The 55,691-nt window shown below is 72.8% G+C and carries 56 protein-coding genes and 1 tRNA gene (2 of these 57 only partly in view); 40 read left to right on the forward strand and 17 right to left on the reverse strand.

The features are described from left to right. From QSK21_RS02950 to QSK21_RS02980, 7 genes are all read left to right on the forward strand, one after another. Window positions 1-259 carry the 3' portion of a methylmalonyl-CoA mutase subunit beta gene (locus QSK21_RS02950; protein ID WP_285693893.1) on the forward strand. It extends 1,592 nt beyond the left edge of the window, so the window shows 259 of its 1,851 coding nt (coding positions 1,593-1,851); the start codon falls outside the window, past its left edge; the stop codon is at window positions 257-259. Beyond that, window positions 256-2,469, forward strand: a complete 2,214-nt coding sequence (gene scpA / locus QSK21_RS02955) for a methylmalonyl-CoA mutase (RefSeq protein WP_285693523.1) — start codon at window positions 256-258, stop codon at window positions 2,467-2,469. The genes QSK21_RS02950 and scpA overlap by 4 nt, the downstream gene beginning before the upstream one ends. After that, on the forward strand, window positions 2,466-3,443 hold the full coding sequence (meaB, locus tag QSK21_RS02960; RefSeq protein WP_285693525.1) for a methylmalonyl Co-A mutase-associated GTPase MeaB: 978 nt from the start codon (window positions 2,466-2,468) through the stop codon (window positions 3,441-3,443). Before scpA ends, meaB begins: the two co-directional genes overlap by 4 nt. Window positions 3,444-3,514: 71 nt before the next feature. Then, a complete protein-coding gene (locus tag QSK21_RS02965; RefSeq protein ID WP_285693528.1) occupies window positions 3,515-4,489 on the forward strand; it encodes a GNAT family N-acetyltransferase in 975 nt (324 codons plus the stop codon). 741 nt (window positions 4,490-5,230) lie between these two features. Then, window positions 5,231-5,671, forward strand: coding sequence for an HNH endonuclease (locus tag QSK21_RS02970; RefSeq protein ID WP_285693532.1), 441 nt, complete (start codon window positions 5,231-5,233; stop codon window positions 5,669-5,671). A gap of 215 nt (window positions 5,672-5,886) precedes the next feature. Beyond that, window positions 5,887-6,900 (forward strand): VldE C-terminal domain-containing protein, encoded by a 1,014-nt coding sequence (locus QSK21_RS02975; RefSeq protein ID WP_285693534.1) that lies wholly within the window; start codon window positions 5,887-5,889, stop codon window positions 6,898-6,900. After that, a complete protein-coding gene (locus QSK21_RS02980) occupies window positions 6,897-7,706 on the forward strand; it encodes an endonuclease/exonuclease/phosphatase family protein (protein WP_285693537.1) in 810 nt (269 codons plus the stop codon). The genes QSK21_RS02975 and QSK21_RS02980 overlap by 4 nt, the downstream gene beginning before the upstream one ends. Here the strand turns inward: QSK21_RS02980 and QSK21_RS02985 are convergent. Both QSK21_RS02985 and QSK21_RS02990 read right to left on the reverse strand, forming a co-directional pair. Then, window positions 7,700-8,731, reverse strand: a complete 1,032-nt coding sequence (locus QSK21_RS02985; protein WP_285693538.1) for a Gfo/Idh/MocA family protein — start codon at window positions 8,729-8,731, stop codon at window positions 7,700-7,702. The two genes, QSK21_RS02980 and QSK21_RS02985, sit on opposite strands and share 7 nt — an antisense overlap. Before the next feature lie 82 nt (window positions 8,732-8,813). Continuing rightward, window positions 8,814-9,626, reverse strand: a complete 813-nt coding sequence (locus QSK21_RS02990) for a class II aldolase/adducin family protein (protein ID WP_285693539.1) — start codon at window positions 9,624-9,626, stop codon at window positions 8,814-8,816. 142 nt (window positions 9,627-9,768) lie between these two features. On the opposite strand from QSK21_RS02990, the gene QSK21_RS02995 reads away from it, so the two are divergent. The 3 genes from QSK21_RS02995 to QSK21_RS03005 are packed head-to-tail and all read left to right on the forward strand — an operon-like array spanning window position 9,769 to window position 12,206. Further along, window positions 9,769-10,953, forward strand: a complete 1,185-nt coding sequence (locus QSK21_RS02995; protein WP_285693541.1) for an RsbRD N-terminal domain-containing protein — start codon at window positions 9,769-9,771, stop codon at window positions 10,951-10,953. Then, the gene (locus tag QSK21_RS03000) at window positions 10,950-11,822 is read left to right on the forward strand and encodes an LLM class flavin-dependent oxidoreductase (protein ID WP_285693543.1); all 873 of its coding nucleotides are present in this window, start codon (window positions 10,950-10,952) and stop codon (window positions 11,820-11,822) included. Before QSK21_RS02995 ends, QSK21_RS03000 begins: the two co-directional genes overlap by 4 nt. Before the next feature lie 54 nt (window positions 11,823-11,876). After that, window positions 11,877-12,206 carry a DMT family transporter gene (locus tag QSK21_RS03005; RefSeq protein ID WP_285693545.1) on the forward strand — a complete coding sequence of 110 codons (330 nt, stop codon included), beginning with the start codon at window positions 11,877-11,879 and terminating at the stop codon, window positions 12,204-12,206. A gap of 36 nt (window positions 12,207-12,242) precedes the next feature. On the opposite strand, the gene QSK21_RS03010 is transcribed toward QSK21_RS03005, so the two are convergent. The 3 genes from QSK21_RS03010 to QSK21_RS03020 form a co-directional block, all read right to left on the reverse strand. Further along, window positions 12,243-12,782 carry a hypothetical protein gene (locus QSK21_RS03010; protein ID WP_285693548.1) on the reverse strand — a complete coding sequence of 180 codons (540 nt, stop codon included), beginning with the start codon at window positions 12,780-12,782 and terminating at the stop codon, window positions 12,243-12,245. A gap of 68 nt (window positions 12,783-12,850) precedes the next feature. Next, window positions 12,851-13,375 (reverse strand): hypothetical protein, encoded by a 525-nt coding sequence (locus QSK21_RS03015; protein WP_285693551.1) that lies wholly within the window; start codon window positions 13,373-13,375, stop codon window positions 12,851-12,853. A 13-nt stretch (window positions 13,376-13,388) separates the two neighbouring features. Next, on the reverse strand, window positions 13,389-13,949 hold the full coding sequence (locus QSK21_RS03020) for a hypothetical protein (protein ID WP_285693554.1): 561 nt from the start codon (window positions 13,947-13,949) through the stop codon (window positions 13,389-13,391). Between the two features lie 265 nt (window positions 13,950-14,214). Between QSK21_RS03020 and QSK21_RS03025 the strand changes: the two genes are divergently transcribed. Further along, entirely contained in the window at window positions 14,215-14,685 is a 471-nt protein-coding gene (locus QSK21_RS03025; protein ID WP_285693556.1) for a hypothetical protein, read from the forward strand. On the opposite strand, the gene QSK21_RS03030 is transcribed toward QSK21_RS03025, so the two are convergent. The 3 genes from QSK21_RS03030 to aceA form a co-directional block, all read right to left on the reverse strand. Continuing rightward, entirely contained in the window at window positions 14,667-15,209 is a 543-nt protein-coding gene (locus QSK21_RS03030) for an ABC-2 family transporter protein (protein ID WP_285693559.1), read from the reverse strand. The two genes, QSK21_RS03025 and QSK21_RS03030, sit on opposite strands and share 19 nt — an antisense overlap. Window positions 15,210-15,310: 101 nt before the next feature. Continuing rightward, window positions 15,311-16,804 carry a M1 family metallopeptidase gene (locus QSK21_RS03035; RefSeq protein ID WP_285693561.1) on the reverse strand — a complete coding sequence of 498 codons (1,494 nt, stop codon included), beginning with the start codon at window positions 16,802-16,804 and terminating at the stop codon, window positions 15,311-15,313. Between the two features lie 363 nt (window positions 16,805-17,167). Further along, a complete protein-coding gene (gene aceA / locus QSK21_RS03040) occupies window positions 17,168-18,451 on the reverse strand; it encodes an isocitrate lyase (RefSeq protein WP_285693563.1) in 1,284 nt (427 codons plus the stop codon). A gap of 150 nt (window positions 18,452-18,601) precedes the next feature. Between aceA and QSK21_RS03045 the strand changes: the two genes are divergently transcribed. From QSK21_RS03045 to QSK21_RS03070, 6 genes are all read left to right on the forward strand, one after another. Continuing rightward, window positions 18,602-20,038, forward strand: coding sequence for a helix-turn-helix domain-containing protein (locus QSK21_RS03045; protein WP_285693565.1), 1,437 nt, complete (start codon window positions 18,602-18,604; stop codon window positions 20,036-20,038). Window positions 20,039-20,191: 153 nt separating this feature from the next. Continuing rightward, entirely contained in the window at window positions 20,192-21,166 is a 975-nt protein-coding gene (locus QSK21_RS03050) for a glucosyl-3-phosphoglycerate synthase (protein WP_285693568.1), read from the forward strand. A 148-nt stretch (window positions 21,167-21,314) separates the two neighbouring features. Then, window positions 21,315-22,544 carry an acyl-CoA dehydrogenase family protein gene (locus QSK21_RS03055; protein ID WP_285693570.1) on the forward strand — a complete coding sequence of 410 codons (1,230 nt, stop codon included), beginning with the start codon at window positions 21,315-21,317 and terminating at the stop codon, window positions 22,542-22,544. Between the two features lie 292 nt (window positions 22,545-22,836). Then, window positions 22,837-23,463: a TetR family transcriptional regulator gene (locus QSK21_RS03060; protein WP_285693572.1), complete on the forward strand. Its 627-nt coding sequence runs from the start codon at window positions 22,837-22,839 to the stop codon at window positions 23,461-23,463. A 12-nt stretch (window positions 23,464-23,475) separates the two neighbouring features. Continuing rightward, a complete protein-coding gene (locus QSK21_RS03065; protein WP_285693574.1) occupies window positions 23,476-23,877 on the forward strand; it encodes a phosphomannose isomerase type II C-terminal cupin domain in 402 nt (133 codons plus the stop codon). Further along, the gene (locus QSK21_RS03070) at window positions 23,877-24,845 is read left to right on the forward strand and encodes a phosphotransferase family protein (RefSeq protein WP_285693576.1); all 969 of its coding nucleotides are present in this window, start codon (window positions 23,877-23,879) and stop codon (window positions 24,843-24,845) included. The genes QSK21_RS03065 and QSK21_RS03070 overlap by 1 nt, the downstream gene beginning before the upstream one ends. Window positions 24,846-24,879: 34 nt before the next feature. On the opposite strand, the gene QSK21_RS03075 is transcribed toward QSK21_RS03070, so the two are convergent. After that, window positions 24,880-26,088: an acyl-CoA dehydrogenase family protein gene (locus QSK21_RS03075; protein WP_285693578.1), complete on the reverse strand. Its 1,209-nt coding sequence runs from the start codon at window positions 26,086-26,088 to the stop codon at window positions 24,880-24,882. Between the two features lie 92 nt (window positions 26,089-26,180). On the opposite strand from QSK21_RS03075, the gene QSK21_RS03080 reads away from it, so the two are divergent. Continuing rightward, window positions 26,181-26,525, forward strand: a complete 345-nt coding sequence (locus tag QSK21_RS03080; protein WP_285693580.1) for a DUF6285 domain-containing protein — start codon at window positions 26,181-26,183, stop codon at window positions 26,523-26,525. Between the two features lie 48 nt (window positions 26,526-26,573). Here the strand turns inward: QSK21_RS03080 and QSK21_RS03085 are convergent, their stop codons facing one another. Beyond that, window positions 26,574-27,131: a VOC family protein gene (locus QSK21_RS03085; RefSeq protein WP_285693582.1), complete on the reverse strand. Its 558-nt coding sequence runs from the start codon at window positions 27,129-27,131 to the stop codon at window positions 26,574-26,576. 417 nt (window positions 27,132-27,548) lie between these two features. On the opposite strand from QSK21_RS03085, the gene QSK21_RS03090 reads away from it, so the two are divergent. From QSK21_RS03090 to QSK21_RS03100, 3 genes are all read left to right on the forward strand, one after another. After that, window positions 27,549-29,705 (forward strand): anthranilate synthase component I, encoded by a 2,157-nt coding sequence (locus QSK21_RS03090; protein ID WP_285693584.1) that lies wholly within the window; start codon window positions 27,549-27,551, stop codon window positions 29,703-29,705. Between the two features lie 60 nt (window positions 29,706-29,765). After that, window positions 29,766-29,915: a GPGG-motif small membrane protein gene (locus QSK21_RS03095; RefSeq protein ID WP_285693586.1), complete on the forward strand. Its 150-nt coding sequence runs from the start codon at window positions 29,766-29,768 to the stop codon at window positions 29,913-29,915. 158 nt (window positions 29,916-30,073) lie between these two features. Continuing rightward, complete coding sequence (locus QSK21_RS03100) at window positions 30,074-31,009, forward strand: SDR family oxidoreductase (RefSeq protein WP_285693588.1); 936 nt, start codon at window positions 30,074-30,076, stop codon at window positions 31,007-31,009. 40 nt (window positions 31,010-31,049) lie between these two features. Here QSK21_RS03100 and QSK21_RS03105 read toward each other — a convergent pair whose 3' ends face one another. Then, entirely contained in the window at window positions 31,050-32,078 is a 1,029-nt protein-coding gene (locus QSK21_RS03105) for a helix-turn-helix transcriptional regulator (RefSeq protein ID WP_285693590.1), read from the reverse strand. A gap of 88 nt (window positions 32,079-32,166) precedes the next feature. Between QSK21_RS03105 and add the strand changes: the two genes are divergently transcribed. After that, window positions 32,167-33,186 carry an adenosine deaminase gene (add, locus tag QSK21_RS03110; RefSeq protein WP_285693894.1) on the forward strand — a complete coding sequence of 340 codons (1,020 nt, stop codon included), beginning with the start codon at window positions 32,167-32,169 and terminating at the stop codon, window positions 33,184-33,186. Window positions 33,187-33,199: 13 nt separating this feature from the next. On the opposite strand, the gene QSK21_RS03115 is transcribed toward add, so the two are convergent. Beyond that, window positions 33,200-35,257 (reverse strand): molybdopterin-containing oxidoreductase family protein, encoded by a 2,058-nt coding sequence (locus QSK21_RS03115; RefSeq protein ID WP_352231243.1) that lies wholly within the window; start codon window positions 35,255-35,257, stop codon window positions 33,200-33,202. A gap of 154 nt (window positions 35,258-35,411) precedes the next feature. On the opposite strand from QSK21_RS03115, the gene thyX reads away from it, so the two are divergent. Both thyX and QSK21_RS03125 read left to right on the forward strand, forming a co-directional pair. After that, entirely contained in the window at window positions 35,412-36,209 is a 798-nt protein-coding gene (gene thyX, locus QSK21_RS03120) for an FAD-dependent thymidylate synthase (protein ID WP_285693593.1), read from the forward strand. A 90-nt stretch (window positions 36,210-36,299) separates the two neighbouring features. Beyond that, window positions 36,300-37,025 carry a dienelactone hydrolase family protein gene (locus QSK21_RS03125; protein ID WP_285693594.1) on the forward strand — a complete coding sequence of 242 codons (726 nt, stop codon included), beginning with the start codon at window positions 36,300-36,302 and terminating at the stop codon, window positions 37,023-37,025. A 35-nt stretch (window positions 37,026-37,060) separates the two neighbouring features. Here QSK21_RS03125 and QSK21_RS03130 read toward each other — a convergent pair whose 3' ends face one another. After that, complete coding sequence (locus tag QSK21_RS03130; RefSeq protein WP_285693596.1) at window positions 37,061-37,456, reverse strand: PaaI family thioesterase; 396 nt, start codon at window positions 37,454-37,456, stop codon at window positions 37,061-37,063. Window positions 37,457-37,584: 128 nt separating this feature from the next. Here QSK21_RS03130 and QSK21_RS03135 point away from each other — a divergent pair, with 128 nt between their 5' ends. Further along, entirely contained in the window at window positions 37,585-38,385 is an 801-nt protein-coding gene (locus QSK21_RS03135; protein WP_285693895.1) for a helix-turn-helix domain-containing protein, read from the forward strand. 18 nt (window positions 38,386-38,403) lie between these two features. Here the strand turns inward: QSK21_RS03135 and QSK21_RS03140 are convergent, their stop codons facing one another. Then, on the reverse strand, window positions 38,404-39,519 hold the full coding sequence (locus QSK21_RS03140; protein ID WP_285693598.1) for a globin domain-containing protein: 1,116 nt from the start codon (window positions 39,517-39,519) through the stop codon (window positions 38,404-38,406). A 471-nt stretch (window positions 39,520-39,990) separates the two neighbouring features. On the opposite strand from QSK21_RS03140, the gene QSK21_RS03145 reads away from it, so the two are divergent. Together QSK21_RS03145 and QSK21_RS03150 are read left to right on the forward strand one after the other, a co-directional pair. After that, window positions 39,991-40,743, forward strand: coding sequence for a gamma-glutamyl-gamma-aminobutyrate hydrolase family protein (locus QSK21_RS03145; protein WP_285693600.1), 753 nt, complete (start codon window positions 39,991-39,993; stop codon window positions 40,741-40,743). 55 nt (window positions 40,744-40,798) lie between these two features. Then, complete coding sequence (locus tag QSK21_RS03150) at window positions 40,799-41,626, forward strand: enoyl-CoA hydratase/isomerase family protein (protein WP_285693602.1); 828 nt, start codon at window positions 40,799-40,801, stop codon at window positions 41,624-41,626. Window positions 41,627-41,688: 62 nt separating this feature from the next. On the opposite strand, the gene QSK21_RS03155 is transcribed toward QSK21_RS03150, so the two are convergent. After that, window positions 41,689-42,267: a TetR/AcrR family transcriptional regulator gene (locus tag QSK21_RS03155; RefSeq protein ID WP_285693603.1), complete on the reverse strand. Its 579-nt coding sequence runs from the start codon at window positions 42,265-42,267 to the stop codon at window positions 41,689-41,691. Window positions 42,268-42,417: 150 nt separating this feature from the next. On the opposite strand from QSK21_RS03155, the gene QSK21_RS03160 reads away from it, so the two are divergent. The 4 genes from QSK21_RS03160 to QSK21_RS03175 all read left to right on the forward strand — a co-directional run bounded on the left by QSK21_RS03160 (window position 42,418) and on the right by QSK21_RS03175 (window position 46,786). Further along, a tRNA-OTHER gene (locus tag QSK21_RS03160) sits at window positions 42,418-42,486 on the forward strand. A 56-nt stretch (window positions 42,487-42,542) separates the two neighbouring features. Next, on the forward strand, window positions 42,543-44,264 hold the full coding sequence (locus tag QSK21_RS03165) for an ankyrin repeat domain-containing protein (RefSeq protein WP_285693607.1): 1,722 nt from the start codon (window positions 42,543-42,545) through the stop codon (window positions 44,262-44,264). A gap of 243 nt (window positions 44,265-44,507) precedes the next feature. Next, entirely contained in the window at window positions 44,508-45,716 is a 1,209-nt protein-coding gene (locus QSK21_RS03170; RefSeq protein ID WP_285693609.1) for an acyl-CoA dehydrogenase family protein, read from the forward strand. Then, window positions 45,713-46,786: an acyl-CoA dehydrogenase family protein gene (locus tag QSK21_RS03175; RefSeq protein WP_285693611.1), complete on the forward strand. Its 1,074-nt coding sequence runs from the start codon at window positions 45,713-45,715 to the stop codon at window positions 46,784-46,786. The genes QSK21_RS03170 and QSK21_RS03175 overlap by 4 nt, the downstream gene beginning before the upstream one ends. A 10-nt stretch (window positions 46,787-46,796) precedes the next feature. On the opposite strand, the gene QSK21_RS03180 is transcribed toward QSK21_RS03175, so the two are convergent. Further along, window positions 46,797-47,648: a glutamate ABC transporter substrate-binding protein gene (locus QSK21_RS03180; RefSeq protein ID WP_285693613.1), complete on the reverse strand. Its 852-nt coding sequence runs from the start codon at window positions 47,646-47,648 to the stop codon at window positions 46,797-46,799. A 90-nt stretch (window positions 47,649-47,738) separates the two neighbouring features. Beyond that, entirely contained in the window at window positions 47,739-48,293 is a 555-nt protein-coding gene (locus QSK21_RS03185; protein ID WP_285693616.1) for a universal stress protein, read from the reverse strand. A 161-nt stretch (window positions 48,294-48,454) separates the two neighbouring features. Here QSK21_RS03185 and QSK21_RS03190 point away from each other — a divergent pair, with 161 nt between their 5' ends. From QSK21_RS03190 to QSK21_RS03230, 9 genes are all read left to right on the forward strand, one after another. Continuing rightward, on the forward strand, window positions 48,455-48,985 hold the full coding sequence (locus QSK21_RS03190) for an XdhC family protein (RefSeq protein ID WP_285693619.1): 531 nt from the start codon (window positions 48,455-48,457) through the stop codon (window positions 48,983-48,985). Window positions 48,986-49,060: 75 nt separating this feature from the next. Next, complete coding sequence (locus tag QSK21_RS03195; RefSeq protein ID WP_285693622.1) at window positions 49,061-50,110, forward strand: zinc-dependent alcohol dehydrogenase family protein; 1,050 nt, start codon at window positions 49,061-49,063, stop codon at window positions 50,108-50,110. Between the two features lie 149 nt (window positions 50,111-50,259). Continuing rightward, the gene (locus tag QSK21_RS03200; protein WP_285693624.1) at window positions 50,260-51,261 is read left to right on the forward strand and encodes a sigma-70 family RNA polymerase sigma factor; all 1,002 of its coding nucleotides are present in this window, start codon (window positions 50,260-50,262) and stop codon (window positions 51,259-51,261) included. A 162-nt stretch (window positions 51,262-51,423) separates the two neighbouring features. Next, window positions 51,424-52,194 carry a CoA transferase subunit A gene (locus QSK21_RS03205; protein WP_285693627.1) on the forward strand — a complete coding sequence of 257 codons (771 nt, stop codon included), beginning with the start codon at window positions 51,424-51,426 and terminating at the stop codon, window positions 52,192-52,194. Further along, window positions 52,194-52,835, forward strand: a complete 642-nt coding sequence (locus QSK21_RS03210; RefSeq protein ID WP_285693629.1) for a CoA transferase subunit B — start codon at window positions 52,194-52,196, stop codon at window positions 52,833-52,835. Before QSK21_RS03205 ends, QSK21_RS03210 begins: the two co-directional genes overlap by 1 nt. Next, window positions 52,832-53,509 carry a protocatechuate 3,4-dioxygenase subunit beta gene (pcaH, locus tag QSK21_RS03215; RefSeq protein WP_285693631.1) on the forward strand — a complete coding sequence of 226 codons (678 nt, stop codon included), beginning with the start codon at window positions 52,832-52,834 and terminating at the stop codon, window positions 53,507-53,509. The genes QSK21_RS03210 and pcaH overlap by 4 nt, the downstream gene beginning before the upstream one ends. Further along, window positions 53,510-54,058, forward strand: coding sequence for a protocatechuate 3,4-dioxygenase subunit alpha (gene pcaG / locus QSK21_RS03220; protein ID WP_285693633.1), 549 nt, complete (start codon window positions 53,510-53,512; stop codon window positions 54,056-54,058). It begins immediately after the preceding gene. Then, window positions 54,048-55,307, forward strand: a complete 1,260-nt coding sequence (gene pcaB / locus QSK21_RS03225) for a 3-carboxy-cis,cis-muconate cycloisomerase (protein WP_285693635.1) — start codon at window positions 54,048-54,050, stop codon at window positions 55,305-55,307. Before pcaG ends, pcaB begins: the two co-directional genes overlap by 11 nt. After that, window positions 55,304-55,691, forward strand: partial view of an alpha/beta fold hydrolase gene (locus QSK21_RS03230; protein ID WP_285693637.1) — the 5' portion only. 377 nt of this gene lie beyond the right edge of the window; 388 of the gene's 765 nt are visible here — the first part of the coding sequence; it begins with the start codon at window positions 55,304-55,306; the stop codon falls past the right edge of the window. Before pcaB ends, QSK21_RS03230 begins: the two co-directional genes overlap by 4 nt.

Consider the following 55,691-nt stretch of genomic DNA (forward strand, 5'->3'; position numbering starts at 1 on the left):
CGGGGGGATCGAGACCGTCGACGGCCCACCCGAGGGATTCGCGGGCTCCGGGACGACCGTCGCCTGCCTGTGCTCCAGCGACGCCCTGTACGAGGAGCAGGCGGCGGACGCCGCCCGCACGCTCAGGCAGGCGGGCGCGATGAAGGTGTGGCTCGCGGGTAAGGGGTCCTACGAGGGCGTGGACTCCCGCGTGCACGCGGGCTGTGACGCGGTCGCGGTGCTGGAGACCACCCTCGACGATCTAGGAGTGAAGCGATGATCCCCGACTTCTCCGGGATCGGGCTCGGCGCGGCGGAGCCCGCCGACGAGGCCGCCAAACGGTGGCGCGCCGCGGTCGCCGAGGCCACCGGACGCGACCCCGACACCCGGACCTGGGACACCCCCGAAGGCATCGCCGTCCGCCCCCTCTACACCGGCGACGACCTGACCGGCCTGGACTTCCTCGACACCCTCCCGGGCATCGCCCCGTACCTGCGCGGCCCCTACCCCGCGATGTACACGACCCAGCCCTGGACGATCCGGCAGTACGCGGGGTTCTCCACGGCCGAGGAGTCCAACGCCTTCTACCGGCGCAACCTCGCGGCCGGGCAGAAGGGCCTGTCGATCGCCTTCGACCTGGCCACCCACCGCGGCTACGACTCCGACCACCCCAGGGTCGCCGGGGACGTCGGCATGGCCGGGGTCGCGATCGACTCGATCTACGACATGCGGCAGCTCTTCGACGGGATCCCCCTCGACCGGATGACCGTGTCGATGACCATGAACGGCGCGGTGCTGCCCGTCCTGGCGCTCTACATCGCCGCCGCCGAGGAGCAGGGGGTGCCGCCCGAGAAGCTGGGCGGGACCATCCAGAACGACATCCTCAAGGAGTTCATGGTCCGCAACACCTACATCTACCCGCCCGGACCGTCGATGCGGATCATCTCCGACATCTTCGCCTACACCTCCCGGCGGATGCCGAAGTACAACTCCATCTCGATCTCCGGATACCACATCCAGGAGGCGGGGGCCACCGCCGACCTGGAACTGGCGTACACCCTCGCCGACGGCGTCGAGTACATCCGGGCCGGGCGCGAGGCGGGCCTGGACATCGACGCGTTCGCGCCCCGCCTGTCGTTCTTCTGGGCGATCGGCATGAACTTCTTCATGGAGGTCGCCAAGCTCCGCGCGGCCCGGCTGCTGTGGGCCAAGCTCGTCAAGGGCTTCGAGCCGCGCAACCCCAAGTCGCTGTCGCTGCGCACCCACTCCCAGACCTCCGGCTGGTCCCTCACCGCGCAGGACGTCTACAACAACGTGGTCCGCACCTGCATCGAGGCCATGGCCGCCACGCAGGGCCACACCCAGTCGCTCCACACCAACGCGCTCGACGAGGCCCTGGCCCTGCCCACCGACTTCTCCGCCCGCATCGCCCGCAACACCCAGCTCCTGCTCCAGCAGGAATCCGGGACGACCCGGCCGATCGACCCCTGGGGCGGCAGCGCGTACGTCGAACGCCTCACCTACGACCTGGCCCGCCGCGCCTGGGGCCACATCACCGAGGTCGAACAGGCCGGCGGCATGGCCAAGGCCATCGACGAGGGACTGCCCAAACTCCGCATCGAGGAGGCCGCCGCCCGCACCCAGGCGCGGATCGACTCCGGGCGGCAGCCCGTCATCGGCGTCAACAAGTACCGCCCCGACACCGACGAGAGCATCGACGTCCTCAAGGTCGACAACGCCGCCGTCCGCGCGCAGCAGATCGAGAAGCTGCGGCGGCTGCGCGAGGAACGCGACGAGACCGCGGTCCGCGCCGCCCTGGACGCCCTCACCCGCGCCGCCGAGGCCGCCGAGGCCGGCGCCCGGCCCGCCGGCCTGGAGCACAACCTGCTCACGCTGTCCGTGGACGCCGCCCGCGCCAAGGCCACCGTGGGCGAGATCTCCGGCGCGCTGGAACGCGCGTACGGGCGGCACGCCGCGCAGATCCGTACCATCACGGGCGTGTACCGGGAGGAAGCAGGCCAGGTGTCGCTCATCGAGAAGGCCCGCGCCGCCACCGCGGCGTTCGAGGCGGCCGAAGGACGGCGCCCCCGCATCCTCGTCGCCAAGATGGGCCAGGACGGGCACGACCGCGGCCAGAAGGTGATCGCGACCGGCTTCGCCGACCTCGGCTTCGACGTGGACGTCGGCCCGCTGTTCCAGACCCCCGCCGAGGTCGCCCGGCAGGCGGTCGAGGCCGACGTGCACATCGTCGGCGTCAACTCGCTGGCCGCCGGGCACCTCACCCTGGTGCCCGCCCTCCGCGAGGAACTCGCCGCCCTGGGACGCGACGACGTCATGATCGTGGTCGGCGGCGTCATCCCGCCGCAGGACTTCGCCGAACTGCGCGCCGCCGGAGCCTCCGCGATCTTCGGTCCCGGCACCGTCCTCGCCGAGGCCGCCCTCGCGCTCCTCGACGACCTCGCCGCCCGGCTCGGACACGACGGCCCGTGAAACCCGGCCTGGACGACTACGTCAAAGGGGTGCGGGAGGCGTCGCGGGCCTGGATCGCGCGGGCCATCACCCTGGTGGAGTCCACCCGCGCCGACCACCGCGAACTCGCGCAGGCCATGCTGGCCGAGCTGACCCCGCACACCGGCAACGCCCGGCGCGTCGGCATCACCGGCGTGCCCGGCGTGGGCAAATCGACGTTCATCGACGCCCTCGGCACCAACCTCACCGCCGAAGGGCACAAGGTCGCCGTGCTCGCCGTGGACCCCTCGTCCACCCGCACCGGCGGCAGCATCCTCGGCGACAAGACACGGATGCACCGCCTGGCCGCCGACCCCAACGCCTTCATCCGCCCGTCCCCCACGGCCGGCACCCTCGGCGGCGTCGCCAAGGCCACCCGGGAGGCGATGGTCGTCATGGAGGCCGCCGGATACGACGTGGTCCTGGTCGAGACCGTCGGCGTCGGCCAGTCGGAGACGGCGGTCTCCGAAATGGTCGACTCCTTCCTCGTCCTCACCCTCGCCCGCACCGGCGACCAGCTCCAGGGCATCAAGAAGGGCGTCCTGGAACTCGCCGACGTGATCGCCGTCAACAAGGCCGACGGACCCCACGCACAGGAAGCCGAGAAGGCCGCCCGGGAACTCTCCGGCGTCCTCCGCCTCCTGCGCGGCGACGAACGCGCCCACGTCATCCCCGTGCTCACCTGTAGCGCCCGCGACAACGTCCGCCTCGACGAAGTGTGGCGGCACATCGTCCAACACCAGGACCGGCTCGCCGCCACCGGGGAACTCGAAACGCGCAGGCGCAACCAGCGGATCGGGTGGACATGGGCGATGGTCCGCGACCGCCTCCTGACCGAACTGCGCGAGCACCCCGCCGTGCGCGAACTCGCCCCGTCCCTGGAGGCCCGGGTCGCCGACGGCACCCTCACACCCACCCAGGCGGCCGAGCGGATCCTCGCCGCCTTCGGCCGCTGACGTGCCGCGCCGCAGGTCGGCGCGGCACCGTTTGACGGTCGCGGGACGCCCGCGTCCTGTACAAAAGGCGAATGGACATCATCCCGCTCGATGATCCGACCGAGGAGCGGATCGCCCGGTGGCAGGCGGTGCTCACCGCCGTACACGCGGCCGACCCCGCCGGCGACCCGCCCCCGGACGCCGCCGACACCGCGGCGTTCCTGCGCTCCGGCGACCAGCGCCTCTGGACGGCCGACGAGAACGGGGAGACCATCGCCGTCGCCGTGCTGCGGCTGCCCGGCGGCCCGGGCGCCGACCGCCCCGCCGAGATCGACATCCGCGTCCACCCCGCCCACCGCAGGCGCGGCATCGGCACCCGCCTCATGGCCGTCGCCGCCGAAGGGCTCCGCGCCGACGGCCGCACCAGCGTCATCGCCCAAGTCCTGGCCGGCACCCCCGCCGTCCCCTTCCTGGAGTCGCTCGGCTTCTCCTGCGTCCTCACCCTCAACGGCATGCTGCTGCGCCTCGACGACCTCCCGCCCGGCCGCGTCGAAACCCTCGTCAACGCCGGCCCCTCCGCCCCGCCCCCCGGCCCCGGCGGCACCTACCGCCTCGTGCGCTGGCGCGGCGCCGTCCCCGACGAATACGCCGACGCCCTCGCCCACGCCAAACACGCCATGGCCGACCTCGCCGAATACGAGGGCCTCCCCTGGAACGCGCGCCGCGTCCGCGAAATGGCCGGGATGGTCGCCAAACGCGGCGACGACCTCTACACCGTCGCCGCCGTCCACGGCCCCGCCGTGGCCGGCTTCACCGAGGTCGTCGTCCCCGCCGACGCACCCCGCCGCGCCGCCCAGTACGACACCGCCGTCGTCCCCGAACACCGCGGCCGCCGCCTCGGCATCTGGGTGAAGGCCGCCATGCTCCAATGGCTGGCCGGCGAACGCCCCGAAGTCCGCGAGATCGAAACCGACATCGACGGCGACAACAGCCACATGATCGCCGTCAACGAGGAACTGGGCTACCGCCGCCTCCAAGAGTCCCGCGAGTACCTAGGGAGGTTCTAACTGCTCCAGCGAGCTGCGCTGCTCTTTGATTGCTTCAGCGAGCTGCGCTCCTCGCCTGGCGGCTCGTCGCTTGTCGCTTCCGCGGCGATCGCTGCATCGCTCCGACTCGCCCAGGGGCTCGCTGCGCGATCAGGGTCTCGCTGGCGCTCGCCCCTGCCTTCGGTCGCGATCGCAACGCCTGGCCGCCGTTCGGGGCTGGGGTTGCGGGCTGAGGTAGTTGCAGGTGTGTTCATTGCAGGCGCGAGCTGCGCTCGTCGCTGGCGCTCCTCGCTTGTCGCGCCTGCGGCGATCGCTGCATCGCTCCGACTCGCCCAGGGGCTCGCTTCGCGATCAGGTTCCTCGCAGGCTTGGAACCTGCCTTTGGTCGCGATCGCGGCGCTTGGGCGACCGTTCGGGGCTGGGGTGGGTGCGGGTGTGTTTATTGCGGGTGCGAGCTGCGCTCCTGGCCTTGGCGGCTTGTTGGTTGTCGTGGTTGCCTGTGATCGTTGGATCGGTTCGGCTCGCTCTGGGGCTCGCTGCGCGATCAGGTTGGTCGTAGGGCTTGGGGCCTGTGTCGGGGGGCGGGTTCGGGGAAAATGCGTTGCTGTTCGTTGTGGAGATCGGCACTCTGATGGGGCCCCTGGAAAAGGTCGGGGGGAAGGAATTGGCGGACCATTCCCGTGCCGTTCAATGGTGATGCGCGTGTTGTTAAGGCGGGTCGCCGGTGGTGGGGTGGAGCGCAGGCGGGTGAGGAGGTGACCGGTGAATGTGCTCGTGCTGAACGCGTCCTATGAGCCGCTTCAGAACGTGGACCTGCGGCACGCCATCCGCATGCTGGTGCGTGAGGTGGCCGTCGTGGAAGAGGCGGAGGAGGGCCGGACGATCGGGCCCTTTCCCGTACCGCGGGTGCTGAGGCTCATCCGGTACGTGGCCATGCGGTGGCGGCACGGGCGGCGGCCGCCTTGGAGCAAGCGCGGCGTCTACCTGCGTGATCGTGGCCTGTGCGGCTACTGCGGCAAGCGCGGCCACACCATCGACCACGTGCTGCCCCAGTCCCGCGGCGGCGGCGACACCTGGGAGAACACCGTGCTGGCGTGCGGCCGGTGCAACAACCGCAAGGGGAACCGGACGCCGAGCGAGGCCGGGATGGTGCTGCGCGCGCGCCTGCGCGTCCCCCGCTGGGACGAGCTCGTGCCGAGGTGACCGTCGGCGTGATCTGCGTGTGATCTGGCGCGGGCGGGGGTTGCGTGGATTCAGACGGGGCCGGATCGACGGGGGCGATCCGGCCCCTTCGCTGCGATAGGATCGCCGTCTGGTAGTTCCTCTGTAACTCTATGTGTTGGGGCGAGGAACTGAGACCTAATTGACCCCTGTGATAGCGTGCCGCCAATCTTCTAGATGATTCTGAGGAGAGAGCAGTGGCGGCCCTGGACCCTGATGGCACGAAACGAAGCCCGCTGCGTGCGCGGATGGTCCGGCGCGGTGTGGCGGTCGCCTTCCTGGCGGCCTGCTCGGTGCTGCTGTCGCCGACATCGGGCGGCGCGGCCGGCGTGCGGGCGGCGCCCGACCCCGCCAAGCAGCTGGCGCAGCTGGAGAAGCGCGCGGCGAAGCTGGCCAAGGAGTACCGCGGCGAGCTGATCACCTTCGAGGAGGCCAAGAACGCCGCCAAGCGCGCCGGCGCCGACGCCGAGCGGCTCAACCGCGAGTTCGAGGCGGTCCGCGCCGACGCCGGCCGGATCGCCGCCTCCACGTACATGACCGGCCGGATCGACACCACCATGATGATCTCGGCGGACGATCCGGGCGCGGCGGTACGGGACGCGGCGTACCTGGAACACCTGTCCCGCAACAACGGGCGCCGCATCCAGAACCTGGAGAAGCTGGCCGCGCAGGCCGCGAAGGCGCAGAAGGACGCCCGCGCCAAGGTCGACCAGGTGCGCAAGGAGGTCGAGGACCTGGAGAGCCAGCGGGACCGGGTGCGCAAGCAACTGGCCAAGCTGCGTCCCGAGGTCCCCTCGGCCGGGGGCGGCTCCGCCGGGCGCCCGGACGGGGTCAGCGGCACCAAGTCGACCATCATCGGGAACTCGATGACGGCCAGGATGCGCACCGTGCTGCAGGCCGTCGACGGCAGGTTCGGCCCGTTCCCCGCCATCGGATGCATGCGTCCGAACGACCCGCAGGACCACGGCTCCGGCCAGGCGTGCGACTTCATGGAGAGCACCGGCGGCAAGATGCCCAGCGCGTCCGCGCAGGCGCACGGCGACGCCGTCGCCCAGTACGTGATCGACAACGCGTCCCGGTTCGGGATCAAGTACGTCATCTGGAAGCAGCGCATCTGGGACACGCGCACCAGCGGCGGCTGGCGGGCCATGGAGGACCGTGGCTCCATCACCCAGAACCACTTCGACCACGTCCACGTGTCCGTGCTGTGACCTATGACATCGAGGAACCCTACGGGCCGCTGATCGAGACGACCCTGCGCTTCGCGTCCTGGAACGTGTGGGCGCGGCACGGGCCGTGGCGGGAGCGTGAACGCGGCATCGTCGAGGTGCTCACCGCGGCCGTCCCCGATCTCGCGGTGCTCGTGGAGGCGTGGGGGGACGCCTCGGAGTCGCTGGGCGGCGCGCTGGGCCTGCCGCACCACGCGTTCGCCGGGTCGCCCGAGTCCGGCATCGCGATCCTGTCGCGCTGGCCGCTGACCGGGATCGAGCACAGGGACCTCGGCACCCCGGGACGCCAGGCCGGAGACCAGGGACTGGCGCTGTTCGCCCGGGCGATGGGCCCGCGCGGGCCGGTGCAGGCGGTCGGCGCCGTGCTCGGGTGGAAGCTCGGTCACAGCCACCGGCGGCAGGAGCAGGTGCGCGACCTGGGCGCCTTTGTACGCGAGAAGGCGGACAGGGACGCGCCGGTCGTGGTGGGCGGCGACTTCAACGCCGACCCGGACAGCGATGAGATCCGCATGCTCACCGGGCGCGCGGCGGTCACCGCGCCGGGCGTGGTGTTCTACGACGCCTGGGAGGTGGCCGGGGACGGGACGCCCGGGGCCACCTGGTCGGGGGAGAACCCCTGGACCCGTCCGGTCCTGTGGCCCGACCGCAGGATCGACTACGTCTTCTCCGCCTGGCCGAGGCCGGGCGGCGCGGGCCATCCCGTGCGCTGCGAACTGCTCGGCACCGAACCGGTCGGCGGCGTCGTCCCCTCCGACCATTACGGGGTGCTCGCCGACCTCCGCTACTGAACGGCAGCGCCGCGGGTCGCGGCCTCGATGACCTCCAGCCCGGCGATGGCGTCGGCGAGGTCCACCGGGGGAGGCGTCTCGCCGCGCAGCATGCGGGCGACGCCCGCGTAGAACTCCTGGTACGCGCCGGGCTCGGTGGGTTCGAGACGGCCGGCGGAGGGCGTGCCCACGCGCCCGTACGCCTCGGACGGGAACCGCCCCCACCCGGCGTCCATGGGCGTCCGCCCCTCCCGCAGCGCCTGCTCCTGCACGTCCATCCCGGACACGGTGTACGCGGCGCTGGAACCGAGGACCCGGAAACGCGGCCCGAACTGCGCGGCGGTCGCGCTCATCCACAGATGGGAGCGGACGCCCCCGTCGTGGGTGAGGGCGAGGAACACATCGTCCGGCACGGCCGCCCCGGGACGCCGCGTGTCGATCTCCGCGTACACCCGGTGCGGGCGGCCGAACAGCGTGATGGCCTGGTCGATCAGGTGGGTGCCGAGGTCGAACAGGATGCCGCCCGCGTCGAGGGGGTCCGTGCTCTCCTTCCACCCGGGCCGCACCTCGGGCCGCCAGCGCTCGAACCGCGACTCGAACCGCAGCACCGTCCCGAGCCCGCCGCCCTCGACGAGACGCCGCACCGTGCGGAAGTCGCCGTCCCAGCGCCGGTTGTGGAACGGGATCACCGGCAGCCCGCGCACGGCGGCGAGCGCGGCCAGCGACCGGGCCTCGTCGGCGGACGCCGCGACCGGCTTGTCCAGGACGACCGGCAGCCCCGAGGTCAGCGCCGTGCGCGCCAGCGGAACGTGATGCCGGTTGGGCGCGGTGATCACCACCAGGTCGTAGTCCTCGGGGGTCTCCCAGAGCCTGTCGGCGCTGTCGAGCACCCGCGTCCCGGGGTACCGCCTCCGGGCCGCCTCCGCCCGCTCGGGGTTCCCGGTGACCACCGCCTCAAGGCGCAGGCCCGGAATGGAGGCGATCAGGGGCGCGTGAAAGACCGCGCCCCCGGTGCCGAACCCGACAAGCGCCACCCGTGCCGCCATGCCCTGATCATTCCCTACGCCGGAGCGTGAACCCGAACGGCGGCGCGTCGGATCGGACCGGCCGGTCGGCGGCCTCCCGCGGTCACTCGAAGAGGTCGGGCTGTTCGCGGGTGATCTGGTCGTAGAGGGGCTGGTAGTTGATCCAGCCGACCAGGTCGTTGCCGATCTGCTGGTGGGTGAGGACGGCGTTGTCGTGCTCGATCGGCACGACCTCGCCGGCCGCCTTGGCCAGCAGTTGCACCTGGCACGAGCGTTCCATGGTGATGAACCACCAGGCGGCGGCGTCCACCGTGTCGCCGACGGTGAGGAGGCCGTGGTTGCGGAGGATGACGGCCTTGTTGTCACCCAGCGCGGCGGCGATGCGCTTGCCCTCCTCCAGGTCGGTGACGACGCCGGTGTAGTCGTCGAACAGGCCGTGGTCCTGGTAGAACGCGCACACGTCCTGGGTGATGGGCTCCAGTTTCTGGCCGAGGGCGGAGATGGCGCGGCCGTAGGTGGAGTGGCTGTGCGCGGCCGCCACCACGTCGGGCCGCGCCTGGTGGACCTGGGAGTGGATGGCGAAGGCGGCCTCGTTCACCGGGTAGCGGCCCTGCACGACCTTGCCCTCGTGGTTGACGAGGATGAGGTCGCTGACCTTGATGTGCTTGAAGGACATCCCGAACGGGTTCACCCAGAAGTGGTCGGTGTGCTCGGGGTCGCGCGCGGTGATGTGCCCGGCCACGCCCTCCTCGAAGCCGAACTTGCCGAAGAGGCGCAGCGCCGCGGCGAGCCGCTCCTTGCGGTGCCTGCGCTCCTCCTCCACGGTCTCGAAGGTCGGCGGCAGCCTGAAGATCAGGTCCGTGGCGAGCGCGTCCAGGAACTTCTCCTCGCCGGCGGGGTCGGTGTCGTCGGACATGGGGCGGCTCCTTCGGCAGGGACGGGGCGAACAGTGTTCGGTACCACCGAACCCCAGGTTGCGGGGGTTCGTCTAGGCTGGCGGGGGTCAAGAGGCGCGGCGGGCGTTGTCCGGCGGGGACAACGGAGGCCCGGAGGGGCGCATGGCGGAGGTCGACGTCTTCCTGCGGCTGCTGTTCGAGCAGGCCGCGGACCCGGATCTGCTGGAGTCCACGGTGAGGGCGTCCCGCAGCAGGTCGGAGCTGGTCGCGGCGCTGCCGGAGGAGGAGACCCGGCGGCACACCCGCGCCCTGCTGCGCGGCGCGCTGGCGGCGCTGCGCGACGGCGGGGAACCGGGCGAGGAGGTGCTGGCCGCGGCCGAGCGGCTGGGGTCGGACCGGGCCCGGCAGGGGGTGCCGGTCGCCGCGTTCCTGGACGGCTTCCAGGCGGGCCGCGCGCATCTGGTGGGACGGCTGATCGAGGAGGGCCGCCGCCTGGGCGTGTCCGCGGACACGCTGCTGGACGGCGTCACCCGGATCGACGCGATCACCACGGCGCTGGTGCACCGGATGGTGCACGCGCACCGCGTCGCCGAGCTGGAGATGGCCCGCACCGCCCGCGAGAGCCATGTCGAGACGCTGCGGCAGCTGCTCCACGGCGAACCGGCGGCGGCGCCGCCCTCGCTGGACCCGGACGGGACGTACCACTGCGTGGTCTCCGACGTCAGCGACCCGGCCGTGGCGAGTCGGCTGGAGGGCGCGCTGGCCGCGGCGGGCCAGGCGCTGTGCGGCCTGGTGGACGGCAGGCTGGCCGGTTTGGTCGCGCGCCTGCCCGCGCTGGGGGACGTGCCGCTGCTGGTGGCCTCGCCCCCCGCCCGGCCCGCCGAGATCCCGCCGCTGTACCGGCTGTGCCGCAGGGCGCTGCGCGCGGGTGCCGCGTCCGGCCTGACGGGGCTTCGGCGGCTCACCGACCTGGCGCTGCCCGCCGTCACCGAGGACGAGCCGGAGCTGGGACGGCTGCTGTCCGCGCGGTTCCTGGACGGGCTGGACCCCGACGACCCGTTCCACCGTGAACTGGCCGAGACCGCCCTGGCGTTCCTCGACCATGGTGGACGCGTCGAGGCCACGGCCGCGGCGCTGCACGTCCACGGCAACACCGTGAAGTACCGGGTGCGCCGCTTCCAGGAACTCACCGGCACCGCACTCACCGGCACTGCGCTGACCGGCACTGCGCTGACCGGCACGGGGCCGACCGGAGGGGAGGGGTCGGCCGTGGTGCTCGCCGCGCACCGGTGGTGGGCGCTGCGCGACTGGATCCGGCGTCCCCGCGGTGATGGGATGAGGACATGAAGATCAGCGTCTTACTGTGGCCGACGCGGTCCTGGCCCGAGACCGGAGCGGTGTGGCGGCACGCCGAGGAGCTGGGTTTCCACTCCGCATGGCTGTACGACCACATCGCGTGGCGGGGCAACACGCCCTGGTACGACGCTTACGCCACGCTGGCGGCCGCGGCGGCGGTGACGTCGCGGATCGGCCTGGGGACGATGGTCACCTCCCCGAACTTCCGGCATCCGGTGCCGACGGCGCACGCGGCCAAGACCATCGACCACATCAGCGGGGGCAGGCTCTCGCTGGGCATCGGCGCGGGCGGCGCCCACCGCACCTCGGACGGCGGCGTTCTGGGCGGCCCGGACTGGACGCCCCGCGAGCGCGCCGACCGCTTCGCCGAGTGGGTGGGGCTGCTCGACCGGCTCCTGACCGAGCCCGAGGTCACCTACGAGGGGACGTACTACTCGGCACGAGAGGTGCGCGGCGGCGGCTGCGTGCAGCGCCCGCGCGTCCCGTTCGTGATCGCGGGGAACGGGCCGAGGGGCATGCGCCTGGCGGCCCGGCACGGCGCGGGCTGGGTCAGCACGGGCGAGCGCGCCGCGGCCGAGGACCCGTGGAGCGCGCTCCGCGCCCGGGTCGAGACGCTGGGCGCGGTGTGCGAGGAGGAGGGGCGCGACCCCGCCACGCTGCGCCGGATCCTGCTGACGGGGTTCACCGGCGAGCCGTGGCTGGAGTCGCCGCGGTCGTTCGCGGACCTGTCCGCCCGCTACGGCGAGCTCGGCTTCGACGAGATCGTGGTGCACTGGCCGCGCGAACGCACCGAATTCGACGGCGACCTGCACCTGGACGGCGATATGAAGGTGTTCGAGTCCATCGCCCCCGCGGGGTGAGCCACGCGCGATCCCGGTCCCGTGCCGGGCGCGACCGTCGAAGGAGACCGCCGCATGCCCTATGTCCTGCTGGCCCTGGCGATCGTGTCGGAGGTCGCGGCGACGCTGTCGCTGCGCGGCTCGGAGGGGCTGTCCAAGGCCGGTCCGACCGTGGTGGTGGTCATCGGCTACCTGGTGTCGTTCGCGCTGCTGGCCAAGGCGCTGACGGCGCTGAACGTGGGTCCCGTGTACGCGATCTGGTCGGCGCTGGGCACGGTCGGGGCGTTCGTGGGCGGGGTGATGCTGTTCGACGAGCCGGTCCGCCCGCTGACGATCGCGGGCGCGGGGATCGTCGTGGTCGGGGTGGTGGTGATGAACCTGGGCGGCGGCGTCAGCCACGGCTGAGCAGCGCCCGCACGGGACGGCGTGGGCGCGCCGGGTTCACATGCGATACCGCCCGCCTTCCTCGCCCCATTCGCCGAACGGCGGATCCCTGCCGGCGTCCAGCATCCCGGACACCGTCTCGTCCAGCAGCACGAACACCAACCGGCGCACCTTGAGCCGCCGCGCGGCGCCGGCCGTCTCGGCGATGCCGGCGCCGGGGCCGGAGAACACCAGGTCGGCCCCCTCCGCCCAGCGCGGGAACGCCGTGTGCTCCGGCGCCCAGATCGCCGTGTGGCGACCGGCGGCGATCCGGTAGCCGTAGAGTCCCCCGCCCACCGGGACGGGGTCGACGCGCAGCGGCCCGTGCCGGAACGGCGCCGCGGCGGGCTCGCACATGCCGGTCTCCCGGGCGATCCGCAGCAGGTCCGGGTGGGGCGCGTCGTCGCGGACGAGCCAGGCGTCCGCGGTCCCGGGCGGCTCGGAGCCCGCGCCGCCGTCGATCCCGACCCGCGTGCGGCCGTACTCGACGAGCAGGCCCGCCGGGGCGAACCGGGGCGACCGCGCCGCTCCGGCCCCGAGCAGGATCAGGCGCGCCATAGCAGGATCGTCACCCCGTGCGGCCGCCGCGTCCACCCCTCCGGGTGGCCGGAGCCCGGTGGCGGGCCTCAGATGGCGAGCAGGCGGTCCACCAGGTCGCGGTAGGCGCGCAGGGACTGCCGCAGCCGCTCGGTGTCGGGCGGCTCGCCTCCCGCGCCGTCCCGCGCCGACTCGTCGACGACGCGCTTGCGGTCGGCGATGGCCCGGCCGAGGGCGTTCACGACCTCGGCCGCCAGCTCTTCGGCGCGGCGTGCCGAGTCCGCCGGGTCGTCCACGAACGCGGCCTGCACGACGTGCCACCGGTCGCGGAATCCGCCGGCCTCCGCCTCGTCCAGCAGGCGCGGGCGCTTGCGCCCGTGCTCGCCCGGCGCCGCCGCCTGCGCGGGCATCGGCCGGGCGGCGGGCCGGGCGGGCGCGCCGCCGCGTTCGCGGCCTTGGTGGGTACGGGGCTCATCGCCCGGACGGGGCGGCTCCGCGGTGCGCGGCGGACCGGGCGTGTCCTGCTTCGGGGCGGGCGGGGTCTTCGGAGGGCCGGCGACCCGGATGTCCGGGGATCCGGCGGGGGTTCGGGGGTCGGGGGGTGTGCCGTGCATGGGACCGGGCTCCCTATGAGCTCTGGGCGGCCCGGTCGCCCGGCAGGGCTCCGAGCAGGTCGTCGAACAGCGCGTGGTAGTGCACCATCGCCTGGCGCAGCTCCTCGGTGGTGGCCTCCCGGCGTCCCGCGCGGACGCCGATGTCGTGACCGCGCCGGTAGTGGTCCAGGACGCCGGCGTGCTCGACCGACAGGTGCTCGATCCGGTCGTCGAAGTCGCGCGTGGGGTAGCCGCGCTCGCCCATCACCACCAGCACCAGCCGGTCCGCCTGCTCGACGGCCGCGCCGGGCTGGTCGACGAACCGCTCCTGGACGGTCAGCCACTGCTCCCGGTAGCGCTCGCGCTGTGCCGGGTCGAGCTCGCGCAGCTCCAGCTCACGGTGCCGCCTGTGGCGGGACATCAGCTCCCGTTCGGCGGCCGCGCGGCCGCCGTGGCGCTCCACGGCGCGGTCGTACTCGGGCCCGAACCGTCGTCTGAGCCGCCGAGTGCGGGCACGGTTCCAGGACGCGTACCCGAACGCGGCCACCAGGGCGAGGAACGCCACGGCGACCACGATCATGAGAATGGTGGACATCGGTCCTCCCTGTGTTCCAGCGATGACCCGCCGATGCCCGGACAATCGCCCTCAAAACAGCGGTAAGGCCGCGCTGCCCGGCCCGCGCGGGGGGAAACGGGCCTCCGTGCTGCGACAACGGAACCGGGCGGATCAGCGAAGATCGCGCCATGTCGGTAGACGGTCGGATGTGATGCGCTCTACGGTGATCGCGTGCTGTGATGGGGGGTCCACACGGTCGCTCGCGCGGCAGGGGCGCGGGCCCTCGGATGGGAAGTGATGCGCGGTGCGCCATGCGTTCGGATTCGTGCTCGGCGTCCTGCTGACCCCCGCGCTGGCGTACGGCGCGGCGTGGGGCTATGTCCAGGCGTTGCAGTCCTTCGACGGGGCCCGGCAGGAGATCACCGACAGCACCCGGATGTACGGGGCCTTCGCGCTGCTGGCCGCGGTCGGGCTGGTCACCGGCGTGATCATCGTGGCGCGCTGGGCCTCGCCGCTGGTCTCCCTGATCCCCTCGCTGGTGCTGCTGGGCCTGTCGGCCTACTTCCTGGTCGACCCCGGCGCGGTGCTCGACCTGCCGGGGAAGGTCCCTCCCGCCGGGGACCTGGACCTCGGGATCCGCACGCTGATGGGCTCGGGCATCTACGCGATGCTCGGGTTCGCCCTGCTCATGCCGACCTGGGCGCCGCGCCGCTGGAGCTCGGACCGCGAGGGCGACGACGAGGACGCCGAGGTGTTCTACTCCGCCGCGCGCTGACCTCCCGGCGCGACGGTCAGGGGGCGGCGGGCCGCCCGTCGAGGTCGTAGGCGTCCTCGCCCCGGTAGAGCCGGGCCACGACCTCCTCGATGTCGGTCTCCCGCAGGTCGATGTGGCGCACGCCGTACCGTCCCGCCAGCTCGGCCACCACCGCGGCGGCGTTGGACGCGCGGGGCAGGCGCAGCCGCGATGCCGCGGGCCAGGTCGTCGGCCAGCCACCACGCTTGCAGGTCCACCGGGCGGTGCAGGTCGATCGCCACGTCCCCACTGCGGATCCGCTCGGTCAGCTCCATCCCGCCGAAGATCTGCACGGGGCCGATCAGCGCCTGGGTGAGGAAGCAGAACGTGACCGCGTCCGCGACGTCGTACCCGCCCAGCCCGGGACGCTCGTTCCACAGCGCGATGAGCAGGTAGGCGCGCAGGAAGCCGAAGACGGTGTTGGTCAGGGCCTCGGCGAAGGCGCTGAGCGGATAGGCGGTATGCCGACGGAACGCGTACCACGCGACCCACGGAAGCACCCCCACTTGCGGAGAGCATACGGAGGTTCGCGCAGCGAATCCATGGGGTGACCGCCGCGGGCCTCCGGGCCCCGCGCGGCGGGCCCGGAGGCTCGGGGTTCAGGCGGTCAGGGCAGCGGGGGCTTGCCGGGGGAGTAGATCCAGGTCTGGAAGAAGGCGTCCAGGTCCTGCCCGGAGACCCGCTCGGCCAGTGCCGTGAACTGCTCGGTGGTGGCGTTGCCGTACCGGTGCTCGGCCACCCACGTGCGCAGCAGCGAGAAGAACTTCCGGTCGCCGATCCGCTCGCGCAGGAACTGCAGCACCATCGCGCCGCCGTCGTACACGCGGTTGTTGAACATCGTGTCCCGCTTCGGATCGGCGATCACCACCGACCACCACGGCCGGTTCGCCGGGTCGGGGAACGGCCGCGCGTTGTAGGTCGCGCGGACCGCGTCGCGCACCGCCGTCCCGCCGTGCAGCTCGTTCCAGTACAGGTGGTTCCAGGTGGCGAAGCTCTCGTTCAGCCAGATGTCCTTCCACCGTGCCGGGGAGACGCTGTCGCCGAACCACTGGTGGGCGAGCTCGTGCGCGATCGTGGTGGTGTCGCGCACGGCCGAGTACACCGGCTTGCCCTGGGTCTCCAGCGAGAAGCCGAGCGGCTGCCCGTTGAAGCGGGCGTCGTCGGCGATGGCCCCGACGGTGCTGAACGGGTACCGGCCCCAGAGCCTCGTCCACAGGTCGGTGGCCTCGTTGGTGGTCTCGAAGAAGAAGTCCACCGCGTCGGGCTGGCCGGCGAGCAGGACCGGGTCGACGGCGGTGTAGTTGGGGGTGCCGAGCGGGGTGCGGCCCGTCCTGACCTCCCACTTGCCGATGTCCAGCGTGGTCAGGTACGAGGCCATCGGCCTGTCCTCGCGCCACTTGTACGTGGTCGCCCCGGTGGCCGAGGCGCGCCTGCTGAACGCGGCCCGCTCCTTCCTCGTCGAGACCAGCACCCCGTTCGTGACCACGCCCAGGCCCTCGGGCACGGTGACGGCGTAGTCGTAGGTGGCCTTGTCGCTGGGGTGGTCGTTCACCGGGAACCAGGTGGAGGGCCCGTTGGGCTCGGCGCCGACGAACGCGCCGTCCGGCGTGTGCAGGAACCCGTACGGTGACCCGAACACGATCGGCGACCCGACGATCGTCTGCGGGACGCCGCCGTAGGTGACGGCCGCCTTGAACGTGCGTCCCTTGCGCAGGCCCTTGCGCGGGGTGATGGTGAGCTCCTGGCCGCGCCGGGTGAAGGACGCCTTGGCGCCGTCGACGGTGACGCGTTCCACGTCCATCCCGGACAGGTCGAGGTTGAAGCTCGACAGGTTCTGGGTGGCCCGTGCCGTCATCGTCACGACGCCGTCGAGCTGGTCGAACTCGGGGTCGTAGGCGAGTTTCAGCGAGTAGTGCCGGGCGTCGTACCCGCCGTTGCCCTCAAGAGGGAAGTAGGGGTCGCCGACGCCGGGCGCGCCGGGGGTGAACCGGTGCTTGCCCGCGGGAGCGGCGGCGGTGGCGGGACCGGCGAGCAGGAGCGTGGTGACCCCTGCGGCGGCCAGCGCGACCGGTAACGTGCGCGGGGGGTGACGCATCGCCATGAGGATCCTCTTCTCGCGTCGTGGGCGATCGGATGACCCCAAGATCGTGAACCCGTCGGGGGATCCTGTCGATGGCGCTGCCGTTAGTGGCCAATTGGTGGCCGATTCGGAATAAGTCGGCGGAATCAGGGTGTGCGGCACCGAACCGCCGGAAGGCCCCTCCTCCGGGTGTAGGGACGGAGGAGGGGCCTTCGCATGCCGGCCGGGGCTGGGCCGGCATCTTCCCTGTGAGCCCGAGAACGGGTTCTGCAAGCCCGGTGTGACGGGTCCCGTGAGCCCGGCGGGACGAGGGAACGCCCAGAGGGGAGACGCCTGGACGGCGGGGGCGGGGGACGGGGCGGCGGCGCGCCCCGCCTCATGGCGTCAGTGGAACTGGGCCTCCTCGGTGGAGCCCTTGAGCGCCGTGGTCGAGGAGTCCGGCGCGATGGCCGTGCTCACCTGGTCGAAGTAGCCGGTGCCGGCCTCGCGCTGGTGCTTGACCGCGGAGAAGCCGCGCTTCACCGCGGCGAACTCACGCTCCTGCAGGTCGACGTAGGCGGTCATGCCCTCGCGGGCGTAGCCGTGCGCCAGATCGAACATGCCGTAGTTGAGAGCGTGGAAGCCGGCCAGCGTGATGAACTGGAACTTGTAGCCCATGTGGCCCAGTTCGCGCTGGAACTTGGCGATGGTCGCGTCGTCCAGGTGCTTGCGCCAGTTGAACGACGGCGAGCAGTTGTAGGCGAGCATCTGGTCGGGGTACTCGGCCTTGACCGCCTCGGCGAACTTGCGCGCCACCTCCAGGTCGGGCGTGCCGGTCTCCATCCAGATGAGGTCGGAGTAGGGCGCGTACGCCTTGGCGCGCGCGATGCACGGCTCGATGCCGTTGCGGACCCGGTAGAAACCCTCGGCGGTGCGCTCGCCGGTGAGGAACGGGTGGTCGCGCTCGTCCACGTCCGTGGTGATGAGGGTGGCGGCCTCGGCGTCGGTCCGCGCGACCACCAGGGTCGGGACGCCCTCGATGTCGGCGGCCAGCCGCGCGGTGTTGAGGGTCTTGACATGCTGCGAGGTCGGGATGAGCACCTTGCCGCCCAGGTGGCCGCACTTCTTCTCGGAGGCCAGCTGGTCCTCCCAGTGCACGCCCGCGGCACCGGCGGCGATCATGCTCTTCATCAGCTCGAAGGCGTTGAGGACGCCGCCGAAGCCGGCCTCGGCGTCGGCCACGATCGGGGCGAGGAAGTGGGTGTCGCCCTCGCCCTCGGCCCACTGCACCTGGTCGGCGCGCAGCAGCGCGTTGTTGATCCGGCGGACGACGGACGGCACCGAGTTGGCCGGGTAGATGCTCTGGTCGGGGTAGGTCTGCCCGGCCAGGTTGGCGTCCGCGGCGACCTGCCAGCCGGACAGGTAGATGGCCTTGAGCCCGGCCTTGACCTGCTGGACGGCCTGCATGCCGGTCAGCGCGCCGAGGGCGTGGACGTAGTCCTCCTCGTGCAGCAGCCGCCACAGGCGCTCGGCGCCGAGGCGGGCGAGCGTGTGCTCCTCCTGGACGGTGCCGCGCAGGCGGACGACGTCCTCGGCGGTGTAGGTGCGCTCGATGCCCTTCCAGCGCGGGTCGGTCTCCCATTGGCGCCGCAGCTCGTCGGCCGCGCCCTTGAGGCGACTCTCAGTCATGATCTTGCCCTTCTCTGTCGTCCCCTGGGTGCTTGCCCAGAACTATGCCCTGGGGACACCGCGCCGCCGAACCGATGAGTAACAGAAGTTCTGCGTTTTTTCCGCTATTCTCAACCTGTGGCGACCTTGCGACCAGAAGAACCCCTCAACTTGACGAGCGATGTCGACCTGGTCACCTTCGGGCAGCGTCTCCGGCATCTGCGCAAGGCGCGCGGCATGACGCTGTCGGAGCTCGGGGAGCGCGTCGGCCGGGCGCCGTCCCAGCTGTCCCTGCTGGAGAACGGGCGGCGCGAGCCCAAGCTGACGCTGTTGCAGTCGCTGGCCGCCGCGCTGGAGGTCCCGGTCGAGGAGCTGCTGCGCCGCCAGCCCCCCAGCCGCCGCGCGCAACTGGAGATCGCCCTGGAGGAGGCGCAGCGCGATCCGCTGTACCGATCGCTGGGGCTGTCCCACCTCAAGGTCGGCAAGCGGCTGCCCAACGAGGTCATCGAGCACATCCTGGCCTTGTACGGGGAGCTGAAGCGCAGCCGTACCAAGCCCACCGCCAGCCCCGAGGAGGCCCGCAAGGCCAACGCCGAGCTGCGCCGCCAGATGCGCGAGCGCGGCAACTACTTCGGCGAGATCGAGCGGCTGGCCGCGCAGACCCTGGACGCCGTCGGCTACCGTGGCGGCGCGGTGTCGCAGGGCATGCTGATGACACTGGTCAACCACTTCGGCTTCGGGCTCCAGTACGTCCAGGACCTGCCACGCTCTGTGAGGTCCATCACCGACCTGCGCAACCGGCGCATCTACCTGGAGCGTGAGCAGCTCGGCATGCACACGCCCCGCACCATCCTCTTGCAGACCCTGGGGCACATCGCCCTCGACCACGACGTGCCCAAGGACTTCGCCGACTTCCTGCGGCAGCGCGTCGAGGCCAACTACTTCGGCGCCGCGATGATGATGCCGGAACGGGCCGTCGTCCCCTACCTCCAGGAGGCCAAGGAGGCGCGCGAGCTGTCCGTGGAGGATCTCGCCGACGTGTTCTCCGTTTCCTACGAGATGGCCGCGCACCGCTTCACCAACGTGGCGACCCACCACCTGGGCCTCCAGTTGCACTTCACCAAGAACGACGAGAACGGCACCATCTACAAGGCGTACGCCAACGACGGGCTGGTCTTCCCCCAGGACGAGGACGGCGCGATCGAGGGCCAGCGGATGTGCCGCGAGTGGGCGGGCCGGCACGTGTTCCAGACCGCCGACCGGTTCTCGGTCTACTACCAGTACACCGACACCCCGACCGGGACGTACTGGTGCCTGTCGCACATCGACCCCAGCCACGAGCGCGACTTCGCGATCACCCTGGGCGTCCGGTACGAGGACTCCCGCTGGTTCCGCGGGAGAGAGACCACCAACCGGGTCAAGTCGGGTTGTCCGGACGGCGACTGCTGCCAGCGCCCCCCGGCCGAGCTGGCCGAGCGCTGGGAGGGCATGGCCTGGCCGTCGGCGCGGGCCCATTCGCACGTCCTGTCGGTGCTGCCGCCGGGCGCGTTCCCCGGCGTGGACGAGGCCGACGTTTACGCGTTCTTGGATCGGCATGCCGCCGGATGACCGATGTGTTGTGGGGACGTTAAGTTCTCGGGTCGGCTGCCATAGGCGCGTTCCAAGAGTGAATCAATCGCGCTGACATGGCGTTTCCTAGCTAAGGGAACATCTCGCCCGAAAGGGCGTTCCCCCGGACGGTCCCGACGGAAGGGAGATCGCGTGCTGCCTGAGGTCGCGTCATGGTGGCGCCGCCGTACCAGTGACTCGGCGGACTGGCCGCTCGACATCCTGCTCGCGGCGAAGGGCGCCACCCGCATCAGCGTCGTGCTGCCGGCCCGTGACGAGGAGGAGACGGTCGGGGGCATCGTCTCCGCCATCCGCACCGCTCTGGTCGAGCAGGCCCCGCTGGTCGACGAGCTCGTGGTGGTCGACTCGCGCTCCACCGACCGGACGGCCGAGGCCGCCGCGGCGGCCGGGGCCGAGGTGGTCGCACAGGACGCCGTGCTGCCCGAGATGGGACGCCTGTCGGGGAAGGGGGAGGCGCTCTGGAAGTCCCTGGCGGTCACGACCGGCGATCTGATCGTCTTCGTGGACGCCGATCTGCGCGCGTTCACCACGTCCTACGTGACCGGACTGCTGGGCCCGCTGCTCACCGACCCCTCGGTCGGCTATGTCAAGGGCGCCTACGAGCGTCCGCTGGGGCACGGCGAGAACCGGGTCGAAGGCGGCGGCGGGCGGGTCACCGAGCTGGTCGCCCGGCCACTGATCAACCTGCACTGGCCGCTGCTCTCGGGCGTCATGCAGCCCCTGGGCGGCGAGTACGCCGGCCGCCGCGCCCTGCTGGAACGGCTGCCGTTCGTCACCGGCTACGGCGTCGAACTCGGCCTGCTCCTGGACGTCTTCCAGGACGCGGGGCTGGACGCCATCGCCCAGGTGGACCTGGGCCGTCGTGAGCACGCGCACCAGTCCACCGAGGCGCTGGGCGCGATGTCGGCGCAGATCATGCTGACCGCCTGGTCACGGCTCCAGCGGCACGGCCGGATGCTGCCACTGGAGACGCCGTCGTCGGCGCTCACCCAGTTCCGCAGGGGGCCGGGCGGCTACGACATCAACGTCAACGATGTCAGCGTGGGCGAACGCCCGCCCATGGCCGAGGTGCCGGCGTACGCCGCGATGCGCCGGCCGGTTCCCTGAGACTCCCGCCGTCAAGGCCGGATCGCCCCTGTCACCAGGGACGATCCGGCCTTACCTTTGAGGCGTCCGCTCGGGGGCACGTCGATCTCCGCCACGCCAAGGTGCTACCGTTGGTAACACGGCCGTATTGGAGAGAGGGTCAATAACGATGACGAGCACCGAGGGCGCTCCGTTCTCCCTGGAACTGGGCGACGACCTGCGTGAGGTCCAGGGGTGGGTGCACGAGTTCGCCCGCGACGTGATCCGTCCAGCCGCCCAGGAGTGGGACGAGCGCGAGGAGACCCCATGGCCACTGATCCAGGAGGCTTCCAAGATCGGCCTTTACTCGCTGGACTTCTTCGCCACCCAATGGCTGGAGCCCACCGGCCTCGGCATCCCGGTGGCCTTCGAGGAGCTGTTCTGGGGGGACGCGGGCATCGCGCTGTCGATCGTGGGCACCGGGCTGGCCGCGGCGTCCATCGCGGCGGTCGGCACGCCCGAACAGACGGGCGAGTGGGTGCCGCAGATGTTCGGCACGCCCGATGACGTGAAACTGGGCGCGTTCTGCGCCTCCGAGCCGGACGCGGGCAGCGACGTGGGGGCCATCCGCACGCGGGCGGTCTACGAGGAGGCCAGCGACGAGTGGGTGCTCAACGGCCGGAAGACCTGGGCCACCAACGGCGGCATCGCCGACGTCCACGTGGTGGTCGCCTCGGTCCACCCGGAGCTGGGCAGCCGGGGCCAGGCCAGTTTCATCGTCCCGCCGAACACGCCTGGGCTGAAGCAGGGCCAGAAGTTCAGGAAGCACGGCATCCGCGCCTCGCACACCGCCGAGGTGATCCTGGACGACGTACGGCTGCCCGGCTCGCTGATCGTGGGCGGCAAGGAACGGTTCGACGAGCGCATCGCCCGGGTGCGCGAGGGCAAGAGCGCCAAGGCCCAGGCCGCCCTCAAGACGTTCGAGACCACCCGTCCGTCGGTCGGCGCGATGGCCCTCGGCGTCGCCCGCGCGGCCTACGACTACGCGCTGGAGTACGCCCGCGAGCGCGAGCAGTTCGGCCGGAAGATCGGCGACTTCCAGGCCGTCGCGTTCAAGCTGGCCGACATGAAATGCCAGATCGACGCGGCCAGGCTCATGGTGTGGCGGGCCGCCTGGATGGCCCGCAACGGCAAGGAGTTCACCAGCGCCGAGGGCTCCATGGCCAAGTTGATGGCCAGCGAGGCCGCCGTCCGCTGCACCGAGGAGGCCATCCAGATCCTCGGCGGCAACGGCTACACCCGCGAGTACCCGGTCGAGCGGATGCACCGCGACTCCAAGATCTTCACCATCTTCGAGGGGACCAGCGAGATCCAGCGCCTGGTCATCGGCCGCAGCATCACCGGCCTCCCCGTCCGCTGACCAGTGCGTTTGCCCTCCGCTTGGCACTCCCGCCACCCGGTGACGGGTCCGGGCCGACGAGACCTTTACCCGCGCGGTCCCTCTTTCGGGAGACGCCCGGTGGCCGATCATGGACGTGCCCGCCCCGAACACCACGATCGTCGATGAGCCCATGGGCCGCCCGCCCCCAACCTGACCTTGGAAGGCGCCACCGTGCTCGACGAGTGTCCTTGTGCCGCTCGACCACCGCGTGGGACGTCGGCCGGTGGGCCCGGCGTGGGGTGACACGGCGTGGTGGCGTACGGTGCTGCTCATGACGGCGGCGGAGGCGGCGAGCACGGGGTCGCGCCGCGATCCCGACCGGCGGCGCGCCCTGCTGGAGGCGGCCGACCGGGTGATCCAGCGGGAGGGCCCGGAGGCGTCCATGGCGTCCATCGCCGCCGAGGCCGGGATCAGCAAGCCGATCCTGTACCGCCACTTCGGCGACAAGAGCGGTCTCTACCAGGCGCTGGCCGAACGGCACACGCGCCGCCTGGTCGAGGGGATCCGCGCGGAGTTCTCCCGGTCCGACTCGGCCCGTGCCCGCGCCCGCTCCACCATCGACACCTACCTGGCGATCATCTCGGCCAATCCGAATCTGTACCGGTTCCTGATGCACCGGGCCAGCGCCGAGGACGCGGCCACCCACAGCGCGATGAGCACGATGATCCGCGGGGTGAGCCGGGAACTGGCCGAGGTGATGATCGCCGAGGGGGACGGGGCGGGCGGACCGATCGACCGCACCCGCGCCTACGTGTGGGGGCACGCGGTCGTCGGGATGGTACAGACGGCCGGGGACTGGTGGCTGGATCACGCCGGGGAGGTGCCCCGGTCCGTGGTGGTCGATACGCTGGCGGACCTGATCCTCGCCGGGTTCCCCCGGGACGCCGGCCCTGCGTGAGAAGCGCCCCCCATGAACAGCACCGAGGTGACCGTGCAGACCACCGACCCCCGCTCCGGCCCGCTGCCCGAACCCGCCGTCGTGTCCGACGAGCGCCCCTGGGGCGGCTTCGAGCGCTTCACGCTGAACGAGCCGTCCACGGTGAAGCTCATCCACGTACGGCCCGGACAGCGGCTCAGCCTCCAGCGCCACCGCGACCGCGACGAGCTGTGGGTCGCGCTGGACCCCGGCGCCGTCTTCGAGGTGGCCGGGCGCCGCTTCGAGCCCGAGGTGGGCGAGCGGGTCTTCATCCGCCGGGGCGAGACGCACCGGCTCGGCTCGTCGGGCCCGGCCGTGCGGGTCATGGAGATCGCCTTCGGGGACTTCGACGAGGACGACATCGAACGCCTCGACGACGCCTACGGCCGCGCCTGATGGACCTCGAACGGTTGGCCGGCCCTCTGGGCGAGGTGCTCGCCGCACGGTACGGGCCCGGCGCCCAGGTGCGCGGGCTCAGCCGGGCGCAGGGCGGCGCGTCCAGGGTGACCTGCGCGTTCGAGGTCGTGACGGCGGAGGGCCGGGCCCATCCCCTCATCCTGAGGCTCTCCACCCGTGGCGCCATGGCCGGTGCCCCGCTGACGCGCGAGGCCGAGCTGATGCGCGCCGCGGGAGCCGCCGGCGTGCCGAGCCCCGAGGTCATCGCGTCCGGAGGCGAGGATGGCCCGCTCGGCACCGAGTTCGTGGTGATGGAGCGGGTGGAGGGCGAGACCATCCCGCGCCGCATCCTGCGCGACCCCGCGCTCGCCGCGGCCCGCGCGCGGCTCGCCGGGCAGTGCGGGGAGATCCTCGCGGCCGTCCACCGCATCCCGGTGGACGCCGTCCCCGGGCTGGAACGCGACGACCCGTTGCGGCTCTGGACGGACATCCTGGACGGCATCGGCGAGCCGCACCCGGCCCTGGAGTTCGGGCTGCGGTGGCTGGAGCGCAACCGCCCGCCCCGGGTCACGCCCACCGTGGTCCACGGCGACTTCCGCAACGGCAACATCATCGTCGGCGAGGACGGCATCAGAGCCGTGCTCGACTGGGAACTGGCCCACCTCGGCGACCCCCTGGAGGACCTGGGCTGGCTGTGCGTGAAGGCATGGCGGTTCGGGGCCGAGCCGCCGGTCGGCGGCTTCGGCGCCTACGACCAGCTCATCGAGGCGTACGAGAAGGCCGGCGGCACCCGGGTCGACCGCGACGCGCTGCACTGGTGGGAGACGTTCGGCGTGACGCGGTGGGGCATCATCTGCGCCATGCAGGCGCGGCGCCACATGTCGGGCGGCGAACGCTCGGTCGAGCTGGCCACCCTGGGACGCCGCGTCGCCGAGAACGAGTGGGACCTGCTGCGGATGCTCCCGTAGCGGAACCGGCCTCGCTCTCCGCTCCGGGTGCGCGTCAGCGTAGCCCGAACTCCCAGTTGCGTCCCTTGCCGTACTCGCGGAGGATGCGGCGCGCGGTGGTGGTGATGTGCACCTCGTCCGGTCCGTCGAAGATCCGGCCCGCGCGGGCGTGCCGGTACATGTGGCCCAGCGGGGTGTCCTCGGTCAGGCCCTCCGCGCCGTGCACCTGGATGGCCCGGTCGATGACGTTGTGCAGCATCCGCGCCGCCACCACCTTGATGGCCCCGATCTCGACCCTCGCCTCCGATCCCAGGCCGTCGCCCGCCGAGTCGATCTTGTGGGCGGCGTGCAGGGTGAGCAGGCGGGACGCCTGGATCTCGGTGTAGGAGTCGAACACGTGCTGTTGCAGCAACTGCTTCTCGTGCAGCGGCCCGCCGAACGCCGTCCGCTGGTGCAGCCGCTCGCACATCAGGTCGAACGCGCGCTGCGCCTGGCCGAGGAACCGCATGCAGTGGAAGATCCGCCCCGGGCCGAGGCGCTCCTGCGCGATGACGAAGCCGTGCCCGCGCGGCCCCAGCAGGTTGCTCTCGGGGACGCGGACGCCGTCGTAGACCACCTCGCAGTGCCCGCCGTCCAGCCCGAGCACCGGGGTGTCGCGGACGATCGTGTAACCGGGCGTGTCCGTCGGCACCAGGATCATGCTGAACGACAGGTACGGTGAGGTGTCCTCCGGCTCGGTGCGGCACATGACCGTGGTGTAGGCCGCCATGTTCGCCGCCGTGGTGAACCACTTGCGTCCCCGGATCACCCACTCGCCGCCTTCCAGCGTCGCCGTCGTGGTGAGCTGGGTCGGATCGGAGCTGGAGATGCCCGGCTCGGTCATGGCGAAGCTGGGGAAGGTCTCGCCTCGCACCAGCGGCCCCAGGAACCTCTCACGCTGGGCCTCGCTGGCGTACCGGTGCAGCATGAGCGAGTCCTGGAGGGTGTAGGTGCCCAGCGCCAGCTGCCCGTATTCGCTGCGTCCCTGCACCTCGTTCACGTACACGTAGTCCAGGAACGACAGGCCGCCACCGCCCAGTTCCTTGGGGTGGCCCAGCGCCCACAGCCCTTCCTGCTTGGCCTCGCGCTGGAGCCCGGCCAGCGCCTCCGCGGCCTCCTCGCCGCCCTTGTGCAGGACCGGCTCGGCGGGCTCCACCCGCTCGGTCATGAACGCGTACACCGCGTCCCGCACGGGACGTACGGACGCGGGGACCTCGAAGCTCATCGGCGCTGCCTCTCCAGGATCGTCCGGCTGCCCCCACCCTGCTACCGAATGCCGTTCTGTGGCAAGCGCGCCGCAGACCTAGGATCGCCTCCGTGACACCACCCCATGACGCGCCCTCCGCCCGCGAGCTGGTGGAGGCGGTTCGTGAATTCTTGGAGAACGACGTGGCGGGCGCGCTGTCCGGCCGCGCCCGCTTCCACGCGCTGGTCGCGGTGAACGCGCTGTCGATCGTGGAGCGGGAGATGGAGCTGGGCGCGGGCCAGGCCGAGCGGCACCGGGCACGGCTGGCCGCGCTGGGCTTCGCGGACGACGCCGAGCTGGCCGCGGCGATCAGGGCGGGGGAGATCGACGGCCGCGCCGCCGAGGTCAAGGACGTGCTGGTGGAGACCGTCCGGGACAAGCTGCTGGTCGCCAACCCGCCGTACCTGGAGTCCTGAGCTGGTACGGGCGCCCCGGGCCACCCGCTCCGGCTTCCGCCCGGGACGTCACACCGTGCGGTCGGCGGCGGTCTTCGGCTCGTGCCGGACGTCGTCGGGGGAGTCCAGCTCCCGCGTCCAGGCGGCGAACTCGACCAGGATGCCGTCGGGGTCCTTGAAGTAGATCGAGCGCACGAACACCCCGTCGTGCATCTCCCGCGCCACGCCGAACTCGCTGTCGTCGTGGTTGAGCAGGGTGCCCACGTCGATGCCCTTGGCGATCAGCCGGTCCCGGTACTCCTCGATCCTCTCCGGCGGCACGTCGAAGGCGATGTGGTTCATGGACCCGACCGCCGACAGCAGCTCGCCCCGGTCCGGGAGGTTCTTCGGGGCCGACACGCCGGGCACGCCCTCGGGCGCGTCCGGGAACCAGAAGAACGCCAGCGCGTTCCCGCCGCCGCAGTCGAAGAAGAAGTGCTGGCCCCAGCCCATGGGCAGCTCGATCGTCTTGATCAGCGGCATGCCCAGCACGCCCTGGTAGAAGTCGACCGTTCGCTTCATGTCGCTGCACACCAGCGCCACGTGGTTCACCCCGCGAAGCTCGAACTCGGGGTTCTTCCGGTCCATGAGCGGGCCCTTCGTAAGCGATCCCTTGCAACCTCATCATGGCAAGAGGCGACCCGTATGCAAACCCCGGTCCCCGGCCGCGGTGCTTGGACGCCGGCCCGCGAGCCCGGTACGCTCTGTGCATGCGAACCGTGAACCGCCCTCATCAAGACTGGTGGTGGCGCCGCTAAGGCGGCGCCGGTTCGAGCATTCCGACATCCAGGCGACCGCCCTCACCCGGCGGTCGCCGCCGTCTCTCCGCGGCCGGCCAGGGTCGAGGGCCTGACACCTTGAGGGGCCACCGCGGTGGAGACCGTCCCAGAAGGATCGCGCCCACAGCGATCCAGCACTCAGCCATCCGACACAGAGCGATCCACCATTGAAAGCGCCATCGAAGGCGCCATCGAAGGGCCTGAAGGGTCGCGGCACGGCGAGTACGTGACGGCCGGGGGCGTGCGGGTGATCCGCACGGCCGTCCCGGTCGACCCCGAGCGCAAGTCCGACGCGCTGAACGCCCTCGTCGCCGCGCTGGGGGAGCGGCGCGGCGGCGTGCTCAGCTCCGGCATGGAGTATCCGGGCCGCTACAGCCGCTGGCACATGGGCTACCGCGACCCCTGCCTGGAGGTCGTCGCGCGTGGCCGCACGGTCACCGCGCGGGCCCTCAACGAGCGGGGCCGGGTGCTGATCCGCGCGATCGGCCCCGTCCTGCGCGGCACCGGGGAGACCCGCGCCGACGAGCCCGGACGGGTCGAGGTGTTCGTCCCGGAGAGCGGGGAGTTCTTCACCGAGGAGGAGCGCAGCCGCCGGCCCACCGTCTTCACCGCCCTGCGCGCCGTGATCGACCTGTTCCGCTGCGACGACCCCCACCTCGGCCTGTGGGGGGCGTTCGGGTACGACCTGTCGCTCCAGTTCGAGCCGCTGCGCACGCGCCTGGAGCGCCCCGCCGACCAGCGCGACCTCGTGCTGCACCTGGCGGACGAGCTGATCGTCGTGGACCGGAAGCTGGAGATCTCCCACCGGGTGTCCTACGACTTCGTGGTGGACGGGACGAGCACCGCCGGCCTTCCCCGCGAGACGGAGCCGACGCCCCTCACCACGGCCGCCGAGCTGCCGCCGCAGCCCGTCCCCGGCGCGTACGCGCAGATGGTCCGGGAGGCCAAGGAGAAGTTCGTCCGCGGTGACCTGTTCGAGGTGACCCCCGGGCACGCGATGTACGGGCGCTGCGACTCGCCCTCGGCGTTCTTCGAGCGGCTGCGCGAGACCAACCCCGCGCCGTTCGAGTTCCTGTTCAACCTGGGCGAGGGCGAGCACCTGGTCGGGGCGTCGCCGGAGATGTTCGTCCGGGTGACCGGGGACCGGGTGGAGACCTGCCCGATCGCCGGGACGATCCGCCGTGGCGGCGACCCCCTGGAGGACGCCGAGCAGATCCGCGCGATCCTGTCCTCGGCCAAGGACGAGTCCGAGCTGACCATGTGCACCGACGTGGACCGCAACGACAAGTCGCGGATCTGCGTCCCCGGCAGCGTGAAGGTGCTGGGCCGGCGGCAGATCGAGCTGTACTCGCGGCTGATCCACACCGTCGACCACATCGAGGGGCGGCTGCGTCCCGGGTTCGACGCGCTGGACGCGTTCCTCACGCACATGTGGGCGGTCACCGTCACCGGCGCGCCCAAGACCTGGGCGATGCAGTTCATCGAGGACCACGAGGACGCGCCGCGCCGCTGGTACGGCGGCGCCGTCGGGTTCGTGGGCTTCGACGGGTCGATGAACACCGGGCTCACGCTGCGCACCGCCCAGATCAAGGACGGCGTCGCGACCGTCCGCGCGGGGGCCACGCTGCTGTACGACTCCGACCCCGAGGAGGAGGAGCGGGAGACCCACCTCAAGGCCAGCGCGCTGCTCCAGGCGCTGGCCCAGTCACAGGCGGGGACGGCCGGGGGCGGCACGGCGGAGCCGGACGGCGCGGAGGACGAGCGGGCGGGGGAGGGCCTCAAGGTCCTCGTGGTCGACCACGAGGACTCCTTCGTCAACACCCTGGCCGACTACTTCCGGCAGCAGGGCGCCGAGGCGGTCACGCTGCGGCACGGCTTCCCGCTGCGGATGCTGGACGAGCTCGCCCCCGACCTGGTCGTGCTGTCGCCGGGCCCGGGACGCCCGGAGGACTTCGCCACCGCGGCGCTGCTGGACGCCCTCGACGAGCGGGGCCTGCCGGTGTTCGGGGTGTGCCTGGGCCTCCAGGCGATGGTGGAGCACGCGGGCGGCGAGCTGGCGTTGCTGCCCGAGCCGTCGCACGGCAAGCCGGGCCGGGTGCGGGTGTGCAGTGGCGAGCTGCTGGAAGGGCTGCCGGAGGAGTTCACCGCCGCGCGCTACCACTCGCTGCACGCCACCCCGGAACGGGTGAAGGGCTACCAGGTCACGGCGCTGACCGGGGACGTCGTGATGGCCATCGAGGACCCCGAGCGACGGCGCTGGGCGGTGCAGTTCCACCCCGAGTCGATCCTCACCGCGACCGGGCGGGCGGGGCACCGGATCGTGGCGAACGCGCTGCGGCTGTGCCGCGCGCCGGCCGCCGTTCCGGCCACGACGAAAAGGTAGAAACGGGCATCCTCCCTTGGTCCGGCGTTTACCGGGCGCGGGGCGGGGGACCCCGCGCCCATGCTCACCTTGCTCTGGCTCATCGCGGTAGTCCTGATCGTCGCCGGTATCTACGTCATCATCGCCCGGCGCGAGCTGATCTTCGGCATCGTGCTGATCGTGCTCGGCTTCCTGGTGGGGCCGGGCGGTGTCAGCATCTTCAATCCCTGACCGGCGCCCAGCGCCCGCCCTCCCTCCCCGAGACCACCCGCCCGGACGGATGTCCGGGCGGGCGCCGTTTCGGGACTCCGGCGGCGGGAGAAGGACGCTGGGCAAACGGCGAGAAAAGCTGACACGATCTGTCAGGTCTGGCTGCCAGCATTTTCGTCATGAGCGAGAACACGAATGACGGCCGCCCGCTGGCCGGGAAGATCGCCCTGGTCGCGGGGGCGACGCGCGGCGCCGGGAGGGGCACCGCCGTGGAACTGGGCGCCGCGGGCGCCACCGTCTACTGCACCGGCCGTTCCACCCGGGAGCGGCGCTCGGAGGTGGACAGGCCGGAGACCATCGAGGAGACCGCGGAACTGGTCACCGCGGCCGGGGGCGAGGGCATCCCGGTCCGGGTGGACCATCTCGACCCCGCGCAGGTGACCCGGCTGGTCGAGCGGATCGACGCCGACCACGGCCGGCTCGACATCCTGGTGAACGACATCTTCGGCGCCGACCACCTCTGGAACTTCCGCGAGAAGCTGTGGGACCGCCCGGTCGAGGACGGCCTGCGGCTGCTGCGCCTGGGCATCGACACCCACGCCATCACCAGCCACCGCGCGCTGCCGTTGATGATCAAGAACCCCGGCGGGCTGGTGGTCGAGATGACCGACGGGACGGCCGAGTCCAACGCCTCCTACCGCTGGGAGTCCGGCTTCTTCTACGACCTGTGCAAGTGGGCCGGGATCCGGATGGGGATGACCCTGGCCGAGGAGATCAAGCCGTACGGCTGCACCGCCGTGGCCCTCACGCCGGGCTGGATGCGGTCGGAGGCGATGCTGGACTCCTTCGGCGTCACCGAGGACAACTGGCGGGACGCGACACAGGTCGAGGAGCACTTCGCGATCTCCGAGACGCCCGCGTTCACCGGGCGGGCCGTGGTCGCGCTGGCCTCCGATCCCGACCGGCACCGCTGGAACGGGCGGTCGCTGTCCAGCGGCGGCCTGGCCCAGGAGTACGGGTTCACCGACGTCGACGGCAGCCGCCCGGACGCCTGGCGCTATGCCATGGAGGTCCAGTGGGCGGGCAAGCCCGCCGACGTCACGGGGTACCGCTGAGACATCGGGGGTCCCGCCGGGTCACGGGGCGCCGGCCGGGTCACGGGGCGCCGCCGGAGGGGCGCCGGTAGAGGGCGGCGACGCCGGCCGCGGTGGCGGCGATGAGCTCGCGCAGCTCGGGCGGGTCCAGCACCTCGACCTCCGTCCCGAGCCGCAGCAGCTCATGGCAGGCCACCTCGGGGAACTCGATCGGCAGGGTGGTGGTCACCCACCCGTCGGCGTCGGGTTCCCCGGCGTCCTCCAGCGCGCGGCGCGCCGCGTACGGCTCGACCGCGTACCGCAGCAGCCGCCGCCCGCGCGGGCCGAGCCGGATGGTGATCTCCTCCCGCAGCAGCGACCGCAGGAAGTCCTCGGCCTGGGCCGCCCAGTGACCGGGCAGGTCGAAGTCCTCGTCCCTGTCGAAGCGCCGCCCGGCCGGGCGCAGGTCGTCGATCCGGTCCACGCGGTAGGTGCGGTGCCGGCCGCCGGCCTTGGCGACCAGGTACCAGGTGCCGTTCTTCAGGACCAGCCCGTACGGCTCCACCGTGCGCACGCCATCGCCGTCCGCGCCGGATGCGCCGGAGGCGCCGTCCCCGCCGGACGCGCGTGCGCGCCGGTAGCGGAACTCGACCACCTCGTCATGCCAGACCGCCCGGGTCAGGTCGCGCAGGACGGGCGGCGGGCCGGACTCGCCGAACCAGCCGGGGGCGTCCAGGTGGAAGCGGCGGCCCGCGCGCTCGGGGGCGTCCCGCAGACCCGGCGGGAGCGCCGCCAGCACCTTGAGCTCCGCCGCCGCCACCGCGTCGGCGAGGCCCATGTCCTCGGCCGGTCCCGGCAGCCCGGCCAGGAACAGGGCCTCGGCCTCCTCCCTGCTGAGGCCGGTCAGCCGCGTCCGGTACCCGCCGACGAGCCGGTACCCGCCGCCCCTGCCGTGCTCGGCGTACACCGGGACGCCGGCCGCCGACAGCGCCTCCACGTCCCGGTAGACCGTCCGCTCCGAGACCTCCAGCTCGCGGGCCAGCTCGGCGGCGGTCATCGACTCCCGCGACTGGAGCAGGAGGACCAGGGAGATCAGCCGGGACGCACGCACCCACCCATTCTTACATTTTCGTGTTAGAAAGCGGGAATGCCGCTGTCGCGGGCGGTGAGCCGGTTGCTAGCGTCGCCGCGTGACCACAATGATCGAACCCTCGCTGACCGCGTTCATCGACGCGCTCCCCAAGGTCGAGCTGCACGTCCACCTCGTGGGTTCGGCCTCCGTCGCCACCGTCCTCGAACTGGCCCGGCGGCATCCCGACGGCCCGGTCCCCACCACCGAGGACGAGCTGCGCGACTTCTACGCCTTCCGCGACTTCCCGCACTTCGCCGAGGTGTACGAGTCGGTGTCCAGCCTGGTCAGGACGCCCGACGACGTCGCCACGCTGGTGCTGGGCACGGCACGCGACCTGGCCGCGCAGAACGTCCGGTACGTGGAGCTGACCGTCACCCCGTACACGCACCAGCGCGCCGGGATGGCCATGCCGGCGATCACCGAGGCGCTCGACCGCGCCGCGGGCGAGGCGCTCTCCCTGCACGGCGTCGAGCTGGCCTACATCTTCGACATCCCCGGCGAGTTCGGTGCCGAGGGCGCCGCCGCCACCACCGAGCACGCGCTGCGGCACCCGCCGCGGGCGCTGGTCGGCTTCGGCCTCGCGGGCATCGAGCAGATGCGCCCGCCGTACCGGGACGACTTCCGCGCCGCGTTCCGCGCCGCCCGCGACGCCGGCCTGCGCAGCCTCCCGCACGGCGGCGAGATGACCGGTCCGGAGACGATCTGGGAGGTCATCGACGGCCTCGGCGCCGAGCGGATCGGGCACGGCCTCAGCTGCCTCCAGGACCCGCGGCTGGTCGCGCACCTGCGCGAGACGCAGATCCCGCTGGAGGTGTGCCCCACGTCCAACGTCTGCACGGGCCAGGTCGAGAGCCTCGGCGCGCACCCGCTGCCGCGGATGCTGGAGGAGGGCCTGTTCGTCACGCTCAACAGCGACGACCCGCCCATGTTCGACACCTCGCTGACCGGCGAGTACCGCGCCGCCGCCGAGGTCTTCGGGTTCGGCCGGGACGAGCTGGCCGCGCTCGCCCGCAACGCCGTCATCGCGTCCGGCCTCGACGAGAAGGGCAAGCGGGCCATCCTGGACGAGATCGACGCGCTCCCTTAGCGCGTGCGCGTCCCTAGCGAGGCTCCACCTCGACGCGGGTGTCGTGGAAGGTGGGGCCGCCGCCCAGGTCGGTGTCGTGCTCGTTCACCACGGAGTTGGCGTTGGCGCCGCCGGAGAACTTCGCCCAGTGCCCCTTGGACGTCGCGACGACGCCTGGGCGCACCCTGTCGGTGACGTCCAGCACCGCCTCGAATTCGCCCCGGTCGTTGTGGACGCGCACGCGCCGCCCGCTCTCCAGGCCGCGGGCCGCCGCGTCCACGGGGTGCATGCGCAGGGACGGGCCGTCCCCGGAACGGCGGCGCAGCTCCTCGTTGTTGCCGAACACCGTGTTGAGGAAGTGGTGCGACGCCGCCGAGATCAGCGCCAGCGGGTAGCGCGCGGCGCGTTCGGGATCGGTGACCTCGGCCGGCGGCGTGTAACCGGCGACCGGGTCGAGCCCGGCCCCCGCGGCGCGCCGCGAGACGAACTCCAGCTTGCCCGACGGCGTCGGGAAGCCCTCGGCGTACGGCAGGAACGGGTCGGGCACCGCCAGCCGCACGAACCCTTCCTTGCGGAGCCGGTCGAGGGTGATGCCCTCCAGGTAGGGGTGGCCCGACGCCAGCGCCTGCTCGGCCAGGCGCTCGTCGGAGTCCTGCAGCGCCGGGTCGTCCAGCCCCATGCGCAGGGCCAGGCGGCGGAAGGTCTCCGTGGTGGACAGGCACTCGCCCGGCGGCGCGACCGCGGGCTCGTTCCAGGCCAGGTAGAGATGGCCGTACCCCTCGTGCAGGTCGGCGTGCTCGTGCTGCATCGTCGCGGGCAGGACGATGTCGGCGTAGTCGGCGGTGTCGGTCGGGAACTGCTCCAGGACCACGGTGAACAGGTCGTCCCTGGACAGCCCCTCGCGGACCCGGTTCTGGTGGGGCGTGCTGCCCACCGGGTTGGCCGCGATCACGAACAGCGCCTGGACGGGCGGGTCGTCCGCCTCCAGAAGCGCCTCGCCGAGCCGGCTCATCGACAGCACGCGGCGCGGACCGCCGGTGTAGAGGTCGTCGCGGAACAGCGCCCGGCGGTTCAGCCGGGCATGGCCCGAGGTCGAGAACGACAGTCCGCCGCCCCGCCGCGCCCAGTCGCCCGTCACGCCGGGGACGCACGCCAGCGTCCGCAGCGCCGACCCGCCGCCCGCGTGCCGTTGTACGCCCTGCGTGGCGCGGATCGCGGTGGGCCGCGTGCGCGCGATGCGCTCGCCGAGCGCGACGATCGCCTCCTCGGGCACTCCCGTGACGGCGGCGGCGCGGGACGGCGTGAACTCCTCGATCCGCTCCCGGAACCGCGGCCAGCCCAGCGTGTGCCGTTCCAGGAACTCCTTGTCCTGCGCGCCGAGACCGACGACCACGTTCAGCAGGCCGAGGGCCAGCGCCGCGTCCGTGCCCGGCAGCGGCGCCAGGTGCTCGTCGGCCTGGGCGGCGGAGCGGGTCAGCACGGGGTCGATCGCCACCAGGTACGCGCCCGCGCGCCGCGCGGCCTGCACGAACGTCCACACGTGGTGGCCGCTGGTCAGGGGGTTCGAGCCCCACAGGATGATCAGCCGGGCATGCGCGAGGTCCTCGGGGTCCATGCCGCCGCCCCGCCCGATCGTGTACCGCAGCCCGGTCGTGCCCGCCGCCGAGCAGATGTTCGCGTCGTGGCCGGAGGCGCCGAGCGCGTTGAACAGCCGCCGCCCCGCGAAGCCCTCCAAGCCCTGGAGATAGCCGAGCGTGCCGGTGCCCCAGTACGGCCAAATCGCCTGGCCGCCGTGCTCCTCGATGATCCGGTGGAGGCGGCCGGCGATCTCGTCCAGCGCCTCGTCCCAGGTGATGCGCTCGAACCGTCCCTCGCCCTTGCGGCCGACGCGGCGCAGCGGGTACAGGATCCGGTCCGGCTGGGACGCGCGCTCCAGCCACCGGTTGACCTTGGTGCACAGCGCGCCCCTGGTGTAGGGGTGGTCGGGGTTGCCGCGCAGCTCCACCGCCTCGCCGTCCCGTACGGTCACCACCCACGAGCAGCCGTCCGGGCAGTCCAGCGGGCACGCGCCCAGCACCTTCAGCTCCGTCACGACCCCAGTCTGCGGCATGAGCTCCAGGAGTGTCACCCGCCGACGCCCCTGACATCGCGGTGCCCGGGGCGGTGTCGCCAACTCCGTCCCGACCTGGTTTCCTTGGGACGGCATCCCTCAAGGGGTGAACGTGACGCATGGGGGAGATGACAGCGTGAAGAGCGTCGAGCCAGAGGTGTACCTGGTCGCACGTCCGGAGCTGGACTACAACGAGGTGGCCCGCTATCTGCGCGATGTCGGCGGCGAGTCCTGGCTCGGGCGGCTCGACCGGGGGGAGCTGGACGCCGAGCTCAACGACCCGCAGAACCTCGCGGAGTTCGCCGGCCGGCTGTGCTACCGGTCCTGGGAGCCCGGTCTCAACCCCAACGTCACCAGGATCCGCACCGACCAGGACGCGTATCTGAAGAACATCCTGCGCAGCATGCACGGGTCGGTGCTGGAGCACATCAGCTTCAGCTTCGTCCTGCACAACGTCAGCCGCGTCCTGACCCACGAGCTGGTGCGGCACCGCCCCGGTACGGCGATCTCCCAGGAGTCCCTGCGCTTCGTGCGGCTCCAGGACATCCCGTTCTGGTTCCCCGAGTGGGCCCGCGAGGACGCCGAGCTGATGAAGCGGGCCACCGCGCTCCTGGAGCAGATGGAGGAGTTCCAGGGCTGGATGGCCGCCCGCTTCGGGCTCGATGACGAGGGCGTCCCGTTCGCGGAGAAGAAGCACAAGACGTCGTTCATGCGGCGCTTCGCGCCCGAGGGCGTCGCCACCGGGCTGGTCTGGACGGCCAACGTCCGCACCCTCCGGCACGTGATCGAGAACCGCACGGCGCCCGGCGCGGAGGAGGAGATCCGGCTGCTGTTCGGCCGGGTCGGCGAGGTGATGCGGCGCGAGGCGCCCGCCCTGTTCGGCGACTACGAGATCGAGGACGGCGCCTGGATCCCCAAGTGGCGCAAGGTCTGACGAGCCTGTGAACGAGACCGGCGTCACACGGGATCGATCCGCGCGAGATTGGGCCTGGGCGTAAGGCGCCGTTTACGCCAGGTTGGGCGCATGCCTGACATCACCGTCCCCGCAGGGGCTCAGGAGCTGCCCGCCTACCTCGCCGTCCCGGAGGGGGAGGGCCCGTGGCCGGCCGTCGTCGTCGTGTTCGAGGCGTTCGGCGTGAACGAGGACATGCGCGCCCAGGCCGACCGTCTGGCGGGCCGGGGCTATCTGGCCGTCCTTCCCGACTTCTACAACGGGGCGCCGTGGCTGCGGTGCGTCCGTTCCGCGATACGCCAGCTGTTCGCGCGGCGCGGGCCCATGTACGACCACATCGAGGCCGCCCGCGCCTGGCTCGCCGCCCGGGACGACTGCACGGGACGGGTGGGCGTGATCGGCTTCTGCATGGGCGGCGGGTTCGCCCTGGTGGCCGCCGCCAAGTACGACTTCCAGGCCGCCTCGGTGAACTACGGCATGCTGCCCCGCGCGCTGCCCGAAGCGCTGGAGGGCGCCTGCCCCGTCGTCGCGAGCTACGGCGGCCGCGACCGCTCGCTCCGGCGCGCCGCGGCCAAGCTCGACCGCGCCCTGACCGAGCTGGACGTGCCGCACGATGTGAAGGAGTACCCGGACGCGGGGCACAGCTTCCTCACCGGCAGCCGCACTCCGGCGCCGATGAGCCTCCTGTCCAAGGTCGTCATGGGGCACGGTCAGGGCCGTGACGCCGCCCCCGAGGCTTGGGAGCGCATCTTCGCCTTCTTCGACACCCATCTCGCCAAGAACGGATCTACAACGTAAAGGCCACGGCCTCGGCGCCCCGGCACGGCCGCCGCTCAGGACCCGGCCAGGACGGCCTGGGTCTGGGTGACCTGGGCGATCCGGCGTTCGGCGTCGTCGTACAGATCCGTCTGGACGACGAGGAAGCGGCGGCCGGTGTGCAGGGGCCGGGCGATGCCGCGGACGGTCCCCGAGCGCACGCCGCGGAAGAAGTTGGTCTTGGACTCCACGGTGGTGGTGCTCGCGCCTTCGGGGAGGTTGAGGAACGCGCAGACGGCGCCGAGGCTGTCGGCGAGCGCCATCAGGGCGCCGCCGTGCATCGTCCCGCCCGCGGTGCAGCGGCCGGGTGCCCAGGCCAGCCGCCCCGTGACCTCGCCGGGCGCGGCGGCGTCGATCTCCACGCCCAGCGTGCGGGCGAACGGCATGGCGTCGAGGAGCTGGTCCGTCGTCATCTCGGTCCCTCTCGCGTGTCGGGTTCTCCTGGCGGGTCACCCTGCCCGGGGTGTGCGGGTCCGGTCCATGACGTGGGAGGTAATCGCCGCCATGACATCGGCTGGATACCGTCGGGGGCGTGACGACGATGACGACCTCGCTGAGTGACGTGCGGCCGGTCGGGGAGCAGTTGCGGGCCTGGCGGCAGAGGCGCCGGCTGAGCCAGCTTGAGCTGGCCTCCGACGCCGGTGTCTCGACGCGGCATCTGAGCTTCGTGGAGACGGGGCGGTCCTCGCCGAGCCGGGAGATGGTGCTGCGGCTGTCGGAGCACCTGGACGTGCCGCTGCGCGATCGCAATCTGCTGCTGGTGGCGGCCGGGTTCGCGCCGGTGTACTCCGAGACCTCGATCGAGGAGCCGCGGATGGATTCGGTGCGGGAGGCGCTGCGCCAGGTGCTGCGGGGCCACGAGCCCTTCCCGGCGGTCGTGGTGGACCGGTTCTGGAACCTGATCGAGGCCAACGCGGCGGCCGCGCTGTTCATGGAGGGGGCGCCGCCGGAGCTGCTGGAGCCGCCGCTGAACGTGCTGAGGCTCAGCATGCATCCGGAGGGCATGGCGCGGAACATCCTCAATCTGGCGGAGTGGCGCGCGCACATGATCGACCGGGTGCGTCGTCATGTGGCGCTGACCGCGGACCCGGCGCTGGCACAGCTGTACCGGGAGCTGCGCGAGTACCCGGAGCCGGTGGAGGGGCCCGCGCCGCCGCCGTCCGGCGGGGAGGTGGTGGTGCCGCTGCGGATCCGGTCGGGGGATGCCGAGCTGTCGTTCTTCAGCACGATCGCCACGTTCGGCACACCCGTGGACATCACGGTGGCGGAGCTGGCGATCGAGGCGTTCTATCCCGCGGACGCGGCCACGACGAGGTTCCTGAAGGAGCGCGGCGGCTGGTGAGCGGCGGTGGGCGGCCCGTCATGGGGGCTCGATCGGGTCGTGGTGGACGTGCTCGGGCGGGACGCCGAGGTCGCTCAGGACGCCGGCGGCGGTCCTGACCATCCCGGCGGGACCGGCGAGGTAGACCTCGTGGCGGCGGGGGTCGGCGAACCGGCCGAGCACGTCGGGCAGGCCGCCGCGGATCCCCGGGTAGCCGGGGTCGTCGGAGATGACGGGGGTCACCTGGAGCCGGGGCCAGGCTGCGGCGAGCGCCCGCAGGGAGTCGATGTCGTACAGGCCGTCCTGGGTGCGGGCGCCGACGAGGAGGTGGACGGAGCGGTCGCGGGCGGAGGTGGCGGCCTGCTCGGCGATGGCCTTGAGGGGAGCGAGGCCGGTGCCGCCCGCGACCAGGAGGAGGTCGCGGCCGCCGGTGCCGCCGAGGGTCATGGTGCCGTCCGCGGAGCCGAGCAGGACGGTGTCGCCCGGCGTGGTGTGGCGGACCAGCGTCCCGCTCACCCAGCCGCCGGGGACGGCCCGTACGTGGAGGTGGAGGGTGCCGTCGGGGCGGGGCGCGCCGGCGGGCGAGTAGGGCCGCCACACCCTGGCCCAGCGTCGGACCTGGACGGGGACGTACTGGCCCGGTTCGTACGGCAGGGGGCGGTCCGGGCGGAGGGTGAGCACGGCCAGGTCGGCGGCGCGGCGGTCGTGGGCGGTGACCTCGGCGACCCACCAGGCCGGTGCGAGGGCCGCGTCGCGTTCGGCGGCGGCGATCATCAGCTGGGAGGCGGACCGGTACGCGATCGTCCAGGCGGTCTCGGTCTCGGCCGTCCAGGCGGTCCCGCCGAACCTGCGCAGCGTCGCGATGAGGGCCGCGCCCATGAGGGGGTAGTGCTCGGGCAGCACGCCGAACTTGCGGTGGCAGCGGCCGAGTCGGGCGAGCGTGCGGTCCAGCGCGGCGGGGTCGTCCAGGCTGCCGACGATCGCGATGAGGGCGCGGAACATGCGGTCGCGCTGCCGGTCCATGGCGGGCGGGAACAGGTCCCGCAGCCGGGGGTCGGAGGCGAACAGCCGGCCGTAGAAATAGCCGGCCGCCTTCTGTGCGACGGGTTCGATCCAGTCGAGGCTTTCTTTCGCGACGCGCGCTTCCCATGGCATAGGCCAGCCGCCTTCTCAGCCGTCGGGTACGGCGCCGGAACTCCCGGCGCCCTTGACAGTCCCCCGTGCTGTCCGGCTTTGTGAGAGTTTCGCATCGGGAGCCGCGGTCCTCAACCGGTTCGGGGCAGGTGGCGCGGCCGGGCGGCGTTCCGTACGCCTTTACGAATTTCGCTGGATTTCTGGTTACTCGTCGGGGGTACAGATACTTGTCGGTATCGATCGGAATCGCCCGAATGATTGTGGAAGGTCGGGGGAATTCCTCCCGGTATCGGCAGTTTTGCATGGCGTACGGGTGCGTGCCGGCGATGATCTTTCGCCTTCGGCGGTGGAAAAATCTCTACCCGGGCGGTGCGGGCTCGACGTCGGCCCCCGCCCGCCCGTCCAAGGCGGATCCGCTCCCTTCACCCTGCGCGACGGGGGTCCATGCGGCAAGCTGGCCGAGGGGGGAGGCGCACTACGGGAGGGATAAGCATGCGAGAGGCCACCCTGGGGGCGCCGGGCGATCCCGGCGGCACCGCCAACGCTCCACCGCTCATCGGCATCACCGCCTACCTCGAACCGGCCCGCTGGGGCGTGTGGGTACGGGAGGCGGCCCTGCTGCCCGCCCCGTATGTGCGCGCGGTGGAGCGGTCCGGGGGCGTCCCCGTGCTGGTGCCGCCGCTGGCGGGCCTGGGCGGGACGCGGACCCTGCTGCACGGGCTCGACGGGATCGTGTTCGCCGGCGGCGGCGACGTGGACCCGCGGCTGTACGGGGCCGAGCGGCACGCCGAGACCGGCCCGCCGCAGCCGCACCGCGACCGGTTCGAACTGGCGCTGGTCCGTGCCGTGGTGGACGCCGACCTGCCGTTCCTGGCGATCTGCCGTGGGATGCAGGTGCTGAACGTGGCGCGCGGCGGCGCGCTCGTCCAGCATCTGCCGGAGGCGGTCGGGCACGAGCGGCACGCCCCGGCGGCCGGGACGATCGGACGGCACCGGGTGCAGATCAGCGAGACCAGCGTCCTGGGCAAGATCCTGGGCGAGGCGGCCGAGGTGCCCACGTACCACCACCAGGCGGTCGGCAGGCTCGGCAAGGGCCTGACCGCCGTGGCCTGGGCCGACGACCAGGTCGTCGAGGGAGTGGAGCTCCAGGGGCACCGGTTCGGCCTGGGCGTCCAGTGGCACCCCGAGGAGGACGACGACCGGCGCCTGTTCGAGGCACTGGTCGCCGAGGCCGGGGGCGGCTGAGCCACTGGAGCGCCCTGTGCGACGATGGCGCCCCCGAGGGGAGCGGAGGTGCTGCGTGACACAGGAGAGGACCGACCAGGACGGCCGGAACGCGGACGGGTACGGCCGATACGAGCGGCTGAGGATCGACTGGGCGGCGCCAGGGGTGCTGCGGATCACGCTGAGCGCCCCAGGGCGGCTGAACGCCGTCGACGCCGCCGCGCACGGCGAACTGGCCGCGATCTGGCGGGACGTGGACGCCGACGACGCGGTGCGCGCTGTGCTGGTGCGCGGTGAGGGGACGGCGTTCTCGGCCGGGGGCGACCTGGCCATGGTCGAGGAGATGCTGGACAGCCACGCCGCCCGCACCCGGATCATGCGCGAGGCCCGCGACATCGTGATGAACCTGATCGGCTGCTCCAAGCCGGTGGTCAGCGCGATCCAGGGCCCGGCGGTGGGCGCGGGCCTGGCGGTGGCGCTGCTGGCCGACATCTCGGTCGCGGGACGCACCGCCAAGATCATCGACGGGCACACCAGGCTGGGCGTGGCCGCGGGCGACCACGCCGCGATCATCTGGCCGCTGCTGTGCGGCATGGCCAAGGCCAAGTACTACCTGATGCTCTGCGACACCCTCAGCGGCGCCGAGGCCGAGCGGATCGGCCTGGTCAGCCTGTGCGTGGACGACGAGGAGGTGCACGAGCGCGCCCTGGAGGTCGCCGGGCGCCTGGCCGCGGGCGCGGCCGAGGCGATCCGCAACACCAAGCACGCGCTCAACAACTGGCTGCGGCTGGCCGGTCCCACCTTCGACGCGTCCCTGGCCCTGGAGTTCCTGGGCTTCACCGGGCCGGACGCGCGGGAGGGCGTCACCGCGATCCGCGAGAAGCGCCCGCCCAAGTTCACCTGACCCGGCGTAGCACCCGAGGTAAGTGCTGCGCTGACGCAGGCCGCCGGGTCCGGGCGGGGCGGTCAGCCCCGTCCCGTGGCCGTGCCGAGATAGCGCGTGACCATGTCGGCGATGAACCGGGCGACCCGCTCGGGCGGCTCGGACGGCAGCACGATGTGGCTCATCGTCAGCCGGACCGCCGCGTCGGCGATCGTGGCCAGCTCCACGCGCTCCACCTGCGGCCACTGCCGCATCGCGTGCTCGACGATGCGGGCGCTGGCGGTGAACAGCACCGGCTCGGCCTTGGTGGTCAGCAGCGGCAGCAGCTCGTCCCCGCCCGCGCCGGTCAGCACCGCCTTCTTGATCGGATCGTCGGCGGAGGTCTCCAGCGTGAACAGCACCGCCGCCTCCACCGCCGTGTGCAGGTCGTCGTGCTCGGACAGCAGCCGGTTGATGCCCTCCAGGTAGCGGTCGTTGTCGCGCAGCACCACCGCCTGCGCCAGCCCCCACTTGTCGCCGAACTCGTTGTAGACGGTCTGCCTGCTCACCCCCACGGCGGCGGCGACGTCCCGCATCCGGACGCCTCGGTAACCGCGCTGCACCAGCAGCTCGGCCGCGGCGTCCAGCAGGGCCTCGCGGTGCGAGGGTCGGGCGGCTGTCATCGGCGTTTCCTCCAGTGTCGGGGCTGGAAGGCGGGTTCCGCGGAACCCGGGCGGCGGTGCACATTATCCTCCGCGCGCCGCCTTCGGGCATCGGCCGAACGTGCCGTTCGCCCGCGGCCGGGCGGAATGATCGATATAGTTCCGGCAGGCATGGCCGTAGCGCAGAGGTCGTCGCGCCTTGCAGCAGGCTGGAGGACGTCGGTTCGAATCCGACCGGCCTTGCCGTACACTTCCGCCGGATCGCCGCGGCGAGAACGCTTTCGAGGGGGGCGCCCTTGCCGCAGGGGAACATCGCCGCCGGGTCCCGTCCGAGCCGGCTGGCGCGGCTTCGGCGGATCCGCCGGTACGCGGTCCCGCGCTGGATGATCGAGCGGGCGACCGAGCGCCGCCTGGCCGGAGACTGGCGCGGAGCCTGCGCCGCCGCCGCGGTGGACGTCACCTTCGACCTGGACGACATCGCCGCGCGGTACGGCACCGGGGTGGCGGCCGCCGTGGAGGACGACCTGCTCCACCTGGCCCCCGACCTGGTGCGCTGGCACGCCCCCAGGGTCGGCCCCTCGGGCACCACCCTGCAGCCGGGGACGGCGCTGATCCTCAACCACTACGGCGAGCACGGGCTGGAGGGCAGGACCGCCCCACGCCTGTACCTCACCGCCCATCCTTGGCTGTTCCAGGCGTCGCAGCGCCTCACCCTGCACTTCGCCCCGGTCGAGATGCGGGACGCCGTCCACCTGTGCAACGACTACCCCTTCAACCAGTTCTGGCGCGGCATCTTCCAGTCCTGGGCCCGGGCCAGGCACCTGTGGGACGTCCGCCGCGCGCACGAGCTGAGGACGCGCTGCGGCGGCGACGACGAGCGCGCCCCGTTCCTCGAGCCCGATGGCACGCCGCGCGCCGCCGCGAAGCTGCCCACGTCCGACCCCGGTGCCGGCGACCCGGTCGGGCACACGGAGTGGGTCACGATGCTGCACGAGCGCGGCGAGGTCGAGGCGGCCTTCAAGGCGGCGGGCATCGAGCTGGAGCCCGAGTCGGCCGAATACCGGCGGTACAACCAGATCGGCGCGCTGGACAGGCTCGCCCGGATGCCGCTGGCCCTGACCCGGCTCGAACCGGAGCTGCGGCGCCAGCCCGCCCGCTTCGCGGTCCCCTGCGGGGTGTTCTCCACCCTCCTGCTCGAACACGACGGCGACCGCGGCGTGCGCGCCGAGATGGGGCCGATGCCCGTCGGGGAGTACACCGAACCGGTGCTCGCGGAGGCACGCTGGCAGCGTCTTCCCGACATCGACCTGCTGCGCGACGGCCGCATCCCGCCCGAATGGCTGCACCCGCTCGTCCACGACGCGCTGTGCCCGGCACGGCCGTCCAGCGGCCACGGACCGCCGGGTCCCGAGCGGCCCGAGCCGGTACGGGTGCGCTGCCGGGGCGACTGGCACGAGGTCGCCTTCGAGGGCGGAGCCCTGCGGCTGCCGCACAGCGCCGAGGAGCGGGAGCGCGAGGAGGCGCTGGCGGCGCTGGGCGGAGAGGTCGCCGGGTGCTTCGCCGTCCAGAAGGCGTGGCGGACGGGCGCCGGCCGGCTGCCCAAGGCCCTGCGCGACCAGCGCCGCGACCTGTTCGACCGCGCCCACCACGGCGACACCCCCGGCGTGCTGCGGCTGCTCGACCTGGGCATGGACCCGCGCGTCCGCGACGAGAACGGACGGACGCTGCTGCACGAGCTGCACATGCTCGACCACGAGGTGCTGCTGCCCCGGCTCCTGGCGGCGGGCCTGGACGTCGACACCCCTGACGTCGCCGGCGCCACCGCCCTGCACCGGGCCGTCGAGCTGGACGGCTCCGTCGCGCTGGTCAGGGCGCTGCTGGACGCGGGCGCCCGCATCGACCTGTTCGACGCGGAGGAGACCACGATCCTGCGCCTGATGTACCGCGCCGGCCGCAAGGACCTGGGGTTCCTCGAGGAGCGGATCGCCGAGGAGCACCCCGAGCTGCTCGACTACTGAGCCCGCTACGGGCCCCCGCCCGCCTCCCGGCGTGATGATCACGTTCGGATCGCACGCCCTTGTTCGATCTTGTTCGGGTTCGCGCGCCGCGACCCGGGCCTGCGGACGGGCCCGGCCGCCGGGCGGCGTTGTGCCCGGCCACAGGGCTCGCGGGGAACTACGGGGTTCCGTTGACGCGGGACGGGCGCGATTCCTAGGGTGATCTCGTACCGACCGGTTGGTATGTGTGGAGGTTGGCCCCCCGTGAGCACCGCACCCCCGAGCACCGCACCGCCCGACGCCGCCGCGCTGCGCGAGCGCGTCCGCGCCTTCCTGGACGAGCACGACCCCAAGGCCACCGAGCCGCTGGAGTTCCTGCGCGCCAGGTTCGACGCCGGGCTCGCCTGGGTGCACTACCCCGAAGGGCTGGGCGGGCTGGGCCTGCCCCGCGAGTTGCAGGCGGTCGTGGACGCCGAGCTGACCGCGGCCGGGGCGCCCCGCCAGCAGGCCGAGCGCAACCCGATCGGCCTCGGCATGGCCGCTCCCACCATCCTCGCGGTCGGGACCGAGGCGCAGCGCAAACGGTTCCTGCGCCCGCTGTGGACGGGCGAGGAGATCTGGTGCCAGCTGTTCAGCGAGCCCGGCGCCGGGTCGGACCTGGCCGCGCTGGCCACCCGCGCCGTCCGCGACGGCGACGGCTGGCTCGTCAGCGGCCAGAAGGTGTGGACGTCGCTGGCGCACGAGGCGCGCTGGGCGCTGCTGGTCACCCGTACCGACCCCGACGTGCCCAAGCACCGCGGCATGACCTACTTCATCTGCGACATGCACGCTCCCGGCGTCGAAGTACGGCCGCTGCGGCAGATCACCGGCGAGGCCGAGTTCAACGAGGTCTTCCTGACCGACGTGCGGATCCCCGACGAGCACCGGCTCGGCGCGGTCGGCGACGGCTGGAAGGTGTCCACCACCACGCTGATGAACGAGCGCGTCGCGATCGGCGGCGCGGCGGTCCCGCGCGAGGGCGGCATCATCGGCGTGGTCGCGGCGCTGTGGCGGGACCGTCCCGAGCTGCGCACCCCCGGCCTGCACGATCGGCTGCTGCGGCTGTGGGTGGAGGCCGAGGCGGCGCGGCTCACCGGAGCGCGCCTGCGGCAGTCGCTGGCGGCGGGCATGCCCGGCCCCGAGGGCTCGGCCACCAAGCTCGCCTACGCCCGCATCAACCAGGAGGTCTCCGGTCTGGAGCTGGAGATGCTCGGCGACGAGGGCCTGCGCTACGACGACTGGACGATGCGGCGTCCCGCGGGCGTCGACTTCACCCGCCGCTCCGGCGGCTACCGCTACCTGCGCGCCAAGGGCAACTCCATCGAGGGCGGCACCTCGGAGATCCTGCGCAACATCATCGCCGAGCGGATCCTGGGCCTGCCCGGCGAGATCCGCGTGGACAAGGACGTGCCCTGGAAGGACCTGCCCAAGTGAAAGACCTGCTCTACAGCGAGATCGAGGACGATCTGCGCGCCGGCGTCCGCGAGCTGCTCGACGACAAGGCCCAGTGGACCGGCGTGCTCGCCGGCATCGAGAAGGACGACCCCTACGACACCGCGCTGTGGCAGGCGCTCGCCCAGATGGGCGTGACCGGGCTGCCCGTCCCCGAGGACCTGGGCGGCGCGGGCGCCACCTGGCGGGAGACGGCCGTGGTCATGGAGGAGCTGGGACGGGCCGTGGCGCCCGTGCCGTTCCTGGGGTCGGCCGTGCTCGGGGTGGCGGCGCTGCTGGCCGCGGGCGACCGCGACCTGCTGCCCCAGGTCGCCTCGGGAGAGCGGATCGCCGTGCCGGCCGTCCCGCTGGGCACCGCGCCCGGCGCGTCCGTGGGCGGCACCGTCCGGGCCGACGGCGGGACGCTCACCGGCCAGGTCGCGGGCGTCGCGGACGCGCAGGCCGCCGACGTGCTGCTCGTCCCCGCCTCGGGCGCCCTGTACGCGGTGGACGCCGCCGACGCCGCCCGCACGCCCGTGGTCTCCCTCGACATGACCCGGCGGCTGTGCGACCTGTCCTTCGCCGCCACCCCGGCGCGGCTCGTCGCCGAAGGGGACGGCGCGGTGCGCGCCGCGCTGTCCACCGGCGCCGCGATGCTGGCCTCCGAGCAGCTCGGCCTGGCCGGACGCTGTCTGGACACCACCGTCGAGTACCTCAAGACCCGGTACCAGTTCGGCCGTCCCGTGGGCTCCTACCAGGGACTCAAGCACCGCCTCGCCGACCTGTGGACCGCGGTCGCCGAGGTCCGCGCCGTGGCCAGGTACGCGGCGTCCTGCGTGGCCGACGATGACGCCGACGCCCCCGTGGCCGTCGCGGTCGCGCAGGCGCACTGCTCGCCGATCGCGGTGAAGGCCGCCGAGGAGTGCGTCCAGATGCACGGAGGCATCGGGTTCACCTGGGAGCACCCCGCGCACCTCTACCTCAAACGGGCCAAGAGCGCCGCGATCGCCCTGGGCACCGCCGACCACCACCGCGCCGCCCTGGCGGACCTGGTGGACCTCCCCCCGGCCTGACGGCCGCCCGCTACCCGCAGCCCTCGAACTCCGGGACGGACTCGGTCAGCCGCAGCCCGGTCGCGCCGAACCAGGCGCGCAGCAGCCGCGACGCCGTGCCGTCCTGGTACATCGCCGTGATCGCCCTGTTCACCGCCTCGCAGCCCGCGATGTCGCCCTTGCGCAGGCCCACCCCGTACCGTTCCTCGGTGAACGGGGCGTTCACGATCTCCAGCCGGGTCCGCGACCGGGCGGCGAACCCGGCCAGGACCAGGTCCCCGGTCGACACCACGTCCACCTCGCCGCTCAGCAGCTTGGCGACGCAGGAGGCGTAGGACAGGGCCGGGACCAGCCGGGCCGGGATCCCCAGGCCCTCCACGACGCGCTCGGTCGACACCGATCCGGCCGCCTGGCACATCCGGTGCCCGGCCATGTCACGGGCCGTGCGGAATCGGGTGTCGCCGCGGCGCACCATCATGTCCTGGTGGGCCACGTAGTAGGGGCCGCCGAAGGTGACCAGGGTCGACCGGTCGGCGGTGATGGAGTACGAGGCCAGCACAAGGTCGACCTCGCCGGCGTCGAGCTTGGGCTCCCGGTTGGCAGAGGTGACCTCCTTGAAGCTCACCCGCGAGGCGCCCATGTGGTGTGCGATGTAGCGGCCCACGTCCACCTCGAAGCCGCGGAAGGTGCGACCGTCCTCGGACAGGCCGAGCCCCGGCTGGTCGGCCTTGACACCGACGACCAGGGCGTCCCGGTCCGCGATCGAGGCCGTCCCGGAGGAGCCGCAGCCCGCCACGGCGGCCGACAGCGCGCCGGCGACGGCGGCCCGGAGGAGGGCACGGGCGAGTCGACGGACGATGGCGCGGGGGGTCGCTCGTCTCACGCCGCCCAGACCTAGCAACCGCAGACGACCGCGGGATGAACGCGCGTCGTCCGGAGGGGAGAGAACGCGGGACCTCCGCGCGGCCCGGCGTCAGATGTGGCGGGGGCGGCGGCTCAGGCGGCGGATCAGGGAACGGTCGGACGCCTGTTCCGGTGCCCCCTGCCGGGACGTCAGGGTCTCCAGCAGGCTTTCCAGCGCGGGCGGCCGGACGCACACGAACGTGGCCTTGGCGCGGCGCGCGCAATGCAGCCGCACCGAGGGTCTCAGCAGCCGGGACAGCAGCCGGCGCTCACCGCGCCCCACGACCAGGATGTCGTTCTCCCTGGCCAGCCTCACCAGCGTCGCGCCCGGCTCGCCGACCAGCGCCAGCGCGGTCAGCTCCAGCCCGTGAGGCGTGCCGCCCGCGACCTCGTCCAGCAGCCTGGCGATCAGCTCGGCGCCCGCGCCGCGGAGCGCCTCGGTCACGCCGCAGCCGAGCTGGCCCGCGGCCGACACGTGCGGGGGCAGCGGCGCGGCGTGGACGACCACCAGCGGCAGACCGCGCAGCCGCGCCTCCCCGATGGCCCATGACAGCGCGCAGCGGGCCCCGGCGGAGTCGTCGACTCCCACGACCACGCGCGGGCCGCCCTCCGGTCTCGCGTTCACTGTTCCTCCCGAGCCGCACGCCACGAGATGATGTGCACTCTAGGGTGGAGGTATACCCGCTCAGAAGAAAGTGTTTCGTCGCCATTGACGAAAGGTTGCGCGCGGCTTTGCCCGCGCCGCCCGGCTGGACCGCCTCGCGGGCGGCGGGGCACACTGCGGGCATGGTCTCCAACGATCCGGCCACCGATCCCGCGTGCGCGGTCGCCCATGGCGACGTCGCGCCCGAGCGCTCCGACCGCGTCCTGGTCGCGGTGTTCTCCTCACCGGTCGCCGAGCATCTGCTGCGGTACGGCGCCGACCTGGGCTTCCGCGGTCTGCTCCTGGAGCCGGACAAGGAACGCGCCGACGACCCGCGCTTCGCGCCCTTCGAGGTCGTCACCGAGCCGCCCGGCGGCCTGGGGGCCGCGGCCGACGTCGTGGTGACCGACCATCACCGCGCCGAGCTGGGGCCCGTCCTGCGCGACGTGCTGGCCCTGCCGGTCCGGTGGATCGGCGTCATGGGCAACCCGCGACACCCGGCCCCGCACGTCCCCGCCCTCACCGAGCTGGGCGTGCCCGCCGGCGACATCGCCCGGGTGCACCGGCCGATCGGTCTCAACATCGGCTCCCGCACGCCCCCGGAGATCGCGATCGCGACCCTGGCGGGGCTGCTGGCCGACCGCAACGGCCGGCCGGGCGGCTTCGGGTTCTGAGCCGGAAGCCCGCCGCGGCCTTCCGGTGTCCGCGCTAGCGTTACGCGCGGCCGGGAGAGCGCGGGAGGGTGATCCATGAGGGCCGTGGTGTACGAGGCGTTCGGCGGGCCGCTGGAGGTGCGGGACGTGCCCGACCCGGCCGTGCCCGAGGACGGGGCCGTGATCAGGGTGGAGGCGACCGGCCTGTGCCGCAGCGACTGGCACGGCTGGCAGGGGCACGACCCCGGCATCACCGCGTTCCCCCACGTGCCCGGCCACGAGCTGGCGGGTGTGGTCGCCGAGACCGGCGTCCGGGTCACCCGGTGGCGGGCCGGTGACCGCGTCACCGTGCCGTTCGCGTGCGCGTGCGGGCGCTGCGCCTCCTGCGCCGCGGGCGACCAGCAGGTCTGCGAGAACCAGGCGCAGCCGGGCTTCACCCACTGGGGATCGTTCGCCGAGCACGTGGCCGTGCGCAACGCCGACCTCAACCTGATCGGCCTGCCCGACGACATGGCCTTCACCACGGCCGCGGGCCTGGGATGCCGGTTCGCCACCGCGTACCGCGCCGTCCTGGCCCGGGGACGCGCGGCGCCGGGGGAGTGGGTGGCGGTGCACGGCTGCGGCGGCGTCGGGCTGTCCGCCGTGATGATCGCGGTCGCGGCCGGCGCGCGGGTGGTGGCCGTCGACATCTCCGCCGGCGCCCTCGACCTGGCCCGCGACCTCGGCGCCGCGGCCGTGGTCGACGCCTCCGACCCCGCCACCTCCGACCCCGCCACGGCCGTGCGCGAGATCACCGGCGGCGGCGCGCACGTGTCGCTGGACGCCCTCGGCGCCCCGGCCACCGCCCGCGCCTCGGTGGAGTGCCTGCGGCGGCGCGGGCGGCACGTCCAGGTCGGCCTGCTGCCGCCTGCCGCGGGACGCGCCGACCTGCCCATGGACCGGGTCATCGCCCTGGAGCTGGAGATCCTGGGCAGCCACGGGATGGCCGCCCACGCCTACGAGCCGATGCTGGAGCAGGTCCGCGCCGGCACGCTGCGCCCCGGCGCGCTGGTGCACCGGATCATCGGCCTGGACGAGGCGCCCGCCGCCCTGGCCGCCATGGACGCCCCGGGCCCCGCGGGCGTCACCATGATCGTCCCGCGGTGACCTGCCGGGACGGCGGGGCGCCGCCCCCGGCAAGGACCTGGGGCACCGCGGGCCGGCCCGTATCATGTGGGTCCCGCGCCAGAACTGTCGGTGGCGTCGCCTACGGTCGTGACCGGCCCGGCACGCCCCCCGAAGAAGGTGACGACACCATGGCGAACAGCGCCGTCGACGAGCAGGACTTCCAGCGGATCACCGACCCCTACCGCAGGGAGCTGCTGGCGCACTGCTACCGGATGCTGGGCTCCATCCACGACGCCGAAGACCTCGTGCAGGAGACCTACCTGCGCGCCTGGCGCTCCTACGGCACCTTCGAGGGCCGCTCGTCCCTGCGCACCTGGCTGTACCGGATCGCGACCAACGTCTGCCTGACCGCCATCGACCAGCGCGGCAACCGTCCCATGCCCTCCGGCCTGGGCGCGCCCAGCGACGAGCCCGAGCGCCCCGTCGTGGCCTCCCCCGAGGTGCCGTGGCTGGAGCCCGTGCCGGACGCGGTGATCGGCGCCGACGCCGCCGACCCCGCCACCATCGTCGCCTCCCGCGAGTCCACCCGGCTGGCCTTCGTCGCCGCGCTGCAGCACCTGCCGCCCAACCAGCGGGTGGTGCTGATCCTGCGGGACGTGCTCAAGTGGAAGGCCGCCGAGGTCGCCGAGCTGCTGGAGATCTCCGTCGCGTCCGCCAACAGCGCTCTGCAGCGCGCCCGCGCCCAGCTCAAGGAGATCGGGCCGAGCGAGGACGAGCTGGTCGAGCCCACCGACCCCGACCAGCGCCGGCTGCTGGACCGCTACGCCTCCCTCTTCGAGAGCGCCGACATCAAGGGCCTGGTCGAGCTGTTCAAGGAGGACGCGGTCTGGGAGATGCCGCCGTTCCCGCAGTGGTTCCGCGGCGCCGAGCCGATCGTCCGGCTCATCATCGCCCAGTGCGGTCCCGAGCCCGGCGAGCTGCGGATGGTGCCCACGGGCGCCAACGGCCAGCCCGCCTTCGCCATGTACAGGCGCGGCGACGACGGCGCCTACCACCCGTTCCAGCTCCAGGTCCTCGACGTCGTCCGCGGCGAGGACGGCCGCGAGGCCGTCGGCCACGTGTCGGCCTTCTTCGACTTCGAGGGCGACCTGTTCGCCGCCTTCGGGCTCCCCGGGACGCTTCCGGCCTGACCGGCCCGGGCACCGCCGGGAACCTTCCCTGACTCTTCCACTCGGCGGAAACTCGGGTGTGTCATCGGGGACGACGCATGCCAGTGTGAAGGCACCGCGGCCCGGAGGCGTGGCCGCGCTGCGTGTGGGGAGGCACGGCACGGTATGGGCCTTGGTAGGGGCATGGACAAGGTCGTGGCCTCGGCGGCGGAGGCCGTCGCCGACATCGGCGACGGGGCGTCGCTGGCCGTCGGCGGGTTCGGGTTGTGCGGGGTGCCCACCGTCCTGATCGACGCCCTCTACGACCGCGGCTCGGGCGGCCTGCGCGTGGTGTCGAACAACTGCGGGCTCGACGGGCGCGGGCTGGGCAGGCTGCTGGCCGCCGGGCGGATCGCGCGGGCGCAGGGCTCCTACGTCGGCGACAACAAGGAGTTCGCCCGGCAGTACCTGGCCGGGGAGATCGAGCTGGAGCTGATGCCGCAGGGCACGCTGGCCGAGAAGATGCGGGCCGGCGGCGCCGGGATCCCCGCGTTCTACACCCCCGCCGGCGTCGGCACCATGATCGCCGAGGGCGGGCTGCCGTGGCGGTACGCCCCCGACGGCACCGTCGCGGTGACCTCACCGCCCAAGGAGGTGCGGGAGTTCGGTGGCCGCCGGTACGTCCTGGAGGAGAGCATCACCACCGACTTCGCGCTGGTGCGCGCCGCCCGCGGGGACCGGCACGGCAACCTGGTCTTCGACAAGGCCGCCCGCAACTTCAACCCGCTGTGCGCCATGGCGGGCCGCATCACCCTCGCCGAGGTCGAGGAGCTGGTCGAGCCCGGTGAGCTCGACCCCGACGCGGTGCACCTGCCGGGCGTGTTCGTCCAGCGCGTCGTCCGGCTCACCCCCGAGCAGGCCGCGGACAAGCCGATCGAGAAGCGCACGGTCACCGAGCGGGAGGGACGGGACTGATGCCCTGGTCCAGGGACGAGATCGCGGCCAGGGCCGCCGCCGAGCTGCCCGACGGCGCCTACGTCAACCTCGGCATCGGCCTGCCCACGCTGATCCCCGCGCACATCCCGCCGGGACGCGAGGTGGTCCTGCACGCCGAGAACGGGATCCTCGGCGTCGGCCCGTACCCGTACGAGGACGAGGTCGACCCGAACCTGATCAACGCGGGCAAGGAGACGGTCACCGTGCGGCCGGGGGCCGCCTACTTCGACTCCTCGCTGTCCTTCGGCATGATCCGCGGCGGCCATATCGACGTGGCGGTGCTGGGCGCCATGCAGGTCTCGGCCCGCGGCGACCTGGCCAACTGGTCCGTGCCCGGCAAGATGATCAAGGGCATGGGCGGGGCGATGGACCTGGTGCACGGCGCCGGCCGGGTCATCGTGGTCATGTCGCACACCAGCAGGGACGGCTCCCCCAAGATCGTGAACGAGTGCGACCTGCCGCTGACCGGCGCCGGCTGCGTCGACCTGATCATCACCGAGCTGGGCGTGCTGGAGGTCACCGGCGGCGGCCTCGTCCTGGTCGAGACCGCGCCCGGCGTGACCGCCGACGAGATCCGCGCGCGCACCGAACCCGACGTGAAGGAAGGTCTCCGGGCATGACCCACCCCAACCATCCTCCCTACCTCTACCCCGGCTACCGCAGCACCGTGCTCCGCGCCCCGTCGCAGGAGCTGGTCATGCCCAAGCTGGGGCCGGACAGCGTCGAGCTGACCTCCCCGGTGTTCGGGCACCAGGAGCTGCACCCGCTGGACGCCGACCTGACCCGGCGGCACGCGGGCGAGCCGATCGGGGAACGGATCATCGTCACCGGGCGGGTGCTGGAAGGCGGCACGGGCAGGCCCGTGCGCGGCGCGCTGGTGGAGATCTGGCAGGCCAACGCGTGCGGCCGGTACATCCACGAGGGCGACCAGCATCCCGCGCCGCTCGACCCCAACTTCACCGGGGCCGGGCGCTGCCTCACCGACGACGAGGGCCGCTACCGGTTCGTCACGATCAAGCCGGGCGCCTACCCGTGGCGCAACCACCACAACGCCTGGCGGCCCGCGCACATCCACTTCTCGGTGTTCGGGACCGCGTTCACCCAGCGGCTGGTCACCCAGATGTACTTCCCCGGCGACCCGCTGTTCGAGTTCGACCCGATCATGAACTCGATCCCCGACCCCAAGGCCAGGGAGCTGCTGGTCTCCCGTTTCGACCTGGACACCACCGAGCCGGAATGGGCGCTGGGCTACCAGTGGGACATCCTGCTCGGCGACACCCCGGTGGAGGACTGAATGACCACGCCCGCCCTCACGCCGTCGCAGACCGTCGGCCCGTTCTTCGGCTTCGGGCTGCCCTACGACGACGGCCCCCTGGTCACCCCCGGCTGGGCGCCCGGCGCGATCACCATCCGCGGCCGCGTCCTGGACGGGGCGGGCGACCCCGTACCCGACGCGCTGGTGGAGATCCGGCAGGCGGACGAGAACGGCGAGATCCCCCGGCGGCCCGGCGGCCTGCGCCGCGCCGGGCACGGCTTCTCCGGGTTCGGCCGCTGCGCCTCCGACGCCGCGGGCGGCTTCTGGTTCAGCACGGTCAAGCCCGGCGCGGTGGGGGAGGGCGCCCCCTACATCGCGGTGCTGGTGTTCGCGCGGGGCCTGCTCAAGCCCGTGTTCACTCGCCTGTACTTCCCCGAGGACGCCGAGGCGCACACCACCGACCCGTTCCTCGGCGAGGTGCCGGAGGAGCGCCGCGCTACGCTGATCGCCGAGCGTGAGGCGGACGGCGCGTACCGGTTCGACATCCGCCTCCAGGGTGAACGGGAGACGGTCTTCCTTGCCATCTGATCGCCCGCCCGAGGGCGAAGAAGCCTGCGAGGCCGGGGGGTCCGGCGCGCCGGTCTCGCCGGACGCGGGGCTGCTGTCACCGGTCCGTGCGGGCACCGAGGCCGAGAAGGCCACGGGTGACCTGGCGTGGCTGGGGGCGCTGCTGGACGCCGAGACCGCCTTGGCGCGCGCGCAGGCGACGCTCGGGATCATCCCGGCGCCGGCGGCCGAGGCCATCGCCGCGGCCGCCGTGCCGGGCCGGTTCGACCTGCCCGGCCTGGCCGTGCGCGCGCGGGCGGCGGCCAACCCGGTGGTGCCCCTCGTCGCCGACCTGCGGCGGCTCGCCGGGGACGCCGGGCGGTACGTGCATCACGGCGCCACCAGCCAGGACATCCTCGACACCGCCGCCATGCTCGTCGCGTCCCGCGCCCGGCGCGTCGTCCTCGGCGACCTGGACCGGGCGGCGGGCGCGCTGGCCGGGATCGCGGAGCGGCACCGCGACACCCCGATCGCGGGCCGCACGCTGGGCCGTCAGGCGCTGCCCACCACCTTCGGCGCGAAGGCGGGCGGGTGGCTGCGGGGCCTGCTCGACGCCCACGAGCGGCTCGCGGCGGTGTCGCTGCCCGTCCAGCTCGGCGGCGCCGCCGGAACCCTCGCGGCGTACGGCGGCCGGGCGTTCGACCTGATGACCGCGTACGCAGGCGAGACCGGACTGGCCCTTCCCTCCGCGCCCTGGCACACCCGCCGTACCCCGGTGGCCGACCTGGGCGCCGCGCTGGCGGTGACCGCGGGGGCGCTCGGCAAGCTCGCCACCGACGTGGTCCTGCTCGCGCAGAGCGAGGTCGACGAGGTCGCCGAGCCGGCGGCGCCCGGACGCGGCGGGTCCTCGGCGATGCCGCACAAGCGCAACCCGGCGATGGCCATCATGATCCGCTCCGCGGCGCTCCAGGTCCCCGCGTACGCGCAGGTCCTGCTGGCCGCGCTGAACGCCGCGCACGAGCGGCCGTTCGGGGAGTGGCACGCCGAATGGCAGCCGCTCCGCGAGTGCCTGCGGCTGACCGGCGGCGCCGCCGAGCTGGCCGCCGACCTCGCCGCGGGCCTGGAGGTCTCGCCCGAGCGGATGGCCGGCAATCTGGACGGCCTGCTGGAGATCCTGAGGGACACCGGCTCGTCCACCGGCACCGGCTCGGCGGCCCTGCTCGCCGACCGCGCGGCCGGGACCTACCGCGCGGGCCGTCACCCTGAAGACCCCGCCCACGGAGAAGCATGATCCTGCACCATCGGTTCGACGGGCCGCCGGACGCGCCCGTCGTCGTCCTCGGCCCGTCCCTGGGCACGACCACGGGCCTGTGGGACCCGGTCCTGCCCGCGCTGACCGCGCACCGGCGGGTGCTGCGCTACGACCTGCCCGGCCACGGCGGCTCACCGTCTCCCGACCGCGGTTTCACCGTGGAGGACGTGGCCGCGGCGCTGGAGGAGACGCTCGACGGCCTCGGCGCCGGACGGGTCGCCTATGCCGGGGTGTCGCTCGGCGGCGCCGTCGGCACGGCGCTCGCGCTGGCCGCGCCGGAACGCGTCGGCGCCCTCGTCCTGATCTGCACCTCGCCGCGGTTCGGCCCGCCCGAGGCGTGGCGGGAACGCGCCGCGCTGGTCC

Origin of the sequence: Actinomadura sp. NBRC 104412, assembly GCF_030269515.1 — a bacterium.
GTDB lineage: Bacteria > Actinomycetota > Actinomycetes > Streptosporangiales > Streptosporangiaceae > Spirillospora.

Coding starts and splice junctions, on each gene's coding strand:
- QSK21_RS03085 (WP_285693582.1), bottom strand. CDS start 27,131: ATGGACCGGAAGAACCCCGAGTTCGAGCTTCGCGGGGTGAACCACGTG.
- QSK21_RS03070 (WP_285693576.1), top strand. CDS start 23,877: ATGGACCTCGAACGGTTGGCCGGCCCTCTGGGCGAGGTGCTCGCCGCA.
- QSK21_RS03035 (WP_285693561.1), bottom strand. CDS start 16,804: ATGGCGATGCGTCACCCCCCGCGCACGTTACCGGTCGCGCTGGCCGCC.
- QSK21_RS03060 (WP_285693572.1), top strand. CDS start 22,837: ATGACGGCGGCGGAGGCGGCGAGCACGGGGTCGCGCCGCGATCCCGAC.
- QSK21_RS03190 (WP_285693619.1), top strand. CDS start 48,455: ATGGTCTCCAACGATCCGGCCACCGATCCCGCGTGCGCGGTCGCCCAT.
- QSK21_RS03015 (WP_285693551.1), bottom strand. CDS start 13,375: ATGCACGGCACACCCCCCGACCCCCGAACCCCCGCCGGATCCCCGGAC.
- QSK21_RS02995 (WP_285693541.1), top strand. CDS start 9,769: ATGGCGGAGGTCGACGTCTTCCTGCGGCTGCTGTTCGAGCAGGCCGCG.
- QSK21_RS02990 (WP_285693539.1), bottom strand. CDS start 9,626: ATGTCCGACGACACCGACCCCGCCGGCGAGGAGAAGTTCCTGGACGCG.
- QSK21_RS03205 (WP_285693627.1), top strand. CDS start 51,424: ATGGACAAGGTCGTGGCCTCGGCGGCGGAGGCCGTCGCCGACATCGGC.
- QSK21_RS03195 (WP_285693622.1), top strand. CDS start 49,061: ATGAGGGCCGTGGTGTACGAGGCGTTCGGCGGGCCGCTGGAGGTGCGG.
- QSK21_RS03010 (WP_285693548.1), bottom strand. CDS start 12,782: ATGGCGCGCCTGATCCTGCTCGGGGCCGGAGCGGCGCGGTCGCCCCGG.
- QSK21_RS03055 (WP_285693570.1), top strand. CDS start 21,315: ATGACGAGCACCGAGGGCGCTCCGTTCTCCCTGGAACTGGGCGACGAC.
- QSK21_RS03210 (WP_285693629.1), top strand. CDS start 52,194: ATGCCCTGGTCCAGGGACGAGATCGCGGCCAGGGCCGCCGCCGAGCTG.
- add (WP_285693894.1), top strand. CDS start 32,167: ATGATCGAACCCTCGCTGACCGCGTTCATCGACGCGCTCCCCAAGGTC.
- QSK21_RS03075 (WP_285693578.1), bottom strand. CDS start 26,088: ATGAGCTTCGAGGTCCCCGCGTCCGTACGTCCCGTGCGGGACGCGGTG.
- QSK21_RS03005 (WP_285693545.1), top strand. CDS start 11,877: ATGCCCTATGTCCTGCTGGCCCTGGCGATCGTGTCGGAGGTCGCGGCG.
- QSK21_RS02985 (WP_285693538.1), bottom strand. CDS start 8,731: ATGGCGGCACGGGTGGCGCTTGTCGGGTTCGGCACCGGGGGCGCGGTC.
- pcaH (WP_285693631.1), top strand. CDS start 52,832: ATGACCCACCCCAACCATCCTCCCTACCTCTACCCCGGCTACCGCAGC.
- aceA (WP_285693563.1), bottom strand. CDS start 18,451: ATGACTGAGAGTCGCCTCAAGGGCGCGGCCGACGAGCTGCGGCGCCAA.
- QSK21_RS03000 (WP_285693543.1), top strand. CDS start 10,950: ATGAAGATCAGCGTCTTACTGTGGCCGACGCGGTCCTGGCCCGAGACC.
- QSK21_RS03125 (WP_285693594.1), top strand. CDS start 36,300: ATGCCTGACATCACCGTCCCCGCAGGGGCTCAGGAGCTGCCCGCCTAC.
- QSK21_RS02965 (WP_285693528.1), top strand. CDS start 3,515: ATGGACATCATCCCGCTCGATGATCCGACCGAGGAGCGGATCGCCCGG.
- QSK21_RS03065 (WP_285693574.1), top strand. CDS start 23,476: ATGAACAGCACCGAGGTGACCGTGCAGACCACCGACCCCCGCTCCGGC.
- QSK21_RS03130 (WP_285693596.1), bottom strand. CDS start 37,456: ATGACGACGGACCAGCTCCTCGACGCCATGCCGTTCGCCCGCACGCTG.
- QSK21_RS03140 (WP_285693598.1), bottom strand. CDS start 39,519: ATGCCATGGGAAGCGCGCGTCGCGAAAGAAAGCCTCGACTGGATCGAA.
- QSK21_RS03155 (WP_285693603.1), bottom strand. CDS start 42,267: ATGACAGCCGCCCGACCCTCGCACCGCGAGGCCCTGCTGGACGCCGCG.
- QSK21_RS03095 (WP_285693586.1), top strand. CDS start 29,766: ATGCTCACCTTGCTCTGGCTCATCGCGGTAGTCCTGATCGTCGCCGGT.
- QSK21_RS03135 (WP_285693895.1), top strand. CDS start 37,585: ATGACGACCTCGCTGAGTGACGTGCGGCCGGTCGGGGAGCAGTTGCGG.
- scpA (WP_285693523.1), top strand. CDS start 256: ATGATCCCCGACTTCTCCGGGATCGGGCTCGGCGCGGCGGAGCCCGCC.
- QSK21_RS03145 (WP_285693600.1), top strand. CDS start 39,991: ATGCGAGAGGCCACCCTGGGGGCGCCGGGCGATCCCGGCGGCACCGCC.
- QSK21_RS03100 (WP_285693588.1), top strand. CDS start 30,074: ATGAGCGAGAACACGAATGACGGCCGCCCGCTGGCCGGGAAGATCGCC.
- QSK21_RS03200 (WP_285693624.1), top strand. CDS start 50,260: ATGGCGAACAGCGCCGTCGACGAGCAGGACTTCCAGCGGATCACCGAC.
- pcaG (WP_285693633.1), top strand. CDS start 53,510: ATGACCACGCCCGCCCTCACGCCGTCGCAGACCGTCGGCCCGTTCTTC.
- QSK21_RS03020 (WP_285693554.1), bottom strand. CDS start 13,949: ATGTCCACCATTCTCATGATCGTGGTCGCCGTGGCGTTCCTCGCCCTG.